Below are 55255 nucleotides of genomic sequence, written 5' to 3'. Positions count from 1 at the left end.
ATGGGAAGAAAAATCATCCTCCATTGACTTATCAAAATGGGCTTCCCAAGCCGCGGGGTCCTTGAATCCATGTATGGAGGTGGGTAAACTACCATTCATAACAAGAATCGCTCAATTTAGGTATACATTAAATCGGTCCAGAAACAAGAAAGATTTTTCGAAATTTGAAGATTTTTTCTTTCAATGGATATTTTGGTATGCTATTTTACGAAATGAAATGTATTTTCAAAGAACGATCCGCAAGAAAGTGGAGTGTCGGGGAGTCGGTCTCCATACAGGCAAGACGGTGTACCTCTCGCTGAGCCCCGCCTTGGAGAATACCGGTGTCGTATTTGTCCGAAAGGACATGGATGGTTTTGAAGTGAAAGCCCTTCTCGCGAATTATGGGAAGGCGAACTATGCAACATGCCTGGAAAAAGATGGAGTCCGCATCAATACGGCAGAGCATCTCCTTGCTGCGCTATACGCTCTAGGCGTCGATAACATTAGAGTTGAGATGGATGGAGATGAAATCCCCATAATGGATGGAAGTTCCATCCCATTTGTGCACCTCATTCACGAGGCGGGGCTTCAGGAGCAGAATGAGCCGAGACTTTATCTGGTGATAAGCCGCCCCATTTCGGTGGAAGAAGAGGAGGATAAGAGAGTTTCAATCTATCCATGCGGCGAATACAGGGTCACCTATGCCATCGATTTCGAGCATCCGATACTTGGCTATCAGGAGCTCACGGCCAGTCTTTGGGGAGTCCAGGCTTTTACCGAGAAGATCGCACCGGCAAGAACGTTCACTCTCGAACGGGACATCGCCTCTCTGAGGAAGGCAGGACTCGTAAAAGGGGGGTCCCTCGATAATGCGGTCGTGATTAGCAAGAATGGAATTCTAAACGAATCGCTCAGATTTCAAGACGAGTTCGTCAGACATAAAATACTGGACCTAACGGGTGACCTTTCTCTCATCGGCAGGCCGATCAAGGGCCACGTCATCGCCTACAGGGCTGGACATGACCTCCATGCCAGGCTGGCCATGAAGATCATGGATGAGAAGAAGTCCTGGTACTTCTCCCGATGGATCCCCAACTGATTTACAAAATAATCTCTGTTTAATTCTCCCGGCGATCTGCTTTCTCTACGTTGCTTGTTTTTTGAAAAGAAATAAGTTAGCATTTAAAATTGTAACTCAAAGTAGATGTGGAAGTTATGCGGAACTTCTTCTTTTTTATGATGGTGTTGCTGCTTGCCGCAGGACCACTTTTCAGTCAGGCTGATCTGCTGAACGCCAGAGTGGAAAGACTCGAGATAAAGAATTCTAATCAATTCCTGACTGTTTCCTTCAAAGTAAGCGGAACTTTTACCAGAGAAATCAAGGAGAAGATCCATAGCGGCATTGAGACCGCTTTCGAGCACGTCATAAAGATCTACAAGAAGAATCCGATTCTGCCGATGGGCAGGGTGCTCCTGGAGCATGCCATCGTCACGACCGTTAAGTACGACACCCTGACCAAGCTGTACACATTGCAGAAGAAAGTGAACGGTCAGTCCTTTGACACGGCCACGACCGATCGACTGGAAGAGGTGGAAGAATGGATGACGGAGATTAGCGACTTCAAAGTTGGATCCATCGATCCAATCAAAGGAAAGAAGAACTATTTCCTGAAAGTGAGGACATCCATTGCGCCTAATTTTCTCCTCTTCTTCATCCCTTACGATTATTCGGCTAGCAAGGAAAAGGAGTTGAGATTCTAAGGCAGAGGTGGGGAAGATGAAGCCCAAAAAATTGATCTACATTGGCTTGGTCGTGCTTCTTAGCCTGCTTATATTTCTCTATTATGTAATCGAAAGATCCGAATATTTCGACCCGAGAGATTACATCATCCCAATGTTCCTCTATCTCCTCTCGGTGACAATCATCATCCTCATACTTGGTGTTCTCTTCATCCTTATCAGGAATTTCGTGAAACTGATCGTAGAGAGAAAGAGAGGGATCCTCGGTTCAAAATTCAGGACTAAACTGATCTTCATCTTCTTCATTCCTCTTCTTGTCCCTTCCATCACTCTCTTCTACGCGGCCATTACCATCATCCAGAAGAGCGTTGATAACCTCCTGACTCCGCCGGTGGACGATATCACGAAGCACTCTTCGGAGATCGTGGACTACTTCAATGAAGATATGAAAAAAAGGGCTCTCAGTCTGGCTCGGGAGATCGGGGACAGGATCACGCAGGAGCAATTGCTGGACATGGATAAAAGAGAGTCTCTTGCTAGATTACTAGATGAGAAATTGGAGGAGCATAATTTTGACGTCATCGTCGTTCATCTCGGCGATACGGAAAGTATCTATTCGTGTGCGACAACCGCTCCTGATAAGGCTGGAGTGAGCCGCGAAGAAATGTCCGCCTTCCCTGAAGATTTCTTGGAAAGTACCATGAAAGGCCAGGCGCTGGGACGGATAGATTATCTTCCCAGAGGATATCTCGTGAGGAGCGCGGTTCCCATCCTCTCCTCGTTCAACAGGATCGATGTCGTCGGATCCCTGCTCACCGGAATCTATGTCCACGAAAATCTTGCCGAGAAGGTTCAGAAGATCGATGAGAGCCGGAGGGATTATCTTCAGATGAAGGTTCAGAAGAGAGAGATAAAGAGGATCTACATCTACATCATCGCTTTGATCGCGCTTTTGATCCTCTTCTCCGCGACATGGGTTGGCATGTATCTCACAAGGCAGATCACAGTCCCCGTTCAGAAGATGGCTGAAGGGACAAGAGAGATATCTGCCGGGAATCTGGACTATCGCGTGGATGTCGATGCCGGCGATGAACTCGGGATGCTCGTTGATTCTTTCAACAGGATGACAGGCGAGTTGAAGATCCATAAGCTGACTCTGGAAGAACGACGTAATTACATCGAGACCCTTCTTGACAATATCACGACCGGTGTTATCTCCCTGAACAGCAGGGGAGAGATCACGACTATCAACAGGACCGCCATTAGGATCCTCGACATGGAACCTGGTCCATGGGGCGGGGTTCTTTTCAGCGACGCGATTAAGGCAGAGGAGCTCAGGGAATTCATCTGGAACATCCTGGGGACCGAAAACCTGGTTGTTGCACGTGAGTTTCATCTGCATATCAGGGGAGGAGTGCTGCATCTCGCTGCCAATTTCATCTCTCTAAAGGATGTGCAGGGTAACTATCTTGGCGTCCTGATCGTGCTGGAAGATGTCACACAGCTCATCCGGGCTCAGAAGATGGAGGCATGGAGGGAAGTTGCTAAGAGGATTGCCCATGAGATAAAGAACCCTCTCACACCCATTCAACTTTCTGCCCAGAGGATCATGAAGAAATCCAGCGAAGATACCGATGACTTCAAGAGCATCGTCAGGGAAGGAGCATCCACAATTATAACCCAGGTTCATGCTCTGAAGGGTATGGTCGATGAGTTCTCCAGATTCGCGCGGATGCCAGCCATCCGGATCACCCCATCGGACCCGCATGCTGTCTTAGAAGCAGCCATAATACTCTACGAGTCGGTTCATGCCGGTGTCCGGTTCATTAGAGAGTATGATACTCGACCGACCACCGTGAGCATGGATCCGGATCAGATGAAGAGAGTCATGATCAATCTCATCGACAACTCCATTGAGGCGATGAACAGACATGGAACCATCAGGATCGCGACAAAGGCCCTTCAAGAGACCAGGAGGTTCCGGGTCGAGTTCTCCGACGATGGTCCTGGAATCGCTCCGGAGGACAAGGGAAAGCTCTTCATTCCCTACTTCTCCACCAAGAAAGTCGGAACAGGATTGGGACTTGCCATCGTTCAGAGGATCATCTCAGATCACAACGGTTACATAACCGTGGAAGACAATCTACCTCATGGAGCTAAATTTATCATCGAACTTCCACTCTGAGGGTGTGAGTCATGTTAGAGGAAAAAATACTTATCGTGGATGACGAGCTTGCCGTCCGGAACACGCTGACCAGCATCCTTGAAGATGAGGGATATTCCGTCGATTCAGTGGAATCCGGAGAGGAATGCCTAAAGGCCATCAGGAGTGAAAATTATCAGGCGGTAATGCTCGATGTTTGGCTCCCCGGGATCGATGGGGTGGAGACATTGAAGAAAATGAGAAGCATTGGGGCCGAGCCTGCCGTCGTCATGATCTCCGGACATGGGACGGTGGAGACGGCCGTGAGAGCCACAAAGCTCGGAGCATTCGATTTCATCGAAAAACCTCTCTCTCTCGAGAAGATCATTCTGGTATTGAGGAATGCAATCCGGCACAAGAAACTCATCGAGAAGCATAAAGTCCTCAAGGAACAGCTCCAGAAGGATGTTACGCTTATTGGCAACAGCATGGCTGTCTCCTCTCTTAGGAGAGACATAGAGATAACCGCTCCCACGGACAGCCCTATCCTCCTCTTGGGAGAAAACGGGTCCGGAAAGGAACTGGCGGCGAGGATGATTCATTTTCAAAGCAAGCGCTCTGAGGAAGCTTTCATCAGCGTCAATTGTGCCGCCTTTGAAGGGGATCAGCTCGAATACGAGCTCTTTGGTTGCGAGCCTGGAGCCCTCTCATTTACGCCGCAAGGCAGGAAGGGGAAGTTAGAGCTCGCCAATGAGGGAACAATCTTCTTGGACGAGATCTCCGAGACAAATGCGAGAGTTCAGAGGAAGATAGCAAAATTCCTGGAGGATAAGGAATACGAGCGCTTCGGCGGAGAGACGATGGTGAGGGTTGATGTGCGGATCATCGCAGCCTGCCACCGGGAGCTCGATCAAATGGTCCGAAGCGGAAAGTTTCATGAGGATCTATTATCGAGGCTGAGCATCGTTTCGCTGAGGATCCCTCCGCTCCGTGAGAGAAAAGAGGATGTCGAGCCTCTGGTCGAACATTTTCTGCGAGAGTTTTCTTATGAATATGGAAGGAGCCTGAAACGGATCAGCCGGGAAGCCATGCATCTCCTGATGAGTTACCAATGGCCTGGGAATGTCCGCGAGCTGAAGAATATGATAGAAAGACTGGTCATCATGCAGAAGAAAGATCTCATAGAGATTTTTGATCTGCCGGACAGTTTCCGCCAGATAGAGAGTGGCGATAAGAGGAAAGAGTTTCTGCCCCTTCAGGTAGCCCTCTCAAACTTCGAGAAGGATTACTTGAAACAAGTCCTTGAGGCGACCAACCATGATTGGAAGAAAGCCTCAGAGATTCTGAAGATCGACCTCCCGGCTCTCGAAAGAAAAGTGAAGATAGGAGGCTAGGATTAATCGTCTTGACAGAGAAAATCCCTTTCCATTAAACTTAAATAAAATCGCTTATGCGTAGCGCAGATGCTAGAACGAAAATTTTCTAAGGAGGGAACCATGAGTTATAGATTTTCATCTGTCACGCCTCAAGAGGCGATTTTTGAACGGGCCATGCAGGGACTTCCGAGAAAAACCGATTCTCTGTGTCCCGAATGCCTGGAGGTCATCGAGGCTTGCATCTTTGAAGAAGATGGCAAGGTGATCATGGAGAAGCGATGTGGAAAGCACGGTTCCTGCAGGGACATCGTCTATTCTGATGCTCAGCTTTACAGAAAGATTGAAAAGTGGTCCTTCTTCGAGGGAGAGGGTATCGCCAATCCGAAAGTCCAGGATGCAACCCTCTGTCCATGGAGCTGCGGTCTTTGCCAGATGCACTACAGCACTCCCGCACTCACGAACATCGATCTGACAAATCGATGCAATCTGAGATGCCGCTTTTGTTTTGCCAACGCCAACGCGACTGACTATGTCTATGAGCCAGGTCTCGATCAGATCAAGAGGATGCTCGAACAGGCGATCTCCGTCAGGCCGAGGAGGGAACAGGCAGTACAGTTTTCCGGTGGTGAGCCATCCCTCTCTCCACACTTTATAGAAGCCTGCCGGTATGCCAGGACACTCGGCTACGCCAGGATCCAGGCGGCGACCAACGGGATAATCTTCGCTCAAAATTTTGAGTTTGTGGAAAAGGCGCGGGAGGCAGGATTGGACACTCTTTATCTGCAGTTCGATGGGACAGATGAGAAGATCTACAGGGAAACGAGAGGAGTAAATCTTTGGGAGATCAAACAGAAGTGCATTGAGACATCCAGGAAGCTGAACATCGCCGTCGTTCTCGTTCCGACCATCGTCAAGACGATCAACGACGATCAAATTGGAAAGATCCTCCAGTTTGGCATCAATAATGTGGATGTCATACCTGGAATCAGCTACCAGCCGGTGTGTTTCACCGGGAGGATCGACCAGCATCTTAGGATGCAACAACGCTTCACTCTGTCCGACCTTGCCTGGGCTGTCGAGAAGCAGACCGGCTATGCCAGCGCGATGAGAGACTGGTATCCAATCGCGATGATAAATCCTCTGACGCGTGTCATGGATTCATTCAAGAAGGGAGATGTCAAAAATATGTTTTGCTCCTGCCACACGAATTGTGGCATCGGAACATTCCTGTTCGTGAACAGAGCCACGAAAGAAGTCATACCCTTCCCCAAGATCTTTGATATTGAAAAAGCTGCGCTTGATATGGTCCGACTCGCGGAAAAAATGGAGAGAAAACCCTCAAAGCTCTACGCCACACTTTGCATCATCAACCTCTTCAGAAAGCATTTCCTCTCCCAGAAAGACACGGACTTCAATCTATTCACCTTTCTCAAGATCATGGACCATTACGCGGGTGGCCAGCTTGGTATTGCCAAGAGGGATAAGTATCAATGGAGGATGATCTACTGTGCGGGGATGCACTTCCAGGATGCCTTCAACTACAATGTGGAGAGGGTGAAGAGATGTGTCATTCATTATTCCTCACCCGATGGGAAGATGTACCCATTCTGCACCTATAACTCTGGTCCATACTTCAGGGAAAAGATAGAGCGGCAGTTCTCCATTCCGAAAGAAGACTGGATCAGGATGAAGGGCTCGAGCTTTGTGAGCGAAGGCTTCTTCGGAGAGGCCCCTTAGTAGAGATTTTCCCTGGATCCTTTGCCTGAAGCTCATCATGGAAGGGATCCATTATAGATAAATTGCATTTCGCCGTTGAAGTATACGTCAGAATTTCATCAGCAGAGGAAAACGAATGAGAAAAAATTGGATCATCAACTTCACCATTATCATAGCCCTGCTGAGCGCTCCGAACCTTCTGGCAGGACAGGGCAAGAAGGCGCAGACGTTGGGACCTTTACTCTTCTATCAAATGCCTGCAGAAACCTCTCTGAATGGATCCTTGGGTCTCGGGGTCATTTACGACTTTTTCCTGAAACCGGCTTTCTCTATCTCTGGAGTCCTGGGAAGGACCTCCATCGACAAGGATGAAGAAAAGAGCAGTGGGGGCGACATCGGCATGACCTCGGTTGAGATCTCGGCCCTGTACCACTGGAAAGGCAAAGGGAAATTGGTCCCCTATGCCGGAGGAGGAATCGGTTATTACAAAACGGATTTTGATTCCGACAGCCCCCTCAAAGATCTGGGGTTTCAGGTCGAGCGATCTTTCGATAATTTTGGATTCAACGCGAGAGGGGGTCTAGATTTTCATATCAAAAATAAGGTATGGCTCAGTGCTGAATTGAAGTATCTCGTTCTGGATGGAAGTGAAGAGGAAATAGCTGATGCGTATAGCGGGGAATCGATCGAAGCAGGAGATGCTATCGATCTGAATTCACTCTACCTTAATTTTGGGGTTAAATTTCTCTTTTGAAAATGATTCTTCGAATGATAGGGGGAGTTATGAAACTGCACGAACATGAAATGCGGAAAAGATGGAATACTTTTTTCCTGTTTGCTCTCGTCATCGTTTTATCTGGCACTCTCTTCCTTTTATCGACCTATAGCAAACCTGCCAAAAGAGAATCGAGGGATGGAAACGCGACAGGAAGCATCATAGGGGACAGCCCCGGGGAACGGAAGCGGGACTGGCGGGAAAGACGAGGATCCAATGTAAAAGAACCCGATGGATCGCTTCCTGATATCTCCTTCCTGGCGAAAGAATCAAGGCTGGACTCCCATGTTAGTTCGATCATGGATAGATTCATGAAAGCAGGTAAAGAAGAGGCTTTGAAGGAAGCATCCTCGCGCGGCTTCAAGGAGGAGGAAGGATTGATAAAAATGGTCATCGAGGTTGAAAGCGGGCAGGAATCTGAGATCATGGAAAAAGTGAAGGAGCTGGGAGGGAGAGTTCCTAAATTTCATGGGAACAAACTGCAAGCCTATATCCCGCCGGAAGCCCTTGAAGAGCTCTCAAATGCCGTCGGAGTGAAGCGAATCAGAAGACCTATGACACCGGTACCGCTTTCTATCAGGAGCCAGGGAGTCTCCAGGAGTGGCGCTGACCAGTGGCAGAACCTTAATATCAACTACTTGAAATTGAACAGACCAGTGAAAGTGGGTATTCTGGACATCGGCTTTTATGGCTATGATTACCTTCTTGGATCGGAACTCCCGTCGACTGTCACGACCTACAGCACATCGGGTGATATAACGGGCGGCGGTGAATACCATGGAACGGCCTGCGCCGAGATCGTCCATGACATGGCGCCGGAAGCCAGCCTGTATCTCGTCAATTTTGCCGATGACGTCGAATTCCCGGAGGCCGTCGATTATCTGATATCGCAAAAGGTTGACGTCATCTCTCATTCCATAGGCTGGTTCAACGCAGGTCCGGGAGATGGTACCGGTCCCATCTGTCAGGAGGTTGATCGCGCTGCCAGTGCTGGGATTGTATGGGTCACCGCAGCGGGAAATCAGGCAGACAGCCACTGGGAAGGGAACTTTGCCGATCAGAACTCCAACGACTGGAATGAATTTTACGGTACGGATGAGTTGTATCGGATCTATCTCTATTCTGGATATCCCTTCGGGATCGGGATTCTCCTCAACTGGGACGACTGGGCCGTATCTGGCTCCCATTATGTATCCAGCCAGGACTACGATCTCTATCTTTATAATAGAAACGGTGTTCGCGTGGCTTATTCGGTTGATGAGCAGAGTGGACTCCAGGATCAGACTCCCACAGAGGCTATCTATTACATTCCCCCGACCTCGGATTACTACTATCTGGCAATCAACAGATATAGCGCCACGAGGAGCGTAAAACTGGAGCTTTTCTTCATCGGCTATTTCAGCGATACGGAGTACGTCGTGCCACAGGGGAGCCTGGTAATACCGGCCGATTCCAGGAATGCTCTGGCGGTCGGCGCAGCCTACTGGTGGGGCAACATGCCTCTCGAGCCCTTTAGTTCATGGGGACCGACCCACGATGGGCGAACGAAACCGGATCTCTGCGGTTACGATGGTGTGGATACATGGGCCTATGGCTTATGGGATGATGGATATGGATTCTACGGAACGTCTGCGGCGGCCCCTCACGTTGCAGGTGCCGTAGCGCTTCTTAAATCAAAATTAGGTTCCTACAGCCTTTCCCAGATCGTGAATATCATTAAGTCACGAGCCAAGGACATGGAAGATGTCGGACTGGATAACAAATCGGGCAATGGAAGGTTGAATCTTCTTAAGAAATAGAAAGAGGCTACTCTACTTCAGCCAGACGGTTTTCCAGAACGGTCGAGTAACTGAAGTTCTCAATCCTCAGGTAGTACTCGGCTACGTCGAGAAGGGCATCGTTGGGGATGAGTCCAACGATCTCGCTTCCGATGACATTGACACCGTACCGCGATGCCTCCTGCCTGACCATTTCAAAGACCCGGAAGATGGAAGTCTTCCTGAAATCGGTCAGGTTAATGGAGACCTGGGCCACTTTCCTCTCTTCAAGCATCACTCCCATTGCCTTGACGAATCTCAGTCCTCCGCTGGAATGCCTTATGGCTTTTGATATCTTCGAAGCAGTCTCGATATTATCCGTTCCCAGGTTGATGTTGAAAGCGATTAGGAACTCCCTTGCCCCCACCGCAACCACTCCTGCCGTTGGATGTACCTCAGCGAATCCGAAATCCGGTTTCCATTCAGGTAGTCTAATCTTCTCAAAGAAACCTTCGAATTGACCCTTCCTGATGTTAGCGAGATTCTCCCTTTCCGGTAAGGTGGCGGATTTTTCGTAGAGATAAACGGGAATACCGAATTTGGAAGCGATCTGCTGGCCGATCTTTTTGGAGAATTCCACACATTCCTCCATGGTCACGTTCCTAATGGGGATGAAGGGAAGTACATCTATGGCCCCCATCCGTGGATGCTCTCCCTTATGCTTAGTCAGATCGATATGTTTGATAGCCTGAGAGAAGAGGAGATCTACCGCCTTGCTCAATCCTCCCTCGTTCCCGGCCATCGTGAGGACGGAGCGGTTATGGTCCTTATCGGAGGAGAGATCAAGGATCCTGACATCAGGGATATCTTTTATTGGGTCCACGATGTCTCGGATGACATCCTCTCTTATCCCCTCGCTGAAATTTGGAACAGATTCAATGATCCTTTTCAAAGCAGCCTCCTCGCATCAAGTTTATCTCGGTTGAACCAGAATCAAAATAATTCTAAAAAATTATCTTTACAAATGCCATCATTGTCAAATGTTTTCCCTGCAGCGGAGAGATGGCTACTGTGCAATCCCGGAAGAGATCTTCACCTGGTACTTCTCGGAATCACTTTCACTCTTGCTGTGGCAAAGAGAATTATGGATGAGAAGAAAAGAGAGGAGGTCAGGGCGATCCAGAAGACGATGATCAGAAGGGTGAACAGGTGGGGGAGCCGCTCTGAGACCATGAAGGACGATGCAAGGAGGGAATCGTTGAAAATAGAGGCCAAGGACTTCGCAAAAGTAATGAAGATCTGCGCGATGAAACTCTCCCGTCCCGATAACGGAAGCCGGAAGTCATAGGACAGAAAAGCAATGATAGATTTGAGGAACCATGAGATGATGGGGAAAGAGATGAGGCCGGAGATGATAGCCATGATTTTGAAGAGAGATCTGGCAGGGTTCTTTTCAGGAGTGAGATCCTCTCTTTCTATGGAGGCCATAATCCGAGAGACGAGGAAGTCTGGAGGGTCCACTTCATCCATGAAATCGAGTTGGTTGAACAACCATCTGGAGACCTCAAGGTCAACCATGCAGGAGGAGCATTCAAGTATGTGCTTTCTGATTTCATTGGATTCGAAAGCCGGGAGCTCTCCTGCTGCGTAAAGAGAACTCTTGAATTTATAATCCTCACAGGCGAACATCAGCCACCCTCCGGCATGAGATAGGAGTTCAGATCTTCCTTCAGCATCTGCCTTGCCCGGAAGATCCTGTTTTTGACCGTTCCCAGAGGCAGCCCCGTGACCATGCAGATCTCCTCGTAAGACAATCCCCTGAGATGTCTCAGAACAATGACCTCACGATACTCGGGCTCCAGGTGGATTATTGATTCTTGGATCTTCTCCTTGAGTTCGCTCTTCTTCATTTCGTCGAGAGGCGAGGAGAAGCCGCTCTTCAATCTATTTTTAAGACAGTCCCGGTCGCCGCTCGGCGTTGATTCATAAGAGATAGGCGGGGCCTTCTTTTTCCTCAGGTAATCGATTGTGAGATTGGATGCGATGCTGAACATCCAGGTGCTGAACTTATGATTGTGGTTGAATTTATCCAGGGCAAGATAGATCTTCATGAAGACGTCCTGCGTCAGATCGACTGCGATGTCGTAATGGCCGGCCATCCTCAGGATGTAGTTGAAAATTCCCTTTTTATGTCGGCTAAGGAGTTCAGCAAAAAGCTCTTTTTCCCCCCTGAGGACTCTTTTTACTATCTCCTCATCAGACAATGATAATGAGGGAGCCAGGACTGTTTCTGATTCTTTTTTCTCTAAATGAGTCATTCTCATTTTACAGGTTTGACGAAATATTCTATACTCCCTTTTCAAAATCTGCACATCATTATACGAAGATTTGCATGGAAAGTTTCATCGGGCAGGGAAATTGACAGTCCCTCCTTTTTCAGATAATATCTGAAAACCGAGGATCGGATGAACGCAGGTGAGCCACTTCCGAAATTGAGGAGTAATATAATCGAGCTACTGGACAGGACTGAGCTTGATTCTGCGACTATGCTGAAAAAGCTCAGGGAGCTCAAAGAGAAGCACAAAGTTCAGATCTTCTCAAATGTCCTCTTGATCCTCACGCACCTTAACTTCAATGAATCCAATGCGGAGATCCATTTCTCCAGGATCCTGGAACATCGCAACGAGATGCAGAAAAAACTGGAGAGGGACATTGGATTGAGAGTGGCGGCCCTCGACTACTTTCTCAATATCGAAAAGAAACTCGACAATCCCAAGGTCGTTGAACTCTCCGTCTTCGAGGAGACGGAGAAATCCGCCCTGACGGACTGGCTAACCGGCCTTCACAATCAGAGATTCTTCAGGATATGCCTTCAAAAGGAGTTTCACCGGGCGAGAAGATACAAGTTTCCCCTTAGCCTCCTCTTTCTAGACATCGATAACTTTAAGGATCTGAACGACACGTACGGGCACCTTTTTGGAGACATGATCCTTAAAGAGGTCTCCAAGATACTGAGGCGAGTAATCAGGGATTCCGATTTCCTCTTCAGGTGCGGCGGCGAGGAGTTCGCTGTCATTCTGCCCGAGACGGCGAGAATGGGTGCCTACATCGTCTCGGAAAGGGTCAGAAAAGGGATTGAAGAGTATTTCAAGAAGAAGGAAGTGGGAAAGAAGAGAGTAGGTGTGACGGTGAGCGGTGGGATCTCCGTGTTTCCAGACGATGCGCTTGCCGACATCGAGATCATCAAGAAGGCGGATCAGGCGCTGTACAATGCTAAGGCCACGGGAAAGAACAGGATCTCCGTTTTCTACATGGAGAGGAGGAGTTTTATCCGGTTCGATATTTCCGGTGGTGATCTTCAAGTCAAGATTGTCAGTGCCGATGGCAGGATGGGAAGAGAGGTACTCTGCGCGAAGAATCTAAGCAAGAGCGGGATCCTCTTTGAAGCCTCCGAACCATACAGAGTTGGGGAGGAGGTACGGATTGTCATCAAGGTAATCAAGAGCAAGAAAAGGGTAGAGATCATCGGAAGAGTGATACGGCTGGAAGAGATCAGCTATTCCGATGGAAGCAAGGGATACGACGTAGGAGTCGCCTTCCTATCCGGATCGGAAGCAGAGCAGGAAGATCTCATTGCCATCTTTACCCGCTCTAAGTTCGGACTAAGCCTGCCCTCGGAAAAGAATGGAGAGAAAAAGAGATAGAACATGATAACGATGGAGCAAGCGCTGAAGATCAAAGATGAACTTCTTCTCATTCTTGATGAAGATGCTTCCAACAGGGAGAAGATCCTGGAGAGATTCGAAACGATAAAAAAGGAGAAAGGAACCTCTCCCTATTCGGCTCTCCTCCTGATCCTGACGCACCTTCCATTCGAGGAGAACGAGGCCAAGAATCACTGGGAGTCCATTCTGAAGCACAGAGAGATGATGTCAGAGGCGGCTAACCGGGATATTGGGCTTAGAGTCGCCCTCTTCGATTACTTCATCAACCTGAACAAGAAGATAGAGAATCCCAGAATAATCGAACTCTCCATGTTCGAAAGGATGGACCGGTCCTCGATTACGGATTCCTTAACAGGACTTCCCAACCTGCGATTCTTCATGAATTCCGTTTCCTCCGAGATAAGGCGCAGCAAGAGATACAACTTGAAATGCTCCATTCTGCTGCTGGACCTGGACGACTTCAAACGGATCAATGATGAGCATGGCGACCTCGTGGCAGACATCATTTTAAAAGAAGCATCCATCATCATCCGGAATAACGTCAGGGATATTGATCTTGTATGCCGGTATGGTGGCGAGGAGTTTGCCGTTATCCTTCCCGAGACGCTTAGAGTGGGAGCATACATCGTGGCAGAGAGAATAAGACATTCCATTGAGAAGCATTTTCAGGCAAGAGATGTCTGCGGCACTCTCTTGAATCTGACCATCAGCGGTGGCATTTCGCTCTTCCCGGAAGATGGTTTGAACACCGATGAAGTAATCCGGAGAGGCTTGGAGGCGCTTTACCAGGCTAAGGCTTCCGGGAAGAACAAGGTGAACGCCTATTTTCAAGAGAAGAGGAATTTCATAAGATTCGACATCATAGGGGACTACTTCAGGCTCGATATCATGAACGAGGCGGAAGATAAGGAAAAGGCCTGGGAATCGAGGTGGGTTCCGGAGACGAGGAATATAAGCAGAAGCGGCATCCTCTTCAAGTCCGACAGGTTGTTCCAGATCGGAGAGATGATCGAGGTCAGTCTCTTGGAGAACGATGGGGAGGAACTTATCTCCCTTCATGGTAGGGTCGTACGGGTGGAAGAGCTCGGCTACGAGGAAAAGGGGAAATTCGAGATTGGCGTCGCCTTTATAATGGAGTGGGAAGATCAGGAGCAGAAGCTCCTTACGATCATCGAAAGATTCCGGAAGTTTCCCGGACAGCAGGGATGAAAGTACTTGGAATTGATACGGCAACCTGGGCCGGAAGCATCGCAGTTGCAGATGACATATTGCTGCTGGGAGAGATCGGGATACAGGCGACGGTGACCCATGCGGACCGTCTGATGAGCTGCATCGATTTTCTGCTGAAGAACCTTCGAATCGCTCCTGAAGAACTAGATGGTATAGCCGTTTCTGCAGGCCCGGGTTCGTTCACAGGTCTCAGGATCGGGATGGGCACAGCCAAGGGACTATCCCTCGCCACGAAAAAACCTGTGGTGGGAGTTTCCACGCTCCATGCTATGGCAAGATCGATCCATTGTAACGGATTTCTATCTCCGCTCCTTGATGCTGGCAGGGGGGAAATCTATGGATGTTGTTATCGCCGGGAGGGTAACCGTTTGGTGGAGGTCTGTCCGGAGATGGTAGATGACCCGGTACGCTTTCTGAAAAAGATTTCCGTACCGGAGCTATTCCTGTTTGGTACAGGAGCCGATAAATTCAGAAAAGAGATCGAAGAGATCGGTCTCAGTCGCTTCAGGTTCTTGCCGTTTCACCATTTCATCGCCTCTTCTGTTGCAATAATGGGCTTGGAGATCTTGAAGGAAGGAAGGACAGTGAAGTTAACACCTAACTACATTAGAAGATCCAATGCAGAACTCCAGAGAGAAAACAGAATCAAAGATCGCTAGAGATTTTTATATCGATGTCATGAAAGTTTCAGACGTGGATGAGGTCCTTGAGATTGAGAGGGCAACTTTCCCCACGCCATGGTCGAAGGCGAATTTTCTCTTTGAATTGAAACAGAATAAGTGTGCCCACAACTTTGTCATCAGGAGGATCGGAGAAGAAAGAATCATTGGCTTTTCCTGCACATGGATTCTCTTCGGGGAGCTGAAGATCAACAACATTGCCGTCAGGAGGGAGCATCGAGGAATGGGCCTCGGAAGATTAATGATGGATTACATCCTCAACTTCGGGTTCAACAGGGGATGCGATATGGTGACTCTGGAAGTAAGACCTTCGAATGCAATTGCCATCGAAATGTATCAAAAGTTTGGCTTCAGAGTAACTGGCAGAAGGAAGGGTTACTATACAGATAGCGGGGAGGACGCCCTGCTGATGACGCTTGATCTCTCCGGATGGGCCGGAAATGTTCAATCTGTTTAAACAGATAAGGAGCTTTGCGATAGTCTGGAAGAACAGGAGGTGACCATGAGTGAAAGAGATGAAAAACTTCATCTCCGGCTGATGCATGAAGATGCAGAATACAAAAGGTTATGCGAGAAACACCGATCCTTCGAAGAGAGGCTCAAGGAGCTTCAGGAGAAATGCTTCCTGAACGAGGACGAGAAGATCGAGGAGAAGAACATAAAAAAGCAGAAACTGATGCTTAAAGATAAGATGGAAAGCATCAGGGATAGATACAGAAAGGAACCGGCATAGACGACCGATAAGACAAGCACGGATGGCATTATAGAGATGGCTTTCTCGGTAGCAAAAGAAGGGTTCTGGGTCTCTGCGGGAACAGTGACTCTGTCCTCTCTATTACTGGCGACATGGTTCAACTGGCTCGGTATTGTGATCTTCTTCTTCTTTCTCTTTGAGCTTTTCTTTTTCAGGGATCCTGATCGGGAATCGAAGAAGATGGAAGAAGGGAACATCCTCTCGCCCGCAGATGGGACCATCATAAGCATAGAAGACGGCAAAATCTCAATCTTTATGTCTCTCTTCGACGTCCATATCAACCGCGCTCCTGCTGCCGGAGAAGTCGAAGACGTCATCTACCAGCGTGGAGGGTTCAAAGTCGCTTTTCATGAAAAAGCTCCACTTGAGAACGAGCGGAACACGGTCATTCTGAAAAGCCGGGCAGGAACTCTCTCGCTCACGCAGGTCGCGGGAGTCGTGGCGAGGAGAATCGTATGCAATGTCCGAAAGGGAGATAGGCTTAGAGCAGGGGATAGGATCGGCATGATCAAGTTCGGTTCGAGGGTCGACCTGCAATTGCCAATCGATGCTAAAATGAATGTAAGCAGAGGCGACAGAGTGAAGGCGGGTCTTTGCAGCATTGCGACGGTGGAAAGAAAGGAGAGATCGTAGCGGATGCAGGAACGGTTGTTCCAGGAAGGCAAGACTCCAAGATCCAAAAGGAGGGAAAAGCTTAGAAGAGGCATCTATCTCTTGCCGAGCCTGTTCACAATCACAAACCTCTTCCTCGGGTTCTATTCCATCATCCTCTCCATGAATGGGGAATTTGAAATTTCAGCCATCATGGTCTTCCTGGCAGGTGTCCTCGATTTCCTTGACGGGCGTGTGGCCCGGATGATGCGGAGCACCAGTGAGTTCGGAGTGGAGTTTGATTCCCTGGCAGATCTCGTATCATGTGGCCTGGCGCCTGCCTTTCTCATCTACCTATGGGGATTAGCTCCTCTAGGAAGGATCGGATGGTTGGTAGCTTTCCTCTACGTTATCGGCTCCGCCATGAGACTCGCCAGGTTCAACATTCAGAGATTTGCCGAGCACAGGAGATATTTCATCGGGATACCGGTTCCAGCAGCTGCCTACCTCACGGCTTCCTGTGTTTACCTCTTCGCGGATCCGGTAAAGAGCAGGACGCCGGCCCTCTTTCTGAGCGCATATATCATGCTTATCACCGTCCTCATGATAAGCCGGATCAAATATCGCAGCTTCAAGGACATCGATCTTAGAAGCAGGAAATCTTACATCTATATCTTTTTCATCGCTTTCATATTTGTGGCCATTGCCGTGGAACCGAAGTATGCAATCTTCGCCTTCTCTGTGGCATATCTCGCCTCAGGAGTCATACCCGTAGCCTTCGCCTATCTGAGGAAGGCATGCTCCGTTCTGATAGAAAGGAATATAGCCAGCTCGGCTCGTGAGAAAAATGGAGACTACGCAGAAAAAGAAGTTTAATGTTTCCCTTGTGGGAGCCGGAAGACTTCTTGGAAAGGATGTCAAGCTCTTCCTTGAAGAAAGGGAGTTTCCCATCGCCAGATTGAAGCTCCTCGATTCTGAGACATATGAGGGAGCCATCACGGAATACAACGGGGAGGCGAGCTTGATTACAAAAATCGAGGAAGACTCATTCCTATATTCGGATATCATCTTCCTGTGCTGCGGTGGACAGGAAGGAAAACAGTATGCTTCCTTCCCGAGGAAGGAGGGATCCCTCCTCATCGATTTCTCTCTGACACACGCCGGAAGGGAACAGGCACCAGTCATAAACTGTGATATCAATCTTGAGAGCATGAGGAAAGGTAAGGGGATCGTTTCTTCTCCTCAGCCGATCAGCATCATCCTGAGTAATCTCCTCCATCCTCTCGATCTCGCCTTTGGCATGGAAAGGATCTCCGTAAATGTATTCCAGCCTGTTTCCGATTTCGGTGAAGAGGGGATTGAGGAGCTTCACCAGCAAACGATAAAGATCCTGAGTTTCAGCAAAATCCCGAAGAATGTTTTTGGGAGGCAGCTTGCCTTCAATCTAATCCCGGGCAGCATGCTTTCGACCAGGCAAAGGGAAGCAGCGATTGATACCGCTATTTCCCAGGAGGTTTCCGAGATCCTGGGCTGGCGTGACAGGAGACTGGCGACGAGGATCATCGTCGCCCCGGTCTTCTTCAGCCACTCCTTCTCCATTCATCTCATGCTGAAGAGCAGGCCTCAATCCTCTCAGGTAAACGATGTCCTGAATAAGATAAAATGTATGAAAATCTCTACAAAAGGGCGAGGCGTAACTCCGGTGGAAGCGACGGGAGAGAGGCAAATGTACGTCTCCGAATCCTGTGAGGACGGCCTCTCCTCGGGAGGCTTCTGGCTATGGATCGTATCCGACCATCTGCGGTCGGACGCCGCGCTTAATGCAGTCAGGATAGCAGAGGCTTTCATATCCGCCTCCAGCGTTAACTGAAGCACGGTGAGACCGATTTCTTATTAGAATCTTCGGATCATGCCACGGCCATGAAGATACGAGGAAAATGATATCGATTAAGCGAGGTCATATTATGCAAAGATACTTTTTGGGATCATGTTTCTTAAACATCACGCTGTTGATCTTGAGCACGCCGGCATTCTCCCAGCAAGCTAATTTTGCGGAGAAGGCTGAGGGTGCCATCTATGCCCTCCAGGCCAGCTATGATGTGGAGACGAACCTCCTCAAGAAGGACCTGAGCGACTATCATAGGATATCCGTGGAACTGGGCGTCATCTTGGAGAAGCTCAGGGATCTTTACAACGAGATGGACGCTCTCCTCAAGAAAGAGAGCGCCACGGCGCTCACGCCTATCGAGATGAAGGAGATGGAGATAGATGACGCGGAGAAGCAGAGGGCTTACCTGATTGAGGAAGGGGAACGATCCAGAGAGAAGATCCGGGAACGGCTCGCCCGCTTAGCCCTCCTCAATCAGAAAATAGCCGAACTCAAAGAAATGCTTCCACGGGAAGAAGAATCTCTTACGGGGAAATGGGACATCAGCTTGCTTCCGGGTGGCGATAAGGGAATCTTCTGGCTGAAGCAATCCGGGACCATTGTCACCGGGCAGTATCAGCTCGAGGGAGGGTGGAAGGGAAGCCTTCAGGGGACCTTTGTTGATCGTAAGATCTTTCTGCAGAAGATAGATTCCAAGCTTGGCCGCTCCGGTGAATACGAGGGTTTCCTCTCCCAAGATGGGAAGAGCGTCCGCGGGACATGGATGGATTACGATGTCTCAGGGGGGAAAGCTTCGTCAGGGTCATGGGTGGCAACTCGACGGGAGGGATGATTTGACATCTCTAAAATATGAACTCTTCATTGCCTTGAGATACCTCAAGGCAAAGAGAAAGCAGACTTTCATCTCCGTCATTACCTTCATCTCCATTATTGGTGTTGCCGTCGGTGTAATGGCGCTCATCATCGCTCTGGCCTTGATGACCGGTTTCCACGAAGACATTCAAAAGAGGATCCTGGGGGCCAATTCCCACATTACAATCTTCAAGAATTCTGGAAAAAGCGAGATGGAAGATTATGGGAAACTCATCGGGTCCATCAAAGAGATCCCCGGCGTGGTGGCGGCATCGCCGGTGGTCTATTCTCCGGGAATGATCACAAGCGCCATTGCCATCACGCCATCCTATACGTTGATAAACGGCATCGATCCTTCCCTTGAAAAGGATGTCACAGACATCGAGAAGAACATGATTGCTGGCTCTCTGAGCCATCTTGGTAAGGAAAGGGAGAAAAGGAAGGAAGGGATCGTCCTGGGCGCTGACCTTGCCGCTTCCATTGGGGTTGTTTGCGGGGATATAGTCGAGGTGTCCATCCTGAGACCTAGACTGTCCCCCTGGGGTATTGCACCAAGAACCAAACCCTTCAAGGTGGTTGGGATCTTCGACGCTGGCTTCTTTGAATACAACAGCGCTCGTTCTTACATAAACATCAATGAGGCGAAACGCTTCTTCGCCCTGAACGGAGCGAGCTGGATCGAAGTGAGAGTGGAAAGTCTCGACATTCTCGATGATGTCAAGGGGAAGATCTCGGAGCGGATCGGAAGCGGCTATCTGGTCGATGACCTCATCAACCAGAACAGAAATTTCTTTTCAGCGCTGAGGCTCGAGAAACTCTACATGTTCATTTCTCTTGGCCTCATCGTCCTCGTGGCCGCCCTTAACATCATCTCAACGTTGATCCTCATGGTCATGGAGAAGGTCAAGGATATCGGGACACTCGTTTCGATGGGAGCCACATCCCGGAGCATCATGGTAATATTCATGCTTCAGGGCCTCATCATCGGTATCATCGGGACGGTGACGGGATGCATCTCCGGATTCATCCTCTCATGGATTTTCGATAAATACCGGCTCTTCAAACTGAACCCTGAGATCTACTTCATCCCGTACGTACCCTTCGAAGTGAGAATCCTCGACTTCACGGCTGTGGCTTTCCTTGCGGTCGTTGTTTCCTTCCTGGCGACGCTCTACCCTTCGTGGAAGGCATCCCGTCTGGATCCGGTGGAGGCGATCAGATATGAATGAGGTTCTGAGATGCGAGGCTCTGGTCAAGTCATATCTCACTGGCGAGAGGACGATCGAAGTGCTAAAAGGGGTCGACCTTCAACTGGAGGAAGGGAAGATGGTCGCCGTCGTGGGTGAGTCAGGGGTGGGAAAGAGCACACTCCTGCATATGCTCGGTGCTATCGATCGGCCAGATTCCGGGAAGGTCTATCTGAGGGGGATCGATCTCTTCGCCAGAAATGGAAATGAGCTGGCGCAGATCCGGAACCGGGAAGTCGGCTTCGTCTTTCAATTCCACCACCTCCTGCCGGAATTCACAGCCCTGGAGAACGTAATGATGCCTTTTCTGATCGGTGGCACTCCAAGGGGAAAGGCTGAGGAACCAGCCGCTGAGGTTCTCTCGGAACTCGGCATGGGGGACCGCCTCGACCATAGGCCGCATCAGCTCTCCGGAGGAGAGCAACAGAGGGTGGCGATCGCAAGAGCCATCGCCATGAGACCCTCTCTGATCCTCGCGGACGAGCCGACAGGCAATCTGGATCCGAGAACGGGACAGCTCGTATTCGAACAGATCCAGAAAGTGCAGAAGAGCCATAGTTTCACCGTCGTAGTGGCAACGCACAACGAGAACCTTGCAAGGAGGTGTGATAGAATATTTCGCATTGTCGATGGAACCTTGAAAGAATTAAGCGACGCGGAAATAAAAAAATACTTTGAAATTTAGCCGCCTTAGGCGTAAATCTTAAATAAGGGAACAATTCAGGATGTTCGAGAAGTTTACGGATAAAGCCAAGAGAGTTCTTTTCATAGCCCGGTACGAGGCAAGTCAGAGCGGTAGCCGCGTCATCGGAACGGAACACATCCTCCTTGGTCTTCTCAAAGAAGGAGAAGAAATCACGAGGGAGATCTTTGAGAGAGCCTGTATCGACATGGAGCTCCTCCAGGCAGAGATCGAGTCCAGAGGGCCCACCAAAGAGAAGATATCGACATCAGTTGAGATCCCGTTCAGCGAAGAAACCAAGAAGGTGCTTCTCTGCGCGGAAGAGGAGGCCGAGAAACTGATGCATCACTTTGTTGGAACAGAGCATCTGATCCTCGGGCTCTTGAGGATTGAGGACTCCATTGGCGGAAAGATCCTCATCGAAAGGGGGATGAAGCTCTACACAGTCAGAGAGGATGCCGTCACCATCAACAAGAAACGATACGGGCAAAAGAAGAGAAAGGAGACCCCTTTTCTAAATGAGTTCAGCAGGGACCTGAGCGAGATGGCGGCCAGGAAAATCTTCGATCCTCTGATCGGAAGAGAGACCGAACTGGATAGAGTCCTTCAGGTTCTTTCCAGGAGGAGAAAGAACAATCCCGTCTTGATCGGAGAAGCCGGGGTTGGGAAAACAGCCATCGTGGAAGGGCTTGCGCAAAAAATGCTTGAAGGGGATGTCCCTCCGGCACTCCAGCACAAACGGATCCTCGCTCTCGACATTTCGCTCATCGTCGCCGGGACAAAATATAGAGGCCAGTTCGAGGAGAGGCTGAAGGGGATACTCTCAGAACTTCAAGGGACCGACGATATCATCATCTTCGTGGACGAGATTCACACACTCATCGGAGCAGGCTCCGCAGAGGGCTCCCTGGATGCGGCAAGCATTCTGAAACCGGCCCTCTCGAGAGGGGAGGTGCAGTGCATCGGGGCGACTACTCCCCGTGATTATCACAAGTACATCGAGAAGGATCGCGCGCTCGTGAGGAGGTTCCAGCCCATCAAGATCTCCCCGGCGACGGAGGAGGAAACAATCAACATCCTCACTGGAGTCAAGGAGAGGTACGAGAGGTTCCATAGGGTGAGGTACACCGATGAGGCTATCCGGGCAGCGGTCTATCAGTCTAACCGGTACATCACGGATCGATTCCTTCCCGACAAGGCTATCGATGTCATTGATGAGGCGGGAGCCCGGGTGAAACTTATGGGAAGACCTTCCAGTATGGAGTTGCGCCGCATCGAGAGAGATATGAAGAAGGCGGAAGAGGGGATGAAGGGAGCCCTCTCCGAGAAAGATTTTAACAGGGCCGTGGAGTTTCACAGCGATGAGACCAACCTTAGAAGGACATATGAAGAGCTAAAGGCAAGGTATGAGAAAGAATCCAATCTCGTCCTCGAAGTAACGAGGGCGGAAGTGGAAGAGGTCGTCTCCAGGTGGACCGGTATCCCTCTCTCTTCCGTCATGGAAGAGGAAGTCGATAAACTATTAAAGATGGAAGACTATCTCCATGAGAGAATCATTGGGCAGAGCGATGCCATCTCGGCTCTCTCGCGAGCCATCCGGAGATCGCGTGCGGGTTTGAAGAGCCCGGTCCGCCCGGTCGGTTCCTTCGTCTTCCTGGGTCCCACAGGGGTGGGGAAGACGGAAGTTGCACGCCGGGTGGCGGAGTTCCTCTTCGGAAATGAGAAGGCACTGATCCGTTTCGACATGTCCGAATACATGGAAAAACATTCCATCGCAAAAATGATAGGGTCCCCTCCCGGGTACGTGGGCTACGAAGAAGGGGGGATCCTCACCGAGAGAGTCAAGAGAAAACCCTATTGTGTGATCCTCCTCGATGAGATCGAGAAGGCTCACCCCGATATCCTTAACATCCTCCTCCAGGTCTTCGAGGATGGGCAGCTCACCGATGCCTATGGCGATGTAGTCGATTTCAAGAACAGCATCATCATCATGACCTCCAACATCGGTTCTACAAGGATCACCAGGGGAGGACCAATGGGATTCAAGTCCAGCGACGAAGCGATGGCTTACAAGGATCGAAAGGAGATCGTCTTGAACGAGGTCAGAAAAACATTGAGCCCGGAATTCCTGAACCGAATTGATGAGATCATCGTCTTCGACTCTTTATCAGAAGAGCAGCTCTGGCAGGTGGCCAGGCTCATGGTGAAGGATCTCAACAGAACCCTGTCCAGTAAGAATATCGAGGTGAAACCTGTCGAAGAGGTCTATCAGTGGCTCGTCAAAAGCACTTGCACGGATCGCTCTTACGGGGCGAGACCTCTCCGGCGCGCCATCCAGAAGCACATCGAGGATGTGATCTCCGAGTCCCTTATCCAGGGGAAGTTCCAGGAGAAAGATATCATTGAGGTCTTCCTCGAAGGGGGAAAACTTTCCTTCCGAAGCGTTATCAAAACGGCCCTTTAAAACTTGCCTGGCGGGATTTTTCATGTAAAATAGTTGCGACATGAATCATCTTCGCTTCAGTTCCACGAAAAGAAGGTAATGCGTAAGCCCATAAGTCCCATAATTTTCGCCTGCACTCTTGTCATATTCCCCGTCATGGCATTTTCTGCGCAGGAGATCATCGAGAAGATTGAGCTGACGGGGAACACATACTTCACGAAGGATGCATTCTTTCATCTACTGACTCTGAAGGAAGGTGACCCTTACGACGAAGATAGGATCAAGAAGGAGTATAAGAAACTCTGGGATTCCGGCTATTTCAGCGATCTCTCGGTCGAATCCGAGGATGGTGAGAAGGGAAAGATCATTCGGTTCAGGATCAAAGAGAGAGCCAAGATCACCGGGATCGAGTATGACGAAGTCAAGACCATCACGCGCACAGAGATTGAAGACCGTTTGAAGGAGAGGGGAATCAGCTTCAAGACCAATGTTCCTCTCGATATGAAGACCATCTGGAAGGTCGAGGAGACGATCAAGGAACTCCTGGGGGCCAAAGGATATCTGGATGCAGTGGTCAAGGCGGAAATCAATCCTATCACAGCAACGACTCGAACTGTCCATTTCAAAATCAAGCGCGGCAGCAAGACGAGGATCAAGAAGATTGATTTCGTTGGCAACAAGGTATTCCGGGGCAGAAAGCTCAAGAATACAATGAAGTACACGAGGGAACACTGGTTCCTGTCGTTCCTCACCAAGAAAGATCTCTATCATCCATCAAAGTATGAAATGGACATAGGTACCGTCCGTGACATATACCTCAACGATGGCTACATGGATATCAAGCTCGGCACCCCCATCGTCGAGGTGAGGGAAGAGAAGAAAAAGGAGAAACCTCTAAAGCCTGAGAAGGAAGAGAAAAGAACAAAGAAGATCACAGAGCTCGAGAGCAAGATGAAGGCCATGGAAGAGAAGAAGGAAACGGACAGGAGGGCAGAGAAGAAGCGAAAGAAAAAGATCGAGAGGCTGCGCACCGATCTCAAGAAGAAGACGGATAAGCTGCAAAGGAGGAGGGAAGAGGTCGGGGAGGTCAAAAAGTGGGTCTATCTCACGATCCCGGTGACGGAAGGGTCTCGCTACACCTTGGGTGACGTCAGCATTACCGGAAACACGGTCTTCACCGAGGAACATATCAGGAAGAGGGTTCCCCTGAAGAAGGGAGACATCCTCAACGAGGGGCTTCTGAAGGTGGCCGTCGAGGTCATCACGGCGGACTACGGAGAGAAGGGATATCCCTATGCCTCGGTGAACCAGCAGAAGACGAGGAGAGAGGGAAACATCGCGGATGTCCTGATTCAGATCGACGAGGACCAGCAATACTATATCGAGAAGGTGGAGTACTTCGGGAACAATGTGACCAACGACAGTGTTCTGAGGAGAGAGATGAGGCTGAATGAAGGGGATCTCTTCAACAGGAAGAAGATGAACCTGAGCTTGGTGAAGCTCAACCAGCTCGGCTACTTTGCGCTTACCGAGGAACCTGTAATCGAACCGATTCCTGGAGAGAACCGGGTCAGAATAAAGATTAAAGGGGAAGAACGTGGCAGGAATGAGATTCAGGTAGGAGGAGGTTACAGCGGCCTCGAAGGGGCATTCTTTGCCGGATCTTATTCCACGAAAAATTTCCTCGGGAGAGGAGAGGTCTTCTCCATATCACTTCAGATCGGTGGAAGGAGCAACAGGTATTCGCTATCTTTCATAGAGCCGTGGCTGTTCGGAAAGCCATACACTCTCGGTTTCAACATCTATCACACACAGATCGATTTTGGAAGGAATCTGAAGAGGACCGGGCAGGGTGGGGGGATCATCCTCGGCAGGCAATTCGGTTACTTTACAAAGATCAGGCTGGATTACAACTTCGAGGATGTCGAATCTGATGACATTTACGGGAACATCCAGGAAACGAGGATCAGCAGCCTCACCCCTTCCGTTTACTACGATACCGTCAACAACCCGTTCAAACCGAGCCGTGGCTTTCTCGTCGGGTTGACTGGAGAGCTCGCGGGAGGCTTCCTGGGAGGGGATGTGAATTTCTATAAGCCGCGGCTTGAATCGACATACTATCTCCGCTTCATCAAGAAGACTTTCTTCGGGATACATGCCGAAGGAGCTTACATCGGTCCCTTCGGCGAGATGGATCTTGCAGGTTTTGTTGACGGTGTTCCCCGATTTGAGCGCTTCTTCCTCGGCGGAGACTATCTGGGGCCGAGGATCTATGAAACGCGTTCCATCTCTCCCATAAGAAAAATGACGTTTCCCTATAAAGATCCGATCACGGGTGAGGAAAGCAGCTATGAGATGGAGGTCTATGTGGGGGGGAACAAGTACCTCCTGGTGCAGCTCGAGTATGTCATCCCCATTTCCGAACCGGTCTCTTTAGTCTTTTTCTATGATGCGGGGAACTCCTTCGATAACGGCCAGAGGATATCATTTTCCGATATGAGGATGTCCGCCGGGATTGAGTTGCGGTTCTACATCCCCATGTTCCAGGTCCCCCTCCGGCTCATCTACGGGATCCCGATCAACGAGCAACCCTACGATGAGATCAATCGGTTCCAGTTTTCCATCGGAACAAGCTTCTAGCTTTCTGCTATAATCTTTGAACAAAAGGAAAAAGCGATATATCAATGAAAGGAGATTTTAACGTGAGAGGAAAATGGTTGGTATTGGGACTGATACTCTTATTCATTCTGGGAACTCCGGTCTTTTCTCAGGTCAAGATCGGGGTCTTCGACTCTCAAAGAGTGAGCGAGGAAACGGAGGAAGGCAAGAAGTACGCGCAGGAGCTGGAGAGGACAAGGAATGCCAAACTCGCAGAGATCGAAGCCAAGCAGAAAGCGATCGGCGATCTGCAGAGCCAGCTCTCGGCCCAGGAGATCTCTCTTAGTGCAGAAAAGAGAGAGACGATGCTCAAGGAGATTCAGAAGAAGAATGTCGAACTTCAAAGGTTGAGAGACGATGCCAGCAGGGAGTTCCAGAACGAGCTTCTGGAAGCCCAGAAGAAATTTCAGGATGAACTGATCCGGATTGTCGAGGAAATAGGGAGAGAACATGGTTTTGCGTTGATCTTCGAGAAGATCCAGTGCATCTATTATTCCGGCGCTGTTGATATCACGAATCGGGTCATAGAGAAGTTCAATCAATCCTACCTGGAAAAGCAGAAACAGCCGCAGCAGACGCCTCCGCAACAGCAGCCCAAATCTCAGGGGGGAAAATAGGAGAACGCTGTGGGAAAGGAATGGACCCTGAAGGAGATCGCCGATAGGGTGAGAGGCGATGTCGCAGGCGATCCGGCATTGATCATCAAAGGGGTCATGCCGCTCGAGACGGCGCGCGATGGCTTCATCTCCTTCCTGTCCAATCCAAGATACAAGGATAAAGCAAGGACGACAGAAGCTTCCGCCATCATCGTCTCCCGGGACATGGTCCTGGAAGGAAAAAGCCTCATCCGGGTCGAGAACCCCTATCTTGCATTCGCCATCGTCCTGGAAATGTTCCATGCCGAAGAGCATATACCGACAGGTATCAGCCCCGACGCAAGGTACGGAAAGGGCTGCAATCTGGGTAAGGAAATCTCGATTGCTCCTTTAGTCACCATCGGGGATAACTGCGTGATCGCGGACAGGGTCAGGCTTTTTCCTGGAGTCCACGTTGCAGATGACTGTTTCATCGGAGCCGAAACTATCATATACGCCAATGTCTCCATCTACCGGAAATCGAAGATAGGTTCCCGCGTCATCATCCACAGCGGGACGGTAGTGGGAAGCGATGGATATGGGTTTGCCACGGATCGAGGGAAACACCACAAGATCCCCCAGGTCGGAGGAGTCGTCATCGAGGATGATGTCGAGATCGGCTCCAACTGTTCCATCGATCGGGGCACCATGGGAGATACTGTCATCCGCAGAGGGACAAAGATCGATAACTTGGTACAGATCGCTCATAATGTTGTCATCGGGGAAGATTCACTGATAGTCGCCCAGGTGGGGATATCGGGAAGCACTGAGATCGGGAAGGGGGTCATTTTCGCTGGACAGTCGGGAGCGGCGGGCCACCTGAAGATTGGGGATGGAGCCATCATCGCCGCAAAATCAGCCGTTTTCGAGGATATTCCGCCTAAGGCTTATGTGGCCGGCTATCCTGCCATCGATAACATGCGGTGGAAGAGATCACAGATTACCTTTGAGAGGCTCCCTGAATTCCGCAACGAAATCGTGAAGTTGCGTGAGCGGATAGATTGGCTCGAGAAAAAATTACGCGGGGAGGGGTAATGTTTGATATTAAACAGATTATGTCCATCATTCCGCATAGATATCCCATGCTGCTGGTGGATAGAATCATCGAATTGGAAGAGAACAGAAGGATCGTCGGGATCAAAAACGTGACGGTTAACGAGCCGTTCTTCCAGGGACATTTTCCAGGGAATCCCATCATGCCCGGTGTCCTGATCATAGAAGCCATGGCGCAGACGGGAGGCGTTCTTCTCCTCCATTCCGTTCAGGAGAGGGAAAAGAAGCTCATCTATTTCATGTCCATCAACAATGCCAAGTTCCGCAAGCCCGTCATCCCCGGAGATACTCTCAGGCTGGAGGTTGAAGTCCTGAACCTCCGTTCATGGACATGCAAGCTCAAAGCAGTGGCGAAGGTTGACGAAAGCATAGTAGCCGAGGCTGAGATCACGTCGGCCATGGTCGACAGATAAAAAAATCGCGCTTGCCCCATCTCTTAGATTTTAATTCGATGAAGATCAGTCGATGAAAATAGACGAAGAGCCATAACGATGAGCAACACAACGTTCATAGATTCGAGGGCAACAGTCAGTCCAAAAGCGCAGATCGCTTCCGGTGTCTCCATCGCTCCATATGCAGTCATCGGCGACAATGTGAAGATCGCTGAGAATTGTCGGATTGGAGCACACGCATTCATCGATGGAGACACAGAGATCGGGGAAAACTGCAGCATCTTTCCTTTCTCTTCAATCGGAACCTATCCGCAGGATCTTAAGTTCAAAGGAGAGAAGACTAAATTGAGGATCGGAAAGAACAATACTTTCCGGGAGTTCATCACGGTGAATCTGGGGACGGCAGGAGGTGGCGGGATCACAACGATCGGCGATAGCAACTTTTTCATGGCATACAGTCACATCGCCCATGACTGCCACATCGGGAACGGAACGATCTTCGCCAATGCGGCGACCCTCGCCGGTCATGTCGAGGTAGAAGATTTCTCGACCATCGGCGCCTTCTCGGGAGTCCATCAGTTCTGCCGCATCGGAAAATACGCCTTCATCGGAGGATATTCTGTCATCACACAAGATGCCCTTCCCTACGTGCTGACCGTGGGGAACAGGGCAAAATCCTATGGAATCAACGTCATCGGGCTTCAGAGAAGAGGCTTCCAAAAGGAGCCCATCGAGGCGATAAAGAGCGCATATATGACCATCTTCAGATCGAAGATGCTTCTCAAGGATGCTCTGGCGAAAGCGGAGTCTGAGTTCGGAAGTTTCGAGGAGGTCAGATATTTCTGTCAGTTCATCAGGGCCTCCAGACGGGGCGTCATCCGCTGAAGGAGGGACACACCGCCGTCGGAGGCGATCTTCCATCCATGCTTCATCAACTTGTGGCGAAAGATCCCATCTATACAGCATCTAAAAGCGAGGAATCAGACTATTGAAGTTTAAGTGGATCGTCGATTAAGGAGTGAGAAATGGTAAGAGTGGCCGTCATCGGAGTAGGGCATCTGGGTCAGCATCACGCGAGGATCTATTCGTCTCTCCATGGCTGCAGGCTCGTCGGCGTAGTGGATGTCAACAGAGAACGGGCGAAAGATGTCGCAGAAAAGTATGGTGTGAAATCCCTGGACTTCGGAGATCTCTTTGGCAGAGTCGATGCCGTCAGCATTGCCGTCCCCACGATCGACCATTTCATGGTAGCTTCGGCATTTCTGAACAACGATTGCCATATCCTCGTGGAGAAGCCGATGGCCGCCACGATTGAGGAGGCGCAGATTCTTATAGATCTGGCCCGAAGGAAAAACAGAGTCCTCTTCGTCGGTCACACGGAACGTTTCAACCCGGTCGTCCAGGAAGCCCGGAAGAAGATCGCGGATCCAGGATTCATTGAGACCCACAGGCTGGGTACTTTTTCTAGAAGGAGCACCGACATCGACGTCGTCCTCGATCTGATGATCCATGACCTTGATATCATCCTGAACATGGTCCGCGACGAGATCGAATCGGTTGACTCCATCGGCGTGAGGGCGCTCACGGATAAGATCGACATCGCCAATGCCCGGATCAGATTCAAGAGAGGATGCGTGGCCAACATCACGGCGAGCAGGATCAGCAAGGATAAAGTGCGAAAGATCAGGATCTTCCAACCGGAGAGCTACATCTCCATAGATTGCGCCGCCCAGGAGGCACAGTATTATCATCTGGTCCGCGGTGAATCTGAAACGCCGCAGATCAAGATTGAAGATCTTGCGGTGGAGAAGGATGAACCCTTGAAGAGAGAGATCGTCTCATTCTTGACCTCCATCAGGGAGGGAAAGCCTGCGGAGATTCCCGGAGAAGATGGGGTGATGGCCCTTTCACTTGCCTTCAGGATCCTCGAAGGGATGAAAGGATAAAAGGCTATGGACCTGAGGCATGAAACGATCGAAGAGTTCCTGAAAATCTGCATCGCGGAGAGGCGCTTTCCTGGCGCCGTCTATCTTGTCGGCGAAAGGGATAGAATAATCGCCATGGGCGCGCTGGGCTATTCAGTCCTGGAACCGATCAAGATTGAGATGTGCGAGCGGACGATCTTCGACATTGCCTCTCTCACCAAGCCGCTCTGCACGGCCCTCCTGGCCGTTATCCTAGCTGGGCACCGCATCTTCAATCTCAACGATGGCATTCATAAATTCCTCCCCCGGTTCAAGGAAGGACAGAAAAAAAGGATAAAGATAATTCACCTTCTCGCACATATGTCGGGACTTCCGAGGTGGCTTCCCCTTTACCTTCATGGAGATGACCTGGAATCCCGCATCACATATCTGAGCCGGATCGATCTGAAATTCACTCCCGGAGAATGGGTTCTCTATGGCTGCCCCGCGTACATCGTCGCCGCTGAGATCATCAAAAGAGCGGCGGGGGAGAGGATTAATAAACTCTTCAGAGACCTCGTCACGACCCCCCTTAAGTTAAAAGAGACAGGCTTCAATCCCCCTACCGGAAAGTTAAGAAGAATAGCGGCATCAGAGAGAGGGAATCAATTCGAGAAAAGACTTGCTTCTGGCATGGAGAAAAAGGAGGCGGCGAGGTATGCAGGTTGGAGGAAGAAAGTGATCTGGGGAGAATCCCACGACCACAGCTCGTTCACGTTGGGAGGGATTGCCGGTAACGCAGGACTTTTCTCCACCGTGGAAGAACTCTTCGTGCTCTCGAAAGAATTCCTTGGATTTGGCAGAGGCATCTTGGACCGGTCCGAGCGGAACTTCTTCCTGAAAAATCTCACGGAAGGATTGAACGAGGATCGTACTCCCGGATGGCAGATGGCTTCCTCGAAGGAAAGTTCAGCGGGACCATATCTATCCGATTCCTCCATCGGTCATACCGGTTTCACCGGAGTATCACTGTGGATTGATCCCGATAGAAAGAGAACCTACATCCTCCTCACCAACAGAACCCATCCTGTTTACAGGGAGTTCAACATGAACGCCATTCGAAGAAGATTCCACAGAATCGCCGCCTCCCTGTGAACTCCCTTCAATTCATTTTCGAGCAATCCTTGTATGTCCACAAAGGGAAAAGGTGATAATATTATTTTGCAATGAATATGCGGTTGTCATCCATCTTCAAAGCTATTATTTCCTCATGCCTTAAAGCCATCCCTTCAAGAAAGGAATTCAGCATCTTTCACGCGACGATCCTGGCCCTCTTTTTTCATTTTCTATTTCTTCTCTTCTTTCAGGATATAGCATCCGCGTTCTTTGAGCCCATCCCTCTCTACAAGATGAAGCCTCCAGAGAAAGAGATTAAGTTCACCCTCGTCGATAAGAAAGAAGAGATGAGGCGCGAGGAAAAACCGAAGGAGATCCAGAAAAAGGAAATTCCGGCGAGAGAGTTTACCGAGAAAAAGGTCGAGAGAGTCCTGATTCCGGATCCCGAGCGGATGATCCCGGCTGCAAGGGAGGAAACCCGAGATCTGATAGCTGGGAAAGTTCCTCTCTTCGCACCTGACAGATCGGAAGCCGTACAGATGCAAAAACAAGATGCCGGTAAGGTTGATCCAGGGATCAAACAGGAAGGAACGGTTGAAACCAGGAAAGAGGGGAAAACCCTGCCGGGCGAGATCCCACCCGAAAATAAGAAAGAACGGTCGAGAACACCGGTGATCCGCAAAGACCTCTTCGGCGATCTCCATGTGACGCCCCCTGCATCAGCGCAGGGCTCAGGCCAGCCGCACGGAGCAAGCATCAACTACGATTCCGGTTTCTCTCCGAACCTCTCCTTCGAGACGAAGGATTTCAACTGGACCGATTATGCGAGCGCTATCTACATCGCCATCTGGAGGTCGTGGCACAACAGGCTCTATCTTACCCTCGGCAATTTCGAGAGGTGGAGCATCGAGAATAACAGCCCCGGAATCAACAGTGTCACTGGAGTCACCTTCGTCATAGAAAGGAACGGTAACATCAGCGAGATCGCGCTGCTGTATAGTTCTTCCATCGAACCGCTGGATGCCTCCGCAATCGACGCGTTGAAGGAGGCGATACTTCCACCGCTGCCCTCCCATTTTCCCAAGGAGAGGGAACGTGTCACCGCCCGGTTCATTGCCGAAACGAGCATCAAGGCAATGCGATACTGGCTTCCCATCTACAAATACTACGGCTATTTTTAGTTTGAGTAAAATAGCTCCGGGCTTCTGGTATAATGAAAGGTCATTGGGGGATGAAATGACGGAGAAGCAAATGGACTTGGGGAGTGTCATCGATGACTACTGCACGAGGTGCAGGCTCATAATGAATCATTCCGTAGTTGCGATCGTCGATGGGGATGTAAAGAAGGTAAGATGTCTCACCTGCATGACGGAACACCCTTACAGGAAGTGCAAAGGGGGAAAGAAAAAAGACGGCGTTCAATCTCTCTTCGATCAGGTTCTTGCAAAAGTTTCGAGACCCTACCAGCCGACTCCACCACCCAGGAAAAAGAAGAAGTAAACACGGAGAAACTCTATGGAACTTCGCGAGCCTTTGAATGAACTCGTAGCATCACCGCTGGACTTCGTCAGGAAAGAGAACTTCCCACGACCGGAAGAGATCAGAATCTACGATACGACCCTGAGGGATGGGGAGCAGACGCCTGGCGTGGCCTTCTCTCCAGAGCAGAAATATGAGATTGCCAGGATGCTCAGCGACATTGGGGTCCATATAATCGACATGGGATTTCCAGGAGCGGCGGCATCTGATCGAAAAGCACTTCAGATGATCATGCAGGGGAAGGAGAGGGGCGAGATCAGGGAAGACCTCGAGATCCTCGTCATGTGCCGGAGCAACATCAAGGATATCGACGTCACGATGCAGGCTCTCAGAGAGATCGGGATAGATCCAAAGAAAGTAACCTTCTTCATCTTCACCTCCGGTTCGGATCTTCACCTCAAGTACAAGATTGGGAAGACTCTTCTCAAGAGAGAAGGGAAGGATCTGACCGAGTGGCTCGACCTTCCAGTTTCCTTTTACAGGGAAGCCAACATCAAGATGGCCTGTGAAGCTATCTCATATGCCCGTGGTAAGGGGATCAACTCCATAGAATTCGGAGGGGAGGACGGATCGCGCAGCAACGTCAATTACATGATCGATCTGGCCGGAGCCTGCTATGAGGCGGGAGGGACGCGCTATTCCTTTCCCGATACGGTCGGCATTTTCACGCCGGAGGGGGTCGACTACTACATCCCGAAACTGGTGAAGGCATTTCCAGAGAAACCTCTTGTCGTTCACTTCCACAACGATTTCGGTCTTGGCGCCATTAACACCGTGAGAGCCATCAGCCATGGAGCCAACGTCCCGACCATGACGACGAACGGCATGGGGGAACGGGCCGGAAATGCCCCGCTGCATCAGGTCATGATGATCCTTAAGGAGCTATACGGGATCGTCATCCCGGGATTCAGGTACGAGAGGCTATGGGAGCTGCGAAACCTCGTGGAGAGACACTCTGGAATACCCGTTTCTCCGTGCGAGCCGATAATCGGCGAGAACGTCTTCACCCACGAATCGGGAATCCACACGGCAGGACTGCTCATCCACAAGGCCATCTATCAAGTCATCGAGCCGGAGAGCGTGGGCGGAAAACTCCGGTTCGTCTTCGGAAAACATTCAGGAGCGGCTGCCATCGAGGAGATACTCAAGAGGAACGAAGATGAGCTTTCGAAAGAAGGGGTGAAGATAACACCCCATCTCGTCAATCTTCTCATGAATCTCGTCAAGGATATCCGCGAGAAGAAGGCTCTAATCAGCCAGCATCTCGAGGGGATCCTGAGCTATTACTCCCATCTGCACCAGCTCGGAATCTCCGAGGAAGATGTTCTCGCCTATGCCATCGTCCTCGGCCGTGACCAGCAGCTCACATAAATCAGAGTTTCCGCCAGTCATCCACGCCCATGGATTCGCAGCGTCGCACTAAAAGAGCAGGGGGTCTTCTTCAGATCAGGATATCTTTTTCCCAGCCTAATTTGATGAGATGAATTCTGCTTAGATCGCTTGTGCCGATGCGGTGTTTCCTATCGGCAAACGTGATGTGTTTCGTCAGCGGTTTCAAGGGGCGCTCCTCACCGAAGAAGAGTTTCCTCTTTCGCTCCAGAATATGAACCCCGACGGCATCCAGAGCGACCGGGTCGTCGGAGAGAAGCAGGGCGTTGTAATTCCAGACATATTTCCTGTTGAAGTGGTGAGGCCCGCGCCCGTAAAAGAGCGGGGTCAGCATGACGAGGATGTTCAGTCGCGTCTTACCCCTCACAATGGGGAGGTTCCAGATGGCTCCTAGGTCTGCACAGATGTCACCGTGATATGCGGATGGTTCTGGGACGAACATGATATAGTTTTTGATGCAGCCTCCCACGCCCGCCCAGTGATGAGTTCTAAGAGGTCGTGCATTGATGAGAGCGGTGCAATCGGCAAGCGAGTTCCTGGCTCCCCGATCGTCGATCCGGATCTTCCTCGGTTCGATCCCTGTCTGGACGAGGCCTTTCATGATGGCTTTCTCAAGCGGCTCTGGAGTGGGAAGATACTTCCAGACATTGCTCTTGATCCCGACCGTGTCGTTTTGCTTAACGAGGAACTTCCACGCTTTCACGGGATCTTTCTCATCGAGAAAGGCCGTGAGGGCCTTCTCGAGCATCTGCCGGATAATCTTTCCGTCGATCTCCCCGTGTTCCTTTATGACTTTCTCGTCTCGAATGAGGATCACCCTGGCTCTTTTTTGGGGAATGGGATTCTCTTCGGCTTCGAGAGGGAAACCGATGGTGGCACCCAGTCCCGCGCAGGTCGTTCCCCTGATGAAATCCCGCCGTGTTATCACTCTGCAATCGTTCATCGTCATGGCATCTGCTCTAGATTCTTAAGGGTTTTTTCGATTGTATTCTGTGCTGTCTTCTCGGAAAGTGCGTCAAAGACGACTACGACGTACTCTTTTCGGAAGGCAGCGCCCGTCCAACTATTGTTTTCCGTCAGAGTGATTCCTGACTCTTTTCCCTCCGGCATGTAGGCGTTCATGAAGGATTCGAACCCCTGCTTTGCCTTCTCCGGAGTTGGGTACCTTATCGCCAGCAGGTTGAACCTCTCCTTTTTGATTATGTATGGAGCAAGGATGGCATCCGTTTCCTCATCGAGGTGCAGGATATTTCCATCGGCTACGAAGTAGTGATAGTTCAGATTGAAGCTCTTGTGGAAGAAACGGACCTGTCCTGATAGCAACCCTTTCCGTGGAAGGAAACCTCCGCTTGCAAAGGAGCCAGGATCGGCTGCGGCAGAAATGGAACGTTCAATCTCCCCCCCCAGTTCCAGGACAGTTTTCCGGGAAGCCTCTGTTTCCTCTTCGGAGGAGATGGATACGAAGAGATTCCCCTTCCAGAATCTCAAGAGCCCATCGGAATATTCAGAACCTTGACCTATTCCCATGTCGTTTCCTTCCCGCTCGAAGGAGAATATTCCGAGGGCATCTTCAGGTTTCCCCATATCAAAAATTTCCACGGTGATGGCAGGATTCTGTTCCTTTTCGAATCTCCTGACAGAGACCTGACGGAAGCTATAGGTGAGATAAACTTCGGCTCCTCCATCTATGTAATCAAAGAGCGTCTCGCGGTCGAAGAGAGCATCCTTCCCGCTGACCTTCCATCCGTTAATCTCAATTGGGATAGCTGCAGACAAACCCATTGTAATACCTTTTGATTGTTCATTAGAATACAAGATCAAACCAAATAAGGCGATAACAAAGATGTTCGAAACTTTTTTCGTGACAGCCATGCTTGACGATTGCGTTTCGAACAGTATTTCGCTTTGACTATTCATATCTCATTCAATATTAACTTAATTTTATCAATTTTGCATGACCGCGGAAAATGGAAGGCAAATCAGTGAGACAATGGAATTCAGGCTGATGTAAAAGGAGGCGTTACATTGAAGCACGAAAAAATTTCTTGCTCTTTATTGAAAGGAGGGTAATATTAAGGCAAAGTTGGAATGGGGAGACTCTTATGTTGATTCTAACTAAATCACGACATTGGATCCTTGTTCTTCTTCCATTAATTTTTATTGTTGCTTTCATATGCTTTTCCCTAACAATCGCCTACTCTCAGACGATCGGGCAGATGACTGATTTCCGAACCGGGAACAACATTCCGGCATCGATCGATCGGACGGGAACGACTGTTGTTTTCGCCTCCTCTGGCAATCTTACGGGCGGAAATCAAGATTTTTCCTTTGAAATCTTCCTCCTGGAGCCGGTTACAAACACGCTGAGGCAACTAACTGACAATGGGGTGGGAGGTGGGATGACCGCCTCCGTCAGCGACGACGGCGATCGGATCGCATTTATGTCGCGGGCAGACCTGACCGGTGAGAACCACGATCAGAGCGCCGAGATCTTCGTAATGAACCGGGATGGTTCCGCCATCCGTCAATTGACGTCGGCGACCCTGGGCTCCAGCGCGGGACCGGTCATCTCCGGAAACGGGAACTGGATCGTTTTCCAATCCTCAGCCGATCTGACCGCGGGAAATGCCGACAATAGCGATGAGATTTTCATCATAAACTGGGACGGGAGTGGCCTTCGACAGCTTACCTCATCTGCCGCTGGATCAAGCGCTGGTGCCAGGATAAGCGATGATGGATCAAGGGTCGTCTTCTCTTCCGATGCGGATCTGACCGGGGGCAACCCGGACGGATCCGAGGAAATATTCGTGATTAATGCGGACGGGACGGATCTTCGTCAGTTGACATCCGCTGCAACCGGGGACAGCAGCGCTCCTTCCATAAGCGGCAACGGACTTAAGGTGGTCTTCCATTCATCCTCAGATTTGACTGGAGGGAACGCAGACGGAAGCGACGAGCTATTTATCATCAACTGGGATGGCACCGGATTGAAACAGCTCACAAATTCCAAGATCAGTCTTCTCGAAGATGGCAACAGCCAGTATCCCAGCATCGACGATAACGGAACCCTCATTGTCTTTCATTCCAACCAGTATTCGGGGTTCCAGAATCTGGATGCTAACTATGAGATATGGAAGATCAAGCCGGATGGGACGGGACTCACGGCGCTAACTTCATCCGCGGTTGAATACGGGAGCTTCCTGCCATCTCTGAGCGGTGATGCATCGCGCGTCGTCTTCATCGCCCTCGCCGATCTGACCAGCGGTAATCCCGACGAGAATCCGGAAGTTTTCACGATCAAGACGGACAAAACCGCCCTGACTCGCCACACCGATACTATATGGGGTTTTACGGGGAGAGCGGCTCTTTCTGCGGATGGGAGGAAGGTAGCCTTCACCTCTTCGGGAGACCTTACGGGAGGAAATGGAGACCTGAATACGGAACTCTTCATAGTTGATGGAAATGGCTCTAACCTGAAACAACTGACCAGCACGACGCTTGGTGATGCTGGGAAAACCTCCATCACCGGAGATGGGGGAAGAATCTCCCTGAACTCCAGCTCCAATTACACCGGTTCCAACTCCGATCTGAACGATGAGATCTTCGTCATGGATTCGGACGGGACAAACATCACTCAGCTTACGAACACGCTTCTTTCAACCAATGAAAATCCTCGAATCAGCAGGAATGGCTCAAAGATCGTCTTTCAGTCGGATGGGAACATGACGGGTAACAATCCCGACAATTCAATTGAGATCTTCGCCGTCGATCCTGATGGCAGCGGGCTTTTGCAACTGACATCGGCGGCGACAGGTTCGAGCGAGAACCCATCGATCAGCGACGATGGAACCATCATAGCATTCCAATCGACATCTGACCTCACAGGGGGAAATCCCGAGGGGAACAGCGAAATATTTGTAATACGTTCCGATGGCTCAGGGCTTGCGCAGCTCACCTCCTCGGCAACGGGAAGTAGTGAATCGCCTTCGCTCAACGGGAGCGGCTCAGAAGTGGCCTTTTCGTCCTCGGCAGATCTGACGGGGAGTAACGCCGATGGGAACGGCGAGATCTTCGTCATGGGAACGGATGGAACCATGCTAAGGCAGATCACCTCGAGCACGGAGGGCTCGAGTGGGGGACCAGCCTTCTCCGCCGATGGCATCTTCGTCATCTTTTTATCAAGTGCTCCCTTCTTCGGCCTCAATCCAGATGGTTTCGTCGATCTATTCCGGATAAGGACCGATGGCTCGGATCTGAGTCGCCTCACGGCCATCCATTTTGGTGGCGGCAGCGAGGCGTCCGTCAATCAGGATGGCTCCATGGTTGCTTTCACCGGACTGGGAGATTATACCGGTCAGAACCCCGACCTGCTTCCTGAGATCTTCATGGTATATCTGAATCTGCCATCAGTACTTCGAGTCAAGAATAAGGAAAACACGCTCCTTTCCTGGGATACCGTTGCCGGCGCCTGGACCTACGATGTCATCCGGGGCTCACTTGATTCCCTTTCCATCGTTGCAGACAGTGTCGATCTCGGCCCTGTTTCCTGCCTGGAAGACGACTCTCCTGATGCCGATACCGTCGGATTTGAAGACCCGGAAATTCCGCTTCCCGGGAAGGGGTTTTTCTATCTCTTCAGATCGTTCGACGGCATTAACAATTCAGGTTACGGCCAATCCTCTTCCGGTCTCAACCGCATTCCATCAACCGGCGACTGTATTCCTTAGTCAGCCTGAAAAGAGTATTCAATAGTAAATCCGGCAAAATTTCTTTAGAATAACGTTCAGCATTCGCCGAAGTTCGGGTATAATCTCTATCTAAAATCTAAAACAAAAAGCTGAAAGCACCGCTTTAGAGGAGGTTCTAATGCTTACTGAATTCAAGAACGAGCCGTTGACCGATTTTTCTGTTGAGGAAAACCGCAGGAAGATGGAGGAGGCTATCTCCTTCGTCGCATCGAAGCTGGGTGAAGAGTATGACCCGATCATCGGCGGGAAGAGGATCAGGATGAAAGACAAGATCCGTTCTTTAAACCCGTCGAAGTTCGATGAGGTCGTCGGGCTGGTCTCCAGGGCAGACGTCAGACTGGCAGAGAAGGCGATAGACACGGCTCTAAAGACCTTTGAAACGTGGAAACTCGTACCCCCGGCAGAACGAGCGCGGTATCTCGTGAAGGCAGCGGCAGTCATGAGAAGAAGGAAGCTCGAACTTGCTGCATGGATGGTCTTCGAGATAGGAAAGAACTGGATGGAAGCAGATGCCGATGTGGCTGAAGCAATTGATTTCCTGGATTTCTATGCGAGGGAGATGATACGCTACTCACAACCTCAACCGACATTGCCCTATGCGGGGGAGGATAACGAACTCGTCTACATCCCCCTCGGAGTAGGGGTCGTAATCCCTCCGTGGAACTTCCCGCTTGCCATCCTGACGGGGATGACCTCCGCTTCCATCGTTGCCGGAAACACGGTCGTACTCAAGCCTGCCAGCGATACACCCGTCATCGCAGCAAAGTTCATGGAAGTCCTGGAAGAAGCTGGCTTGCCACCTGGAGTTGTGAACTATCTGCCTGGAAGCGGTGGCACAATCGGCGACTACCTCGTAACTCATCCAAAGACGAGGTTCATCACATTCACGGGTTCCAAGGAAGTGGGACTGAGGATCAACGCGCTGGCATCTAAGCACCAAAAGGGGCAGATCTGGATCAAGAGGGTCATCGCCGAGATGGGTGGAAAGGACACCATCATCGTCGACAGGGATACCGACCTGGATGCAGCCGTCGATGGAATCGTTAACTCCGCCTTTGGCTTTCAGGGGCAGAAATGTTCCGCTTGCTCGCGCGTCGTCGCCCTAAAGGAAGTCTATGATGAGTTGCTCAGAAAGCTGGTTGCCAGGGTGAAGAAGATAAAGACCGGTCCGGTCAGGGAATATGAGAACTACCTCGGTCCGGTCTCAAGCAAGAACGCCTTTGAATCCATCCTCAACTACATAGAGATCGGCAAGAAGGAGGGGAGTCTCCTCACGGGTGGCAAGAAGGTCCGAAGCGATGGTTGGTTCATCCAGCCGACAATAATTGCCGACGTGAAGCCAAATGCGAGGATCTCCCAGGAGGAGATCTTTGGCCCTGTCCTTGCCATAATCAAGGCGAGGAACTTTGACGAAGCCATGAAGATTGTTAACAACACTGAGTACGGTTTGACAGGGGGTGTCTATTCGAGAAAAAGAGAGCATCTCGAAAGGGCGAGGAAGGAGTTCCACGTCGGAAACCTTTACCTTAACAGGAAGATCACGGGAGCCCTCGTTGCGGTTCAGCCATTCGGCGGCTTCAACATGTCCGGTACCGATTCCAAGGCGGGAGGAAGGGATTACCTCCTCCTCTTCATGCAGGCCAAGACCATCACCGAGAGATTCTGACATGTCCCTCCGCATAATATAAGTTTGGCATCAAGGAGAGGCTCCGTGGCATCAAGAAGATGATCGTCTTCAATCTAAATGCCATAGCCGATCAGAAGATCATCGAGAGATCTTTCAAGTGGCTCCTTGACTTCGCCCTTTAATCTCAACAGTGAAATGTTGTGCTAGATGCGGTTCAGAAGCTCTTCATCAGGACCTCTGGATGTGGTGGTTTCTCATCGACTTTGTGGAACACTTCATCTTTGCTAAGCTTGTGAATCAACATCGCGATGAGGAGGGGAAGGGCAGTGAAGATTCCTATGAAGATGAAGATTCGGTCGATGCCTGAAGTCTGAGCAACGAATCCTGCGAAGGAAGAGGCGAAGGAACCGAATCCAAAGCCAAGCATGAAGCCGATCCCGAATCCAAGGCTCTGCCATCGAAAAGGTGTGAAGTGAGCGACGAGCGAGTTGCTCACCGGCTGGGCGCTGAAATGGAAGAATGCAAAGAGAGAAGCTGAGAGGATCAGCCAGGACTCATGCGAGAGCCCGATCAGCATCGTGAAGGGAAGACTAAGGCCGATGAGCACGGCAAAGAGAAGAGCGGGTCTGACCCTTCTGGAAAGCCATCCCCCAGCGTACTGTCCGAACATCCCCACGAGAAGGACCAGGGTCGTTGCCATTCCCCCTCTGGCGACTCCTGCATGCTGTGCAAAAAGCGTTGTGAGCTTCCCGGAAATGTTCTGACCCATATAGGCAGGCAGGAAGGTCATGACCCCCCTGTAACAGAACCCGCAGAGCATCTGCAGGAGAAAGGTCAGGAGGAGCGCCTTCCTGTTTATCCTTTCGGGAATTCTCACCTCATCGTTCTTCTCAGGACTGCATGTTTCCTTGAAATTCTTTTCCTTCAACCTTAATGAGAAGAGAAAAGCAACCGCCATGATCCCTAAAAAGGCAAAGGCAAAGTAAGATCCCCGCCATCCGAACTTCGCCGCGATGAGCCCTGCGATGAAAGGGGAAAGAGCAAGCCCCATGCTTCCGGATACTCCATGGATGCCGAATGAATGCCCGATGTCCCTTGCATGTCTGGATATGAGGGATAGTCCGGAGGGATGATAGAGGCTGAGAGAAGCGCCGAGAATGGTTAATCCGGCCGCCAGCATATAGATGCCGTTTGAGAAACCGATTATAACCGACGCGATGACGGCTCCAAGCAGACAGATCTTCATGATGTTAAGGGAGCCGACTCTATCGGCAAAATATCCGGAAGGGAGAGAACCCAGCCCGATGAAGAGGTATGAGATATTGGCAAGGATTCCGAGGATGGCAAAATCTATTTGGAATTCCATCCCAACCATCACGAGGACGGTGGGAAAGATGAACTCGTAGGAATGGATCAGAAAATGGGAGACTCCAGTGGCTGCAATGATCTTCCTGTCATTGTTGATCCTCTTCAACATTTGAGTTTGATAAGTCTATTCTCTACCTCATATTCTGTCAACGCTTCACTTCACCTTTCATTGCGGAGTCGGTTTTTGTGTAATAGAATTGATGACAATTTTTGAAGGGGCATCCTGATGATTCTTGAAATCTTTCAGAAGGGCGGAGTGGTCATGTATCCTCTCCTCCTCTGCTCGGTAGCCGCTCTGGCCATCATCATAGAGAGGCTTGTCAACCTGAGGAAGTCGCGCGTTCTGAAGGATTCTAACCTGGATTATCTCGCGGCTCTTATCGATGATGGCATGATCTCAAAAGCTCTCGAAGTCTGCAGGAACCATCCAGGGATTTTCAACAACATCGTAAAGGCAGGACTCGAACATCACCATCTGGGAAGAGAAGATGCCAAGGAAGCCATCATGGATGCCGGGAGACACGAGGTCCCAAGGCTCCAGAGGTACCTGACGACGCTCGGGACCATCGTAGGCATTTCCCCGCTTCTCGGTCTCCTTGGGACTGTCACAGGAATGATGAAACTCTTCAAGGCAATCGCCGATGTGGGCACGGGACAGCCGGGAGCCCTATCATCCGGGATCTATGAGGCTCTCATCACAACGGTAGCCGGACTGAGCATTGCCATCCCATCTCTCGTCTTCTATAACTACTTCCAGAAGAAGGCGGAGGAGGTTGTCATCGACCTGGAACGCAACTCGATAGAGATCCTGAAGAAGCTTTTTGACTACAAGAAACCCCAGTAACGGGGAGATATCGAGAAGAGAAGGGGAATACAACGAGACGATGAGATTCAGGGAGGGAAAAGAGCTGATCGTAAGGATCGACATATCGCCGCTCGTCGATCTCGTCTTTCTTCTCATAATCTTCTTCTCTGTTTCTACCACCTTCATAGAAACATCGGGACTCAAACTTTCCCTGCCGAAATCAACTGGGATCTCCGAGAGGAGGTCGGAAGACATTACGGTCTACCTCACGGAGGATGGAAAGATTCATTTTGGTGGGGAGCAGGTCACGGTTCCTGTCCTCGAAAAGAAGCTACATGAGGCGATTGCATCGGCCGAGAAGAAGTTCGTAATCATCAAGGCAGATGAGAAGTCCAGGCATGGAGATGTCGTGACAGTTATGGATACCGCAAGAAATGCCGGAGCAGAAGGGATAACGATTGCCACCCGAGCCCGATCCACCCCTCAGGAAAACAAATAATGCCCTTCCTCTTAACAGCCAATTATTTTCGGGAATTTTAGAGCAGAAGCAGGCCGACGATAATAAGAACTATGGCGGGAAGAAGCCCGGCCCCGATCTCATATTGGCCGGTGAAGGAACTTGCGAATTCGAAAAGGGGTTGTTCGAGGATCGCAAGCGAGACAACATTGCCGTAAACCATGCCGCCAAGGGCGCCTGCCGAGACAAGGATAGTTCCGATCTTCCTGAATTTCCCTTTAGAGATATCCTCTTCCGACATCAAGTCGTTATAGAGGAGCCCCCACTTTTCCACCCTGTTGTACAGGGCATAGAGGAGGATCGGGCTGAGGATAAGGGAGACTATTGTGTTATTGATGAGGATGACGTTGCCGAGGGCTATGAAGGGGACGAGTCCCATAAAGTGAAGCCCCCATCCGATGATCAGGGCGCATGCCGCACTGTTGACCAGGACCATGACGATAAACCCCATCCATGAAAGAATGGAATCTGGAAGAGGCCTCTTCCTGCTCCAGGAGGTCCAGAATTTATAAGGGATATAGCCAAGCAGAAGGTTGCCGAAAAAGCCGAAGATCGTTCCCGGCCCGAGCGTTCCGAAAGTATCACCAATAAGGTTGCCAATTGCTGAACCCCAGGCCCCTGCCGGTCCGAAGAGGAACGAGAAGAGGACGGGAAGAGCGTTGGCCGGCCTGATCTCCGTGGCCCCCGGGATGATCGGTATCGGCTTGAAGGGGATCAGAACCGAAGCATAAATGGCGGCACAGACAGCGGTCAGCACGATCATCCTCGTGCTCTTCCACATCGTCACTAAATCCCTCATAATATCCAGTTCTCCTCCTCATTGCCGGTGCGCAGAGCACCCGCCCGATCAATCTTTTGAAACCTCTCCTTATTTATTAATTGAACATTATTCCGCAATTAATTACATTTATCAACCCGGCATTTTAAGAGCTTTTGAAGATGATCGCAGATGAAGCTCCTCCGATAGCTGATGCGTCATGCTTGACATTACTTTTATGTTGAAAAATGATCTTCCGGGGATTAACTTAAAAAGTAAGATACTCTGAAGAGGTTCGATGCGAATAATCGGCGGAACCGTGAAAGGAACCTTGATAAAATCCCTTAAAGGAGAGGAGGTCAGGCCAACATCGGACAAGGTCAGGGAAGCCCTGTTCGACATCCTTTACGGGCGCCTCGAAGGGGCTACCTTCCTCGATTGCTATGCGGGTTCCGGAGCGATCGGTATCGAGGCTCTCAGCCGGGGTGCCTCAAAGGCCGTCTTTGTCGAGAAGGACGGGAAAGTGGCGTCCCTCATCAGACAAAACTTGACCAAGTGCAAACTCGAGGAGAAAGCCATTATCATTAAGGGGGACTTCGAGAGCTCTGTCGGGGATATAAAGAAGCATCAGGATTCCTTCGACATCGTCTTTGCCGATCCCCCTTATCAGGGGGCCGATTACCGAAAAATCGTGGAGATCGTCGAGGGAGAAGGGCTGCTTGAGGAGAACGGGATACTGATCATTGAGCATCTCAAGAAGGCAGAAGTGCCGGCAGAATGGAATCGGATCAGGAGTTTCAAGCGAAAAAATTACGGGCAGACCACCCTCTCCTTTTACCAGTCCAGATGATCATAAAAAATAAATTGTTGATTTTTTGGAATTTAATAAGTTATCATTTAGTCCTTTGTATGTTCATCATTGAGTTTAAAAATTTCATAGGATTTTGAGAGAGGAGACAACAATGAAGATCAGGATAGGGGTAGCAACGGTCATATTCTTAGGATTTGCTTTTGTCCTCATTGCGCCTCTGCTATTCGCCGGGAGCATTCATGAGCATCCGCCAAAACCTCACTTCCCTCCAAAGCACGGGAAGTGGGTGAGGGGGCACTGGACTCCATGGGAGCCGCCGGAGCCCGCCGAGGGTGCTTACATCATCCAGCCCGGTGATACCCTCTGGGACCTTGCCCAGGAATTTCTTGGCGATCCATTCCTGTGGCCCCAGATCTGGGAAGAGAATAAATATATCCTCGATTCACACTGGATCTATCCTGGCGATCCTCTCGTCATTCCGGCCAAACCGATAGTCGTGCCAAAGGAGGAAGAGAAACCTCCTGCCGTTGCGGAGAGACCTGAGGTCCCGCCAGCACCACCCGAGAAAGAGGTTCCACCGGCTCCACCGGCACCCGCTCTGTATCCTGTAGCAAGCATGACCGACATGTACTGCTCGGGCTATATCGAAAGATCGCATCAGGCTTCTGATATGAAAATTGCAGGCAGAGAGGAGGTAAAGAAAGAAGGGCTGGCTGAGGGAGACATCGTTTACATAAACAGGGGCCATGCCGATGGGATCAAGGGGGGCGATAAGTTCTTCGTCATCAAGGAAAGCAGGGAGATCAAGCATCCGAAGCAGAGAAAACTGTATGGAGTCGAAATCGTAAGACTAGGGACTATCCAGGTTATTGCCGTTCAGGATAAAACTGCGACAGCCCAGATCATCTTCTCATGCAGCGACATCAATACGGGCAATGAACTTCTTCCATACCATGAGATCCCCATACCGATGACTGAGGGTTCCACTTTCGACCGATGGCAGACGGAATTTTCAGGAAAGCCGACTGGTTTCATCATTGACACGAAAGATGGCATCGAATCAACCGGTGAGGGACATATCATCTACATCGACCTGGGAGACAATGCGGGAGTAAAGCCTGGAGATTATCTGAGGATATACAGGCCAAATTCCGATGGCAAGGACCTCCCGAGGATCATGCTAGGAGAGATGGTGGTTCTGACTGTCCAGCCTGAAAATTCCACCGGGAAGATCGTGAGCTCTGTGAAAGAGGTCATGAGGGGAGACCTGGTCGAGCTGAAGTAAGGACTATCCCTTAAGCTCCTCTTCCGAAAAAACCTCCGCCGAGAATTTTTCTATCTTGGCTCCCTTCTTCCAGGCATCTCTGGGGAGCCCGGCCTTTATGCATGTATGGGTGAGGAAGGTTTCTCTGTCCCAGTGATATTCCGTGGCAACCTGGGGGAGCAAAAGTCCTTTGCAATATTCCTGGGTGATGATCAACCCGTGCTTTCCAATAATGATCTCATTGATGTCTCTGACCAGCTCGGGGTAAGAGAGCACAGAGATCTCCAGGCTGCTCTCTGCAAGTTCTTCGAGGCTCAGGGGTTCGAATCGGTAGTCTTCCGTTGCGGCTGAGATGGCGCAATCGATGACCGTTTCATAGAGGGGTTTCACGGGGAAGATGTTCCCGATGCATCCTCTCAATTGCCCTCCCCTGTGAATGGAGACAAAGGCTCCCGAATTTCTCCTCAGGGCTTCATCTTCCGTGGAATAGATGAACCGCTTTTTCTCCTTCAGGTGGAGGTCGATCGTCTTCCTTGCGATCCTGAGGAGTTCTTTCTGTTGATCTACGTTCAGCATGATCCTCTGCGTTCGTCCGACATGGAAAATTTTTTCTGATTATAACACAAAAGGAGTTGAAAAAATTTTGCTATGGCGTATATTTATGGCGGTTTTAAATCACTGAAAAATTTTTATTTGATCTTAGAGAGAAATTTTTTCTTTAAAGGGGGCTAAGCTTTTATGAAAGGAATCATCGACAGACTCATTCATGAAATGATAGACAAAGGGATAAAGCTCGAAGAAGCAAAAAAGGAATTCGAGAAGAAGTTCATTGCAGCCGCTTTGGAAAAAAGCAGCGGGAATAGATCCAAGGCCGCCAGAGTCCTTGGCGTTCACAGGAACACGATCAGCAATAAAATAAGCAATCTCAAGATCTAAATCGATTAGGTTCCGGTCTTCTCCTGTCAGGCTTCCTATCGCGCATAGCCGCTTTCCTGCTTAACCTTATCCGATCCTGGCCATCGATGTCGATGACTTTCACGAGAACCTCATCCCCCTCGTGGAGTTCTTGATTGACATCGCGGATCCTGTAGTCGGCGATCTCGGAGATGTGGAGCAAACCTTCCACACCCGGCAGTATTTCAACGAAAGCGCCGAAGTTCACGATTCTCGTAACCTTGCCGACGTAGATCTTTCCGATCTCCGCTTCGGCCGTTATTTCCTTGATGATCTCCATTGCCTTCAGAGCGGATGGTTCATCCACCGAAGCAATGTCCACTTTTCCGTTATCGTCGATCTCGATTTTTGCTCCTGTCCTCTCGATGATGGACCGGATCATCTTTCCTCCAGGACCTATCACTTCACCAATCTTGTGTTTAGGGATGGTCAGCGTGAATATCCTTGGTGCAAAGGCAGATATGTTCTTCCTGGGTTCGGCGATTGTGTTGTTCATGATTCCTAGGATAAAATGAATTCCCTGACGCGCCTGCCCGAACGCCTTCTGCATGATTTCGGGTGTCACCCCGTCAATCTTGATGTCCATCTGAAGAGAAGTTATCCCCTTTGCCGTTCCCGCAACCTTGAAGTCCATGTCGCCATGATGATCCTCGGCTCCGGCGATGTCGGAGAGAATGGCAAACCTGTCTCCCTCCTTGAGGAGGCCCATGGCGATGCCGGCGACCGCTCCCCGCACGGGGACCCCAGCATCCATGAGAGCAAGCGACCCTCCGCAGATCGAAGCCATCGACGAGGAGCCGTTCGATTCAAGGATGTCGGATACGAGCCTGATTGTGTATGGAAATTCAGTATCCGGGGGGATAAGGGGAAGAAGTGACTTTTCGGCGAGAGCTCCGTGTCCGATCTCCCGTCGTCCTGGACCTCTCAGAGGCTTGACCTCACCAACGCAGAAGGGTGGGAAGTTGTAATGCAACATGAATCGCTTCTCGGCTTCCCCTTCCAGCCAGTCAATGGTCTGGGCATCTGCAGAGGTTCCAAGCGTAGCCGTGACAAGGGCTTGAGTCTCCCCTCTTGTGAAAAGGGCTGAACCATGGGTCCTCGGCAGGAGCCCAACTTCTGTTCGAATGGGGCGGATCTCGTCAAATTTCCTTCCATCGAACCGCTTTCCGTGGACCAGAACTTCCTCCTTAAGGATCTCATTCTGGATCTCCGAAAAGGCTTTGGAGGCGGCGGCCAGTTTTTCCTCGTCCCCTTCCGGGATGTCAGAGGTAATTGATTGAAAGATCTCATCCACACGCTTGTAACTGGCAATCTTCCCTCTAATCTGCATCGCCTCTCTTATCTCGTCCTTCCTGGCATTGATCATCGCCTGAAGGTCTGGCGGGATCTCTCTTCGTTCGCAGCTCCTCTTGGTTACATTCCTTTCGGCCATCATTTCTTTCTGCACGGCCACGATGTTTTCTATTTCCCGATGCCCGGCTATGATGGCTTCCATCATCTCCTGCTCTGTGACCTCCTTTGCTCCTGCCTCGGCCATGACGATCTCCTTTTCAGTTCCGGCTATGACGAGATCAAGACGGCTCTCATCGAGCTGCGCGTAGGTTGGATTGACGACGAGGGTGCCATTTACAAGACCGACCCGGACTGCCGCAATGGGAGCCTTGAAAGGGATGTCTGATAGGGAAAGGGCAAACGATGCTCCCGTGACGGCAAGGACATCCGGATCGTTCTCCAGGTCTGCTGAAAGAACGAGCGCGATAACCTGTGTCTCAAAGTTCCAGTCCTCAGGAAATAGAGGCCGTACGGGTCGGTCGATGAGACGGGAGGTCAGGACTTCCTTCTCGTTGGGTCTTCCCTCTCTCTTGAAGAATCCTCCGGGTATCTTCCCAGCAGCATAAGTGTTTTCCCTGTAATCGACTGTAAGAGGGAGAAAGTCCACGCCTTCTCTGGCTTTCTTATCGGCAACTACAGTCACCAGGACGACAGTGTCACCGTAACGGACAAGGACATTTCCATCGGCCTGACTTGCCATGATTCCGGTGGAGATGGACATGACTCTTCCACCAACGCTTATCTCCTTTATTTGACTCAACTTTTAGATCTCCTTTTTTTCTTGTTCGTTCTTTGAACGCACTCTGTCCCATGATTGTGGATTCTGCAGATCTGCATAAATATCTTCCTGACCGCGTAAGTCAGAGAGAGCCTGTATCATGATCTCAGGGTAGCATTCATCTAGAGAAAGTGGGGATCATAACTTGGGGGATTTCTTTGTGGGATCTAATTAAATTAAGGGCTATAGATTTTAATAATAAAATGTGTATGAAGGTTATTAAATGAGTGCTTATAAGAACCCTTAATTCTTTTAATTCCCACTCTTCATAATCCTCTCTCTGTCCTACTTTCTCAATCCGAGCTTATCGATGATATCGCGATACCTTTCGATATCCTTCTTCTTAAGGTAATCGAGGAGCTTTCTCCTCCTGCCCACCATTCTGATGAGCCCCTGTCTCGAGTGATGGTCTTTTTTATGTGCCTTGAAATGTTCCGTAAGATCTTCAATTCTTTTGCTTAGAAGAGCGATCTGCACCTCAGGGGACCCTGTGTCTACAGTATGCTTCTTGAACCGCTCGATAATAAAGCTTTTCCTTTCCTTGTTCAGGGGCAAAATCAATTTCACCTCCTTTTATTTGGGCAGTAATCTACCATACTTTTCCCGCCTTGTAAAGGCTGCGTCCTTTGCAAAAAGGGGGGCTCATAAGGCCCCCCTTCAGGTCAGCCTAGTGCTCGTCCTCAAGAAGCCCAAAAGCAGAATCTTGAAAGTCGTCCTTTCCCCATATTGCTGAAGCGCCTACCGTCAGCTCCTCTTAAAATTTTTAAATATTAACATAACAGTTTCTGATAAGTAAATTCTTTTTTGCCTCTCCATTTTTGGAGTTTCCTAAGTTCCACAATATTCAGGAAATTCCAATCCATTTTTTATATTGACTCAGTATGAACCTGAGGTGTATAAAATTCCACTGATTGTAAAAAAATAGCAATGGTTTCTGTGAAAACTGAGAATAGGAAAGGGTAGCTTATTAACCGGGAGCTGACGCTTCGAAAAAAACTTGCCTGGGTCTTTCTTCTCTACTTTGCGGAAGGATTCCCCTATGGCATAGTCAAGGATGTCCTTCCAGTCTATTTTCGGGAACATGGTTTGTCCCTGGCCGGAATCGGGCTTTTCTCGTTGCTCGGGATTCCATGGACGCTGAAATTCCTCTGGTCTCCCCTTGTGGACCGCTTTGGAGAGAAACGGCACTGGGTGACCTCTTGCCTGATGGCAATGGCAGTGCTTGCTGTTTTGGTCCCTTTCTTTAAACCTGTTGTCATGACTCTGAGTCTGTGGATCGTCCTTTTAGGCTTTACTATGGCATCAGCGACTCAGGACATAGCCATAGATGCCTATACGATCGGCCTCATGGACCGAGGAGAGGAAGGGGAGGCCAACGGTATGAGAGTCACTGCTTACCGCATAGCGATCATCGCTGGCGGTGGAGGAATTGTCATCCTGTCGGAATCGATCAGGTGGAAATATCTCTTTCTGATGGCCTCCATCATTTTTTGCATTCTCGCCTTTAGATCATGGCACATTCCCAGGATCATTGTTCCTGTTGAAAAGCGCCGGGAGTGGCTTACGGCCTTGAGATTCTGGCTTAGCCAGCCGGGAGCCATGGCGGTCCTTCTATTTGTCATCATATACAGGCTGGCCGACTTTACGATAGGTCCGATGATTAAACCTTTCTGGCTTGACAGGGGTCTCTCGGCAGGAGAGATCGGTGCGGTCTCCATATCGCTCGGTGTGGTAGCCACCATAGCAGGAGCTCTGCTGGGCGGCCATCTTACGACCAGGTGGGGGATCTTTCATGGCTTATGGATACTCGGCTTTGCGCCGGCTCTCTCCAATCTGGGTTATGCCGCCATCGCATGGATAGATCCGCCTGCGCCGGATATCATGATGACCTTTTCGTCCTTTGCGAGTTCCGGATTCATATATGCGCTTAAGGAGCCGGCACGGGCCATGATCTACTCTGCATCGCTCCTCGAATCGTTCACCGCGGGTCTCGGGACGGCCGTCTACCTGTCATTTCTTATGAGGATCTGCCAGAAGGAGTTTGCCGCGACGCAGTATGCACTCCTTTCCGCACTCTTCGCGCTGGCTCGCGATCTTTCGGGTGCTCCAAGCGGATGGTCTGCGGAGATCCTGGGTTACTCATCATACTTCACGCTGACTTTCCTTCTTGCCTTCCCAGCCTACCTTCTTCTTCCATGGATCCGATCCTGGATACGCGAGGATAGATAATGGTCTATGCCTTAAACTTTTAGTATAATATGCAGCCCGATTTTGCATCATTGATTCTTAATCGACTGAGCTTTGAAATTGCTATAATTCGGCGTCTAAATTGAAGGAAACGCAGTTTTTCGGAGATCCAATCAAGAAATTAAAGGGAGTGATTCTATGAAGATACGCATCGGCATAATGGGTCTGGGAAGGATCGGGAGAAACGTTTTCAGGATGCTCTATCCACGGGATGATATCGAGGTCATGGCCGCCGTGGATATTGCAGACCCCGTCGCCCTCGTCTATCTCCTGAACTTCGACACAATCCATCGGCGCTTCTATGCGACGATAGGCATCGATGGCAACATCATGGATGTCCGGGGAAAGAAGATCCCGATACTGCCCTTGAAGGCTCCCGGAGACGTTGACTGGAAAGCTCTTGGTGTGGATATCGTCATCGAGGCGACTGGAAAGTATAAGACGCGGGAACTCCTCCAGAAGCATCTTCAGATGGGTGCCAAACGGGTCATCCTGACGTCCCCTCCCCAGGGTGAAGTGGATGCGCAGCTCGTCCTTGGCGTGAACGATCATCTTCTCAATGCGGATAGCCGGATCGTGAGCGCATCATCCATTGCCGCCAATGCCATGGCTCCCATCTGCAAGATCCTCAACGACAGTTTTGGGATCAAACACGGGTTCATGACGGCGGTACATGCCTATACCGATGACCAGCGCCTTGCCGATGTTGCACATGCCGAGATCCGCAAATCGAGAGCGGCCGCCGAGAACATCATCCCGGCCGAACTCTGGTCTCCCAGAATTGTCGAGACGATCCTGCCCGAGCTTTCCGGAAAACTCGATGGCATGGCTTACTGTGTTCCCGTTCCAGATGGAACGGCGGTGGACATGGTAACCATGATGAGTCGTCCTGTAACAAAGGAAGGAATCAACGAAGCCGTAAGAGCCGCGTCAGAAAAGCATATGAAGAACATAGTGGAGTACACAGATCAGCCGATTGTATCTTCTGACGTCATCGGGAATTCTCATTCCGCTCTTTTTGATAGCCTATCGACCCAGGTCCTCAATGGAGATATGCTCAAGACTATAACCTGGTTCGATAACGGCTGGGGATATGCAGCCAGGATTGTGGATCTGATCTGCAGGCTATCGGAATTGAAATAAAAGAAAATCGAATAGGAGAAGCGGCTTATGAAAAAGATAAAGGTTGCCATCAACGGATTTGGGAGGATCGGAAGGGCAATCTTCCGCATCCTGAGCGATAGAGAGGACATTGAAGTAGTTGCCATCAACGACATTACGGATTTCGAGACGCTCGCCTATCTCCTTCGTTACGATACCGTCTTTGGTCATTTCCCCGGTGACGTGGTGCTTCAGGGCAGGGTGCTGACGGCGGGGAAGCATAAGCCGCGGCTGTTCATTGAAACGGATGTGACAAAGCTGCCATGGAAGGACCTTGGAGTGGATTATGCCATAGAATCCACGGGCAAATTCCGGAAGGCAGAGCAGATCTCGCAGCACCTGGAATCTGGCGCCAAGAAAGTTATTCTTACAGTTCCGGCAAAAGACGACATCGGAGTCATGGTTGTGCTTGGAGTCAATGATCAGGTTCTTAGACCGGAGCATAAGATAATCTCCAACGCATCATGTACGACGAACTGTCTGGCTCCGGTAGCCAAGGTCCTTCACGAGAGGTTCGGGATTCTTAAGGGATACATGACGACCGTTCATGCCTATACGAACGACCAGCGTCTGGGAGATATCCCGCACAGCGAACTGAGACGTTCGCGGGCTGCAGCCGAGAATGTCATCCCGACTACGACGGGCGCAGCTCGCGCCGTCGGGAAAGTCCTTCCAGAGCTCAATGGAAAGCTGGATGGGATTGCCATGAGGGTGCCTGTCGCCAACGGTTCCACCGTGGATCTGGTCGTGCAGCTTGCGAAACAGACCGATACAAAGGCTATCAATGCTGCCATGAAGGAAGCCGCTTCCAGACCGCCGCTCAAAGGAGTCCTTGAGTATACAGAGGAACCAATTGTCTCATCAGACATAATCGGGAACCCGCATTCCTCCATATTCGATGGGCTGAGCACACGCGTCCTTGGAGAGAACTTCGTCAAGGTCGTCTCCTGGTACGACAATGAGTGGGGCTATTCCTGCCGTATTGTTGACCTCATTCAAAAGCTTGCAACCATGGAGAACTAGACGGCTCTCTATCACGATGATGAAAAAGAAAGTTCTCTTTCTTTGCACTGGCAATTCTGCGAGGAGCCAGATGGCGGAAGGATTGTTGAAACATCTGGCGTCTGACAGGTTTGAAGTATTCAGTGCAGGAACAAATCCAGAGGCTGTTCATCCTATGGCCATAGAGGCAATGATCCCCATCGGGATTGACATCTCGAACCATCGCTCCAAATCGATTCGCGAATTTCTGGGTCAGACATTCGATTTCGTTATCACCCTCTGCGACAGCGTAAAGGAATCCTGCCCTGTCTTTCCCGGTCAGTACCGAGATATTCACTGGAGTCTCACGGACCCCTCCGATGCCGTAGGGACAGACGAAGAAATGCTTTCGGTCTTTGCCGAGATTCGCGATGAATTGAGGAGAAGAATCCTGAATTTCATCGAAGGCAGCGGAGAATAATCGGGGATGGTGGAAGCTTGATGTGGGCGCAGCACAAGGTAGAGATAGGCATGGAGGCATCACACCAGGCGGGAAGTCGTGAAAAATCGATCTATGCGAGCCCCTCACAGAGAACCGTGCTTAGATAGCGATCGGCCCTATCGGCAAAGATCAAGATGAAATTCCCCTTTTTAAGACGCTCGGCCCATTTCAAAGCGGCAAAGAGAACCGCACCGGAGCTGATACCTGCATAGATCCCTTCTTCTCTGGCGATTCTTCTCGTCATCTCCACGGCGTTCTGATCGGAAACCCTTTCCACATGGTCGATGAGTGAAGGATTGTAGATCTTCGGTATGTATTCTCCATTCATATGGAGAAGGCCCTCGATCTTGCTGATCGGCTTTTCCGGCTCTACGGATATGATGAGGGCATTACGATTGACTTGCTTGATGCGTCTGGCGCATCCTATGATCGTTCCTCCTGTCCCGAAACCGGCGACCAGAACGTCTATTTTTCCGTTCATCTGGCTGATGATCTCGGCAGCCGTCGTGTGATAGTGTGCGTTCACATTGTTCTCATTCCCGTTCTGATCGAAATAGAAATATTTCTCGCTTTCGGTTCTTGCAAGCTCTTCCGTTGCTTTTATATGACTGTTCTGGTCTTTCCCTGATGTTAACACGATCTCTACGCCTCCCAGAAGCATGGTCTTTCTTCGTTCGATGCTCTTCGTCTCAGGCATGAATATCTTAACTTTGTATCCTTTGATAGCAGCCACCATTCCCAGGGAGATCCCCGTGTTTCCGGAAGAGGCCTCGATAATAATTTTCTCCCGGGTCAGGCTTCCCTCTTCTTCCGCGCGCTCGATCATGTATTTGGCGATCCTGTCCTTCAAGGAACCTGTAGGATTCATCCCTTCGATCTTGGCGAACATCTGAACACCAGGAAAGGGGTTCAGATGGTTGAGACTTACCAGTGGCGTGTTTCCGATCCCGTCCAGTATTGTTGCATTCAGATATCTCATATTTCCGATTTCATAAAAATATTATATTTTATCAATAGTGTCCCAACGTTCGAATGACGACTAATCGTAACACAAAGAAATTATTGAGCATAGTTAAGGTAATGGTTTTTACCGATTTGGACATGGAATCCCTTCAATGCCATACTTCCTCGACTCT

At 50.2% G+C, this 55255-nt stretch carries 51 protein-coding genes; 40 read left to right on the top strand and 11 right to left on the bottom strand.

Annotation, left to right across the window (positions count from 1 at the left end; all coding sequences use genetic code 11):
• The first annotated feature begins 217 nt into the window (after positions 1–217).
• The 7 genes from lpxC (at position 218) to AB1756_09475 (ending at position 9531) form a co-directional block, all read left to right on the top strand.
• Positions 218–1081 carry a UDP-3-O-acyl-N-acetylglucosamine deacetylase gene (gene lpxC / locus AB1756_09505; GenBank protein ID MEW5807565.1) on the top strand — a complete coding sequence of 288 codons (864 nt, stop codon included), beginning with the start codon at positions 218–220 and terminating at the stop codon, positions 1079–1081.
• A gap of 137 nt (positions 1082–1218) precedes the next feature.
• Positions 1219–1743 carry a DUF4390 domain-containing protein gene (locus AB1756_09500; GenBank protein ID MEW5807564.1) on the top strand — a complete coding sequence of 175 codons (525 nt, stop codon included), beginning with the start codon at positions 1219–1221 and terminating at the stop codon, positions 1741–1743.
• A 16-nt stretch (positions 1744–1759) separates the two neighbouring features.
• Complete coding sequence (locus AB1756_09495; GenBank protein ID MEW5807563.1) at positions 1760–3907, top strand: ATP-binding protein; 2148 nt, start codon at positions 1760–1762, stop codon at positions 3905–3907.
• An 11-nt stretch (positions 3908–3918) separates the two neighbouring features.
• On the top strand, positions 3919–5259 hold the full coding sequence (locus tag AB1756_09490) for a sigma-54 dependent transcriptional regulator (GenBank protein ID MEW5807562.1): 1341 nt from the start codon (positions 3919–3921) through the stop codon (positions 5257–5259).
• Between the two features lie 102 nt (positions 5260–5361).
• Complete coding sequence (gene tes / locus AB1756_09485) at positions 5362–6978, top strand: tetraether lipid synthase Tes (GenBank protein ID MEW5807561.1); 1617 nt, start codon at positions 5362–5364, stop codon at positions 6976–6978.
• Between the two features lie 115 nt (positions 6979–7093).
• Positions 7094–7711, top strand: coding sequence for an OmpW family outer membrane protein (locus AB1756_09480; protein ID MEW5807560.1), 618 nt, complete (start codon positions 7094–7096; stop codon positions 7709–7711).
• 29 nt (positions 7712–7740) lie between these two features.
• Complete coding sequence (locus tag AB1756_09475) at positions 7741–9531, top strand: S8 family serine peptidase (protein ID MEW5807559.1); 1791 nt, start codon at positions 7741–7743, stop codon at positions 9529–9531.
• Between the two features lie 7 nt (positions 9532–9538).
• Here AB1756_09475 and ftcD read toward each other — a convergent pair whose 3' ends face one another.
• The 3 genes from ftcD to AB1756_09460 form a co-directional block, all read right to left on the bottom strand.
• On the bottom strand, positions 9539–10441 hold the full coding sequence (gene ftcD, locus AB1756_09470; protein ID MEW5807558.1) for a glutamate formimidoyltransferase: 903 nt from the start codon (positions 10439–10441) through the stop codon (positions 9539–9541).
• Between the two features lie 140 nt (positions 10442–10581).
• Positions 10582–11178: a zf-HC2 domain-containing protein gene (locus tag AB1756_09465; GenBank protein MEW5807557.1), complete on the bottom strand. Its 597-nt coding sequence runs from the start codon at positions 11176–11178 to the stop codon at positions 10582–10584.
• Entirely contained in the window at positions 11178–11807 is a 630-nt protein-coding gene (locus AB1756_09460; GenBank protein MEW5807556.1) for a sigma-70 family RNA polymerase sigma factor, read from the bottom strand. The genes AB1756_09465 and AB1756_09460 overlap by 1 nt, the downstream gene beginning before the upstream one ends.
• 147 nt (positions 11808–11954) lie before the next feature.
• On the opposite strand from AB1756_09460, the gene AB1756_09455 reads away from it, so the two are divergent.
• The 22 genes from AB1756_09455 to AB1756_09350 all read left to right on the top strand — a co-directional run bounded on the left by AB1756_09455 (position 11955) and on the right by AB1756_09350 (position 34249).
• On the top strand, positions 11955–13193 hold the full coding sequence (locus tag AB1756_09455) for a diguanylate cyclase (GenBank protein MEW5807555.1): 1239 nt from the start codon (positions 11955–11957) through the stop codon (positions 13191–13193).
• A gap of 3 nt (positions 13194–13196) precedes the next feature.
• Positions 13197–14423 (top strand): diguanylate cyclase, encoded by a 1227-nt coding sequence (locus AB1756_09450; GenBank protein MEW5807554.1) that lies wholly within the window; start codon positions 13197–13199, stop codon positions 14421–14423.
• Entirely contained in the window at positions 14420–15103 is a 684-nt protein-coding gene (gene tsaB / locus AB1756_09445) for a tRNA (adenosine(37)-N6)-threonylcarbamoyltransferase complex dimerization subunit type 1 TsaB (GenBank protein MEW5807553.1), read from the top strand. The genes AB1756_09450 and tsaB overlap by 4 nt, the downstream gene beginning before the upstream one ends.
• Complete coding sequence (gene rimI, locus AB1756_09440; protein ID MEW5807552.1) at positions 15063–15581, top strand: ribosomal protein S18-alanine N-acetyltransferase; 519 nt, start codon at positions 15063–15065, stop codon at positions 15579–15581. Before tsaB ends, rimI begins: the two co-directional genes overlap by 41 nt.
• A gap of 45 nt (positions 15582–15626) precedes the next feature.
• A complete protein-coding gene (locus tag AB1756_09435; GenBank protein MEW5807551.1) occupies positions 15627–15857 on the top strand; it encodes a hypothetical protein in 231 nt (76 codons plus the stop codon).
• 36 nt (positions 15858–15893) lie between these two features.
• Positions 15894–16511 (top strand): phosphatidylserine decarboxylase, encoded by a 618-nt coding sequence (locus tag AB1756_09430; GenBank protein MEW5807550.1) that lies wholly within the window; start codon positions 15894–15896, stop codon positions 16509–16511.
• 3 nt (positions 16512–16514) lie between these two features.
• Positions 16515–17345 carry a CDP-diacylglycerol--serine O-phosphatidyltransferase gene (gene pssA / locus AB1756_09425; GenBank protein MEW5807549.1) on the top strand — a complete coding sequence of 277 codons (831 nt, stop codon included), beginning with the start codon at positions 16515–16517 and terminating at the stop codon, positions 17343–17345.
• Positions 17317–18339 carry an Asd/ArgC dimerization domain-containing protein gene (locus tag AB1756_09420; protein ID MEW5807548.1) on the top strand — a complete coding sequence of 341 codons (1023 nt, stop codon included), beginning with the start codon at positions 17317–17319 and terminating at the stop codon, positions 18337–18339. The genes pssA and AB1756_09420 overlap by 29 nt, the downstream gene beginning before the upstream one ends.
• A gap of 94 nt (positions 18340–18433) precedes the next feature.
• Positions 18434–19189 (top strand): hypothetical protein, encoded by a 756-nt coding sequence (locus AB1756_09415; protein MEW5807547.1) that lies wholly within the window; start codon positions 18434–18436, stop codon positions 19187–19189.
• A complete protein-coding gene (locus tag AB1756_09410; GenBank protein MEW5807546.1) occupies positions 19131–20438 on the top strand; it encodes an FtsX-like permease family protein in 1308 nt (435 codons plus the stop codon). Before AB1756_09415 ends, AB1756_09410 begins: the two co-directional genes overlap by 59 nt.
• Entirely contained in the window at positions 20431–21141 is a 711-nt protein-coding gene (locus tag AB1756_09405; protein ID MEW5807545.1) for an ABC transporter ATP-binding protein, read from the top strand. Before AB1756_09410 ends, AB1756_09405 begins: the two co-directional genes overlap by 8 nt.
• Before the next feature lie 40 nt (positions 21142–21181).
• Positions 21182–23602, top strand: coding sequence for an ATP-dependent Clp protease ATP-binding subunit (locus AB1756_09400; protein MEW5807544.1), 2421 nt, complete (start codon positions 21182–21184; stop codon positions 23600–23602).
• A 78-nt stretch (positions 23603–23680) separates the two neighbouring features.
• On the top strand, positions 23681–26221 hold the full coding sequence (gene bamA, locus AB1756_09395; GenBank protein MEW5807543.1) for an outer membrane protein assembly factor BamA: 2541 nt from the start codon (positions 23681–23683) through the stop codon (positions 26219–26221).
• 77 nt (positions 26222–26298) lie between these two features.
• A complete protein-coding gene (locus AB1756_09390) occupies positions 26299–26856 on the top strand; it encodes an OmpH family outer membrane protein (protein ID MEW5807542.1) in 558 nt (185 codons plus the stop codon).
• 9 nt (positions 26857–26865) lie between these two features.
• On the top strand, positions 26866–27909 hold the full coding sequence (gene lpxD, locus AB1756_09385) for a UDP-3-O-(3-hydroxymyristoyl)glucosamine N-acyltransferase (protein ID MEW5807541.1): 1044 nt from the start codon (positions 26866–26868) through the stop codon (positions 27907–27909).
• On the top strand, positions 27909–28340 hold the full coding sequence (gene fabZ / locus AB1756_09380; protein ID MEW5807540.1) for a 3-hydroxyacyl-ACP dehydratase FabZ: 432 nt from the start codon (positions 27909–27911) through the stop codon (positions 28338–28340). The genes lpxD and fabZ overlap by 1 nt, the downstream gene beginning before the upstream one ends.
• A 78-nt stretch (positions 28341–28418) precedes the next feature.
• Positions 28419–29204, top strand: coding sequence for an acyl-ACP--UDP-N-acetylglucosamine O-acyltransferase (gene lpxA / locus AB1756_09375; protein ID MEW5807539.1), 786 nt, complete (start codon positions 28419–28421; stop codon positions 29202–29204).
• 140 nt (positions 29205–29344) lie between these two features.
• Complete coding sequence (locus AB1756_09370; GenBank protein MEW5807538.1) at positions 29345–30265, top strand: Gfo/Idh/MocA family oxidoreductase; 921 nt, start codon at positions 29345–29347, stop codon at positions 30263–30265.
• Between the two features lie 6 nt (positions 30266–30271).
• Positions 30272–31378 (top strand): serine hydrolase domain-containing protein, encoded by a 1107-nt coding sequence (locus AB1756_09365; GenBank protein MEW5807537.1) that lies wholly within the window; start codon positions 30272–30274, stop codon positions 31376–31378.
• Positions 31379–31449: 71 nt separating this feature from the next.
• Entirely contained in the window at positions 31450–32520 is a 1071-nt protein-coding gene (locus AB1756_09360; GenBank protein MEW5807536.1) for a TonB C-terminal domain-containing protein, read from the top strand.
• Positions 32521–32575: 55 nt separating this feature from the next.
• A complete protein-coding gene (locus tag AB1756_09355; GenBank protein ID MEW5807535.1) occupies positions 32576–32839 on the top strand; it encodes a hypothetical protein in 264 nt (87 codons plus the stop codon).
• A 15-nt stretch (positions 32840–32854) separates the two neighbouring features.
• The gene (locus tag AB1756_09350; protein MEW5807534.1) at positions 32855–34249 is read left to right on the top strand and encodes a hypothetical protein; all 1395 of its coding nucleotides are present in this window, start codon (positions 32855–32857) and stop codon (positions 34247–34249) included.
• 70 nt (positions 34250–34319) lie between these two features.
• On the opposite strand, the gene AB1756_09345 is transcribed toward AB1756_09350, so the two are convergent.
• Positions 34320–35210 carry a DUF362 domain-containing protein gene (locus AB1756_09345; protein MEW5807533.1) on the bottom strand — a complete coding sequence of 297 codons (891 nt, stop codon included), beginning with the start codon at positions 35208–35210 and terminating at the stop codon, positions 34320–34322.
• 2 nt (positions 35211–35212) lie between these two features.
• The gene (locus AB1756_09340; protein MEW5807532.1) at positions 35213–36049 is read right to left on the bottom strand and encodes a DUF6599 family protein; all 837 of its coding nucleotides are present in this window, start codon (positions 36047–36049) and stop codon (positions 35213–35215) included.
• A gap of 434 nt (positions 36050–36483) precedes the next feature.
• Between AB1756_09340 and AB1756_09335 the strand changes: the two genes are divergently transcribed.
• Positions 36484–38994 (top strand): hypothetical protein, encoded by a 2511-nt coding sequence (locus tag AB1756_09335; protein MEW5807531.1) that lies wholly within the window; start codon positions 36484–36486, stop codon positions 38992–38994.
• Between the two features lie 139 nt (positions 38995–39133).
• Positions 39134–40681, top strand: coding sequence for an L-glutamate gamma-semialdehyde dehydrogenase (gene pruA, locus AB1756_09330; GenBank protein ID MEW5807530.1), 1548 nt, complete (start codon positions 39134–39136; stop codon positions 40679–40681).
• A gap of 175 nt (positions 40682–40856) precedes the next feature.
• On the opposite strand, the gene AB1756_09325 is transcribed toward pruA, so the two are convergent.
• The gene (locus AB1756_09325; protein ID MEW5807529.1) at positions 40857–42119 is read right to left on the bottom strand and encodes an MFS transporter; all 1263 of its coding nucleotides are present in this window, start codon (positions 42117–42119) and stop codon (positions 40857–40859) included.
• A gap of 117 nt (positions 42120–42236) precedes the next feature.
• Between AB1756_09325 and AB1756_09320 the strand changes: the two genes are divergently transcribed.
• The gene (locus AB1756_09320) at positions 42237–42854 is read left to right on the top strand and encodes a MotA/TolQ/ExbB proton channel family protein (protein MEW5807528.1); all 618 of its coding nucleotides are present in this window, start codon (positions 42237–42239) and stop codon (positions 42852–42854) included.
• On the top strand, positions 42832–43314 hold the full coding sequence (locus AB1756_09315; GenBank protein MEW5807527.1) for a biopolymer transporter ExbD: 483 nt from the start codon (positions 42832–42834) through the stop codon (positions 43312–43314). The genes AB1756_09320 and AB1756_09315 overlap by 23 nt, the downstream gene beginning before the upstream one ends.
• Before the next feature lie 37 nt (positions 43315–43351).
• On the opposite strand, the gene AB1756_09310 is transcribed toward AB1756_09315, so the two are convergent.
• A complete protein-coding gene (locus AB1756_09310) occupies positions 43352–44131 on the bottom strand; it encodes a QueT transporter family protein (protein MEW5807526.1) in 780 nt (259 codons plus the stop codon).
• 256 nt (positions 44132–44387) lie between these two features.
• Between AB1756_09310 and rsmD the strand changes: the two genes are divergently transcribed.
• Positions 44388–44939 carry a 16S rRNA (guanine(966)-N(2))-methyltransferase RsmD gene (gene rsmD, locus AB1756_09305; GenBank protein MEW5807525.1) on the top strand — a complete coding sequence of 184 codons (552 nt, stop codon included), beginning with the start codon at positions 44388–44390 and terminating at the stop codon, positions 44937–44939.
• A gap of 112 nt (positions 44940–45051) precedes the next feature.
• Positions 45052–46185: a LysM peptidoglycan-binding domain-containing protein gene (locus AB1756_09300; GenBank protein ID MEW5807524.1), complete on the top strand. Its 1134-nt coding sequence runs from the start codon at positions 45052–45054 to the stop codon at positions 46183–46185.
• Positions 46186–46188: 3 nt separating this feature from the next.
• Here the strand turns inward: AB1756_09300 and amrA are convergent, their stop codons facing one another.
• A complete protein-coding gene (amrA, locus tag AB1756_09295) occupies positions 46189–46740 on the bottom strand; it encodes an AmmeMemoRadiSam system protein A (protein MEW5807523.1) in 552 nt (183 codons plus the stop codon).
• A 162-nt stretch (positions 46741–46902) separates the two neighbouring features.
• On the opposite strand from amrA, the gene AB1756_09290 reads away from it, so the two are divergent.
• Positions 46903–47100 carry a helix-turn-helix domain-containing protein gene (locus AB1756_09290; GenBank protein MEW5807522.1) on the top strand — a complete coding sequence of 66 codons (198 nt, stop codon included), beginning with the start codon at positions 46903–46905 and terminating at the stop codon, positions 47098–47100.
• Here AB1756_09290 and pnp read toward each other — a convergent pair.
• On the bottom strand, positions 47090–49210 hold the full coding sequence (pnp, locus tag AB1756_09285; GenBank protein ID MEW5807521.1) for a polyribonucleotide nucleotidyltransferase: 2121 nt from the start codon (positions 49208–49210) through the stop codon (positions 47090–47092). The two genes, AB1756_09290 and pnp, sit on opposite strands and share 11 nt — an antisense overlap.
• Positions 49211–49513: 303 nt before the next feature.
• Complete coding sequence (gene rpsO, locus AB1756_09280; protein ID MEW5807520.1) at positions 49514–49783, bottom strand: 30S ribosomal protein S15; 270 nt, start codon at positions 49781–49783, stop codon at positions 49514–49516.
• A 411-nt stretch (positions 49784–50194) separates the two neighbouring features.
• Here rpsO and AB1756_09275 point away from each other — a divergent pair, with 411 nt between their 5' ends.
• The 4 genes from AB1756_09275 (at position 50195) to AB1756_09260 (ending at position 54098) form a co-directional block, all read left to right on the top strand.
• Positions 50195–51457, top strand: coding sequence for an MFS transporter (locus tag AB1756_09275; GenBank protein ID MEW5807519.1), 1263 nt, complete (start codon positions 50195–50197; stop codon positions 51455–51457).
• Between the two features lie 156 nt (positions 51458–51613).
• Positions 51614–52618, top strand: coding sequence for a type I glyceraldehyde-3-phosphate dehydrogenase (locus AB1756_09270; GenBank protein MEW5807518.1), 1005 nt, complete (start codon positions 51614–51616; stop codon positions 52616–52618).
• A gap of 27 nt (positions 52619–52645) precedes the next feature.
• Positions 52646–53659, top strand: coding sequence for a type I glyceraldehyde-3-phosphate dehydrogenase (gene gap / locus AB1756_09265; GenBank protein ID MEW5807517.1), 1014 nt, complete (start codon positions 52646–52648; stop codon positions 53657–53659).
• A 16-nt stretch (positions 53660–53675) separates the two neighbouring features.
• Positions 53676–54098, top strand: coding sequence for an arsenate reductase ArsC (locus tag AB1756_09260; GenBank protein ID MEW5807516.1), 423 nt, complete (start codon positions 53676–53678; stop codon positions 54096–54098).
• A gap of 91 nt (positions 54099–54189) precedes the next feature.
• Here AB1756_09260 and AB1756_09255 read toward each other — a convergent pair whose 3' ends face one another.
• The gene (locus AB1756_09255) at positions 54190–55098 is read right to left on the bottom strand and encodes a cysteine synthase family protein (protein MEW5807515.1); all 909 of its coding nucleotides are present in this window, start codon (positions 55096–55098) and stop codon (positions 54190–54192) included.
• Between the last annotated feature and the right edge of the window lie 157 nt (positions 55099–55255).

Source organism: Acidobacteriota bacterium, from assembly GCA_040752675.1.
In the GTDB taxonomy this organism is placed as follows: domain Bacteria; phylum Acidobacteriota; class Polarisedimenticolia; order JBFMGF01; family JBFMGF01; genus JBFMGF01.
Note: the sequence above shows the minus strand (reverse complement) of the source record. Positions and strands in the feature narration are given on the sequence as shown.

Coding starts and splice junctions, on each gene's coding strand:
- lpxC (MEW5807565.1), top strand. CDS start 218: ATGTATTTTCAAAGAACGATCCGCAAGAAAGTGGAGTGTCGGGGAGTC.
- AB1756_09500 (MEW5807564.1), top strand. CDS start 1,219: ATGATGGTGTTGCTGCTTGCCGCAGGACCACTTTTCAGTCAGGCTGAT.
- AB1756_09495 (MEW5807563.1), top strand. CDS start 1,760: ATGAAGCCCAAAAAATTGATCTACATTGGCTTGGTCGTGCTTCTTAGC.
- AB1756_09490 (MEW5807562.1), top strand. CDS start 3,919: ATGTTAGAGGAAAAAATACTTATCGTGGATGACGAGCTTGCCGTCCGG.
- tes (MEW5807561.1), top strand. CDS start 5,362: ATGAGTTATAGATTTTCATCTGTCACGCCTCAAGAGGCGATTTTTGAA.
- AB1756_09480 (MEW5807560.1), top strand. CDS start 7,094: ATGAGAAAAAATTGGATCATCAACTTCACCATTATCATAGCCCTGCTG.
- AB1756_09475 (MEW5807559.1), top strand. CDS start 7,741: ATGAAACTGCACGAACATGAAATGCGGAAAAGATGGAATACTTTTTTC.
- AB1756_09465 (MEW5807557.1), bottom strand. CDS start 11,178: ATGTTCGCCTGTGAGGATTATAAATTCAAGAGTTCTCTTTACGCAGCA.
- AB1756_09460 (MEW5807556.1), bottom strand. CDS start 11,807: ATGACTCATTTAGAGAAAAAAGAATCAGAAACAGTCCTGGCTCCCTCA.
- AB1756_09455 (MEW5807555.1), top strand. CDS start 11,955: ATGAACGCAGGTGAGCCACTTCCGAAATTGAGGAGTAATATAATCGAG.
- AB1756_09450 (MEW5807554.1), top strand. CDS start 13,197: ATGATAACGATGGAGCAAGCGCTGAAGATCAAAGATGAACTTCTTCTC.
- tsaB (MEW5807553.1), top strand. CDS start 14,420: ATGAAAGTACTTGGAATTGATACGGCAACCTGGGCCGGAAGCATCGCA.
- rimI (MEW5807552.1), top strand. CDS start 15,063: ATGCAGAACTCCAGAGAGAAAACAGAATCAAAGATCGCTAGAGATTTT.
- AB1756_09435 (MEW5807551.1), top strand. CDS start 15,627: ATGAGTGAAAGAGATGAAAAACTTCATCTCCGGCTGATGCATGAAGAT.
- AB1756_09430 (MEW5807550.1), top strand. CDS start 15,894: ATGGCTTTCTCGGTAGCAAAAGAAGGGTTCTGGGTCTCTGCGGGAACA.
- pssA (MEW5807549.1), top strand. CDS start 16,515: ATGCAGGAACGGTTGTTCCAGGAAGGCAAGACTCCAAGATCCAAAAGG.
- AB1756_09420 (MEW5807548.1), top strand. CDS start 17,317: ATGGAGACTACGCAGAAAAAGAAGTTTAATGTTTCCCTTGTGGGAGCC.
- AB1756_09415 (MEW5807547.1), top strand. CDS start 18,434: ATGCAAAGATACTTTTTGGGATCATGTTTCTTAAACATCACGCTGTTG.
- AB1756_09410 (MEW5807546.1), top strand. CDS start 19,131: ATGTCTCAGGGGGGAAAGCTTCGTCAGGGTCATGGGTGGCAACTCGAC.
- AB1756_09405 (MEW5807545.1), top strand. CDS start 20,431: ATGAATGAGGTTCTGAGATGCGAGGCTCTGGTCAAGTCATATCTCACT.
- AB1756_09400 (MEW5807544.1), top strand. CDS start 21,182: ATGTTCGAGAAGTTTACGGATAAAGCCAAGAGAGTTCTTTTCATAGCC.
- bamA (MEW5807543.1), top strand. CDS start 23,681: ATGCGTAAGCCCATAAGTCCCATAATTTTCGCCTGCACTCTTGTCATA.
- fabZ (MEW5807540.1), top strand. CDS start 27,909: ATGTTTGATATTAAACAGATTATGTCCATCATTCCGCATAGATATCCC.
- lpxA (MEW5807539.1), top strand. CDS start 28,419: ATGAGCAACACAACGTTCATAGATTCGAGGGCAACAGTCAGTCCAAAA.
- AB1756_09370 (MEW5807538.1), top strand. CDS start 29,345: ATGGTAAGAGTGGCCGTCATCGGAGTAGGGCATCTGGGTCAGCATCAC.
- AB1756_09365 (MEW5807537.1), top strand. CDS start 30,272: ATGGACCTGAGGCATGAAACGATCGAAGAGTTCCTGAAAATCTGCATC.
- AB1756_09360 (MEW5807536.1), top strand. CDS start 31,450: ATGAATATGCGGTTGTCATCCATCTTCAAAGCTATTATTTCCTCATGC.
- AB1756_09355 (MEW5807535.1), top strand. CDS start 32,576: ATGACGGAGAAGCAAATGGACTTGGGGAGTGTCATCGATGACTACTGC.
- AB1756_09350 (MEW5807534.1), top strand. CDS start 32,855: ATGGAACTTCGCGAGCCTTTGAATGAACTCGTAGCATCACCGCTGGAC.
- AB1756_09345 (MEW5807533.1), bottom strand. CDS start 35,210: ATGAACGATTGCAGAGTGATAACACGGCGGGATTTCATCAGGGGAACG.
- AB1756_09340 (MEW5807532.1), bottom strand. CDS start 36,049: ATGGGTTTGTCTGCAGCTATCCCAATTGAGATTAACGGATGGAAGGTC.
- AB1756_09335 (MEW5807531.1), top strand. CDS start 36,484: ATGACTGATTTCCGAACCGGGAACAACATTCCGGCATCGATCGATCGG.
- pruA (MEW5807530.1), top strand. CDS start 39,134: ATGCTTACTGAATTCAAGAACGAGCCGTTGACCGATTTTTCTGTTGAG.
- AB1756_09325 (MEW5807529.1), bottom strand. CDS start 42,119: ATGTTGAAGAGGATCAACAATGACAGGAAGATCATTGCAGCCACTGGA.
- AB1756_09320 (MEW5807528.1), top strand. CDS start 42,237: ATGATTCTTGAAATCTTTCAGAAGGGCGGAGTGGTCATGTATCCTCTC.
- AB1756_09310 (MEW5807526.1), bottom strand. CDS start 44,131: ATGAGGGATTTAGTGACGATGTGGAAGAGCACGAGGATGATCGTGCTG.
- rsmD (MEW5807525.1), top strand. CDS start 44,388: ATGCGAATAATCGGCGGAACCGTGAAAGGAACCTTGATAAAATCCCTT.
- AB1756_09300 (MEW5807524.1), top strand. CDS start 45,052: ATGAAGATCAGGATAGGGGTAGCAACGGTCATATTCTTAGGATTTGCT.
- amrA (MEW5807523.1), bottom strand. CDS start 46,740: ATGCTGAACGTAGATCAACAGAAAGAACTCCTCAGGATCGCAAGGAAG.
- AB1756_09290 (MEW5807522.1), top strand. CDS start 46,903: ATGAAAGGAATCATCGACAGACTCATTCATGAAATGATAGACAAAGGG.
- AB1756_09270 (MEW5807518.1), top strand. CDS start 51,614: ATGAAGATACGCATCGGCATAATGGGTCTGGGAAGGATCGGGAGAAAC.
- gap (MEW5807517.1), top strand. CDS start 52,646: ATGAAAAAGATAAAGGTTGCCATCAACGGATTTGGGAGGATCGGAAGG.
- AB1756_09260 (MEW5807516.1), top strand. CDS start 53,676: ATGATGAAAAAGAAAGTTCTCTTTCTTTGCACTGGCAATTCTGCGAGG.
- AB1756_09255 (MEW5807515.1), bottom strand. CDS start 55,098: ATGAGATATCTGAATGCAACAATACTGGACGGGATCGGAAACACGCCA.